General features: G+C 43.3%; 52 protein-coding genes and 1 tRNA gene (2 of these 53 only partly in view). 34 read left to right on the top strand and 19 right to left on the bottom strand.

The annotated features are described in order from the left end of the window. The 3 genes in view from FFM84_RS09015 to FFM84_RS09025 are tightly spaced (each overlapping or abutting the next) and all read left to right on the top strand, a layout consistent with a single transcriptional unit that may run on beyond the window. Positions 1 to 1,147: the 3' portion of an amino acid ABC transporter substrate-binding protein/permease gene (locus FFM84_RS09015; protein WP_130844940.1), read on the top strand. It extends 290 nt beyond the left edge of the window; 1,147 of the gene's 1,437 nt are visible here — the last part of the coding sequence; its start codon lies off the left edge, out of view; it ends in the stop codon at positions 1,145 to 1,147. After that, positions 1,147 to 1,881: an amino acid ABC transporter ATP-binding protein gene (locus tag FFM84_RS09020; RefSeq protein WP_130844941.1), complete on the top strand. Its 735-nt coding sequence runs from the start codon at positions 1,147 to 1,149 to the stop codon at positions 1,879 to 1,881. Before FFM84_RS09015 ends, FFM84_RS09020 begins: the two co-directional genes overlap by 1 nt. Then, positions 1,874 to 2,371 carry a GNAT family N-acetyltransferase gene (locus FFM84_RS09025; RefSeq protein ID WP_130844942.1) on the top strand — a complete coding sequence of 166 codons (498 nt, stop codon included), beginning with the start codon at positions 1,874 to 1,876 and terminating at the stop codon, positions 2,369 to 2,371. The genes FFM84_RS09020 and FFM84_RS09025 overlap by 8 nt, the downstream gene beginning before the upstream one ends. 42 nt (positions 2,372 to 2,413) lie before the next feature. On the opposite strand, the gene FFM84_RS09030 is transcribed toward FFM84_RS09025, so the two are convergent. Together FFM84_RS09030 and FFM84_RS09035 are read right to left on the bottom strand one after the other, a co-directional pair. Continuing rightward, a complete protein-coding gene (locus FFM84_RS09030) occupies positions 2,414 to 2,977 on the bottom strand; it encodes an LURP-one-related/scramblase family protein (protein ID WP_130844943.1) in 564 nt (187 codons plus the stop codon). Positions 2,978 to 3,001: 24 nt separating this feature from the next. Then, positions 3,002 to 3,871: a Cof-type HAD-IIB family hydrolase gene (locus FFM84_RS09035; protein ID WP_130844944.1), complete on the bottom strand. Its 870-nt coding sequence runs from the start codon at positions 3,869 to 3,871 to the stop codon at positions 3,002 to 3,004. 116 nt (positions 3,872 to 3,987) lie between these two features. On the opposite strand from FFM84_RS09035, the gene FFM84_RS09040 reads away from it, so the two are divergent. The 4 genes from FFM84_RS09040 to FFM84_RS09055 all read left to right on the top strand — a co-directional run bounded on the left by FFM84_RS09040 (position 3,988) and on the right by FFM84_RS09055 (position 6,769). After that, positions 3,988 to 4,680: a uracil-DNA glycosylase gene (locus tag FFM84_RS09040; RefSeq protein ID WP_130844945.1), complete on the top strand. Its 693-nt coding sequence runs from the start codon at positions 3,988 to 3,990 to the stop codon at positions 4,678 to 4,680. Positions 4,681 to 4,702: 22 nt separating this feature from the next. Continuing rightward, the gene (gene pta, locus FFM84_RS09045) at positions 4,703 to 5,683 is read left to right on the top strand and encodes a phosphate acetyltransferase (RefSeq protein WP_130844946.1); all 981 of its coding nucleotides are present in this window, start codon (positions 4,703 to 4,705) and stop codon (positions 5,681 to 5,683) included. A 102-nt stretch (positions 5,684 to 5,785) separates the two neighbouring features. Continuing rightward, complete coding sequence (gene tsaE, locus FFM84_RS09050; RefSeq protein WP_130844947.1) at positions 5,786 to 6,247, top strand: tRNA (adenosine(37)-N6)-threonylcarbamoyltransferase complex ATPase subunit type 1 TsaE; 462 nt, start codon at positions 5,786 to 5,788, stop codon at positions 6,245 to 6,247. Positions 6,248 to 6,253: 6 nt separating this feature from the next. Then, entirely contained in the window at positions 6,254 to 6,769 is a 516-nt protein-coding gene (locus tag FFM84_RS09055; RefSeq protein WP_130844948.1) for a GNAT family N-acetyltransferase, read from the top strand. 330 nt (positions 6,770 to 7,099) lie between these two features. Here FFM84_RS09055 and FFM84_RS09060 read toward each other — a convergent pair whose 3' ends face one another. Then, the gene (locus FFM84_RS09060) at positions 7,100 to 7,636 is read right to left on the bottom strand and encodes a 3'-5' exonuclease (protein ID WP_130844949.1); all 537 of its coding nucleotides are present in this window, start codon (positions 7,634 to 7,636) and stop codon (positions 7,100 to 7,102) included. Positions 7,637 to 7,718: 82 nt separating this feature from the next. Next, a complete protein-coding gene (locus FFM84_RS09065; protein ID WP_130844950.1) occupies positions 7,719 to 8,474 on the bottom strand; it encodes an exodeoxyribonuclease III in 756 nt (251 codons plus the stop codon). A gap of 82 nt (positions 8,475 to 8,556) precedes the next feature. Between FFM84_RS09065 and FFM84_RS09070 the strand changes: the two genes are divergently transcribed. The 4 genes from FFM84_RS09070 to FFM84_RS09085 all read left to right on the top strand — a co-directional run bounded on the left by FFM84_RS09070 (position 8,557) and on the right by FFM84_RS09085 (position 13,297). Then, positions 8,557 to 9,459, top strand: coding sequence for a Gfo/Idh/MocA family protein (locus FFM84_RS09070; protein WP_130844951.1), 903 nt, complete (start codon positions 8,557 to 8,559; stop codon positions 9,457 to 9,459). Positions 9,460 to 9,587: 128 nt separating this feature from the next. Next, a complete protein-coding gene (gene murB / locus FFM84_RS09075) occupies positions 9,588 to 10,487 on the top strand; it encodes a UDP-N-acetylmuramate dehydrogenase (RefSeq protein ID WP_130844952.1) in 900 nt (299 codons plus the stop codon). 30 nt (positions 10,488 to 10,517) lie between these two features. Further along, entirely contained in the window at positions 10,518 to 12,650 is a 2,133-nt protein-coding gene (locus tag FFM84_RS09080; RefSeq protein WP_130844953.1) for a cation:proton antiporter, read from the top strand. A 140-nt stretch (positions 12,651 to 12,790) separates the two neighbouring features. After that, positions 12,791 to 13,297 carry a MarR family winged helix-turn-helix transcriptional regulator gene (locus FFM84_RS09085; protein ID WP_130844954.1) on the top strand — a complete coding sequence of 169 codons (507 nt, stop codon included), beginning with the start codon at positions 12,791 to 12,793 and terminating at the stop codon, positions 13,295 to 13,297. 591 nt (positions 13,298 to 13,888) lie between these two features. On the opposite strand, the gene FFM84_RS09090 is transcribed toward FFM84_RS09085, so the two are convergent. Then, positions 13,889 to 14,545, bottom strand: coding sequence for a DUF1361 domain-containing protein (locus tag FFM84_RS09090; RefSeq protein ID WP_130844955.1), 657 nt, complete (start codon positions 14,543 to 14,545; stop codon positions 13,889 to 13,891). Between the two features lie 182 nt (positions 14,546 to 14,727). On the opposite strand from FFM84_RS09090, the gene cdaA reads away from it, so the two are divergent. The 5 genes from cdaA (at position 14,728) to FFM84_RS09115 (ending at position 21,186) form a co-directional block, all read left to right on the top strand. Then, complete coding sequence (gene cdaA / locus FFM84_RS09095) at positions 14,728 to 15,570, top strand: diadenylate cyclase CdaA (RefSeq protein ID WP_130844956.1); 843 nt, start codon at positions 14,728 to 14,730, stop codon at positions 15,568 to 15,570. After that, on the top strand, positions 15,567 to 16,544 hold the full coding sequence (locus FFM84_RS09100; RefSeq protein WP_130844957.1) for a CdaR family protein: 978 nt from the start codon (positions 15,567 to 15,569) through the stop codon (positions 16,542 to 16,544). Before cdaA ends, FFM84_RS09100 begins: the two co-directional genes overlap by 4 nt. 25 nt (positions 16,545 to 16,569) lie before the next feature. After that, positions 16,570 to 17,925: a phosphoglucosamine mutase gene (gene glmM / locus FFM84_RS09105; protein WP_130844958.1), complete on the top strand. Its 1,356-nt coding sequence runs from the start codon at positions 16,570 to 16,572 to the stop codon at positions 17,923 to 17,925. Positions 17,926 to 18,434: 509 nt separating this feature from the next. After that, on the top strand, positions 18,435 to 20,252 hold the full coding sequence (gene glmS / locus FFM84_RS09110; protein WP_130844959.1) for a glutamine--fructose-6-phosphate transaminase (isomerizing): 1,818 nt from the start codon (positions 18,435 to 18,437) through the stop codon (positions 20,250 to 20,252). Between the two features lie 127 nt (positions 20,253 to 20,379). Beyond that, on the top strand, positions 20,380 to 21,186 hold the full coding sequence (locus tag FFM84_RS09115; RefSeq protein ID WP_130844960.1) for a Cof-type HAD-IIB family hydrolase: 807 nt from the start codon (positions 20,380 to 20,382) through the stop codon (positions 21,184 to 21,186). A 37-nt stretch (positions 21,187 to 21,223) separates the two neighbouring features. On the opposite strand, the gene FFM84_RS09120 is transcribed toward FFM84_RS09115, so the two are convergent. Further along, a complete protein-coding gene (locus tag FFM84_RS09120; RefSeq protein ID WP_130844961.1) occupies positions 21,224 to 21,802 on the bottom strand; it encodes a TetR/AcrR family transcriptional regulator in 579 nt (192 codons plus the stop codon). Positions 21,803 to 21,978: 176 nt separating this feature from the next. Here FFM84_RS09120 and FFM84_RS09125 point away from each other — a divergent pair, with 176 nt between their 5' ends. Beyond that, complete coding sequence (locus tag FFM84_RS09125; RefSeq protein WP_130844962.1) at positions 21,979 to 24,780, top strand: YhgE/Pip domain-containing protein; 2,802 nt, start codon at positions 21,979 to 21,981, stop codon at positions 24,778 to 24,780. Between the two features lie 569 nt (positions 24,781 to 25,349). Here the strand turns inward: FFM84_RS09125 and FFM84_RS09130 are convergent. Beyond that, positions 25,350 to 26,369, bottom strand: a complete 1,020-nt coding sequence (locus tag FFM84_RS09130; RefSeq protein WP_130844963.1) for an aldose epimerase family protein — start codon at positions 26,367 to 26,369, stop codon at positions 25,350 to 25,352. 298 nt (positions 26,370 to 26,667) lie between these two features. On the opposite strand from FFM84_RS09130, the gene FFM84_RS09135 reads away from it, so the two are divergent. Together FFM84_RS09135 and FFM84_RS09140 are read left to right on the top strand one after the other, a co-directional pair. Then, a complete protein-coding gene (locus FFM84_RS09135; RefSeq protein WP_130844964.1) occupies positions 26,668 to 27,675 on the top strand; it encodes a glucosaminidase domain-containing protein in 1,008 nt (335 codons plus the stop codon). Between the two features lie 292 nt (positions 27,676 to 27,967). Next, positions 27,968 to 29,053, top strand: a complete 1,086-nt coding sequence (locus FFM84_RS09140) for an ABC transporter ATP-binding protein (protein WP_130844965.1) — start codon at positions 27,968 to 27,970, stop codon at positions 29,051 to 29,053. A gap of 570 nt (positions 29,054 to 29,623) precedes the next feature. Here FFM84_RS09140 and FFM84_RS09145 read toward each other — a convergent pair. Further along, a complete protein-coding gene (locus tag FFM84_RS09145) occupies positions 29,624 to 30,301 on the bottom strand; it encodes an EAL domain-containing protein (protein WP_308779289.1) in 678 nt (225 codons plus the stop codon). Between the two features lie 256 nt (positions 30,302 to 30,557). Here FFM84_RS09145 and FFM84_RS09150 point away from each other — a divergent pair, with 256 nt between their 5' ends. The 3 genes from FFM84_RS09150 to FFM84_RS09160 all read left to right on the top strand — a co-directional run bounded on the left by FFM84_RS09150 (position 30,558) and on the right by FFM84_RS09160 (position 32,147). Continuing rightward, positions 30,558 to 30,866: a hypothetical protein gene (locus tag FFM84_RS09150; protein ID WP_130844967.1), complete on the top strand. Its 309-nt coding sequence runs from the start codon at positions 30,558 to 30,560 to the stop codon at positions 30,864 to 30,866. Positions 30,867 to 30,957: 91 nt separating this feature from the next. Beyond that, on the top strand, positions 30,958 to 31,380 hold the full coding sequence (locus FFM84_RS09155; protein ID WP_225425287.1) for a hypothetical protein: 423 nt from the start codon (positions 30,958 to 30,960) through the stop codon (positions 31,378 to 31,380). 5 nt (positions 31,381 to 31,385) lie between these two features. Continuing rightward, on the top strand, positions 31,386 to 32,147 hold the full coding sequence (locus FFM84_RS09160; protein ID WP_130844969.1) for a nitroreductase family protein: 762 nt from the start codon (positions 31,386 to 31,388) through the stop codon (positions 32,145 to 32,147). 220 nt (positions 32,148 to 32,367) lie between these two features. Here FFM84_RS09160 and glpK read toward each other — a convergent pair whose 3' ends face one another. Continuing rightward, a complete protein-coding gene (gene glpK, locus FFM84_RS09165) occupies positions 32,368 to 33,882 on the bottom strand; it encodes a glycerol kinase GlpK (protein ID WP_130844970.1) in 1,515 nt (504 codons plus the stop codon). A 349-nt stretch (positions 33,883 to 34,231) separates the two neighbouring features. Here glpK and FFM84_RS09170 point away from each other — a divergent pair, with 349 nt between their 5' ends. The 4 genes from FFM84_RS09170 to FFM84_RS09185 all read left to right on the top strand — a co-directional run bounded on the left by FFM84_RS09170 (position 34,232) and on the right by FFM84_RS09185 (position 36,133). Next, on the top strand, positions 34,232 to 35,014 hold the full coding sequence (locus FFM84_RS09170) for a hypothetical protein (protein ID WP_130844971.1): 783 nt from the start codon (positions 34,232 to 34,234) through the stop codon (positions 35,012 to 35,014). Between the two features lie 86 nt (positions 35,015 to 35,100). Next, positions 35,101 to 35,172 (top strand) — tRNA-Asn (locus FFM84_RS09175). 225 nt (positions 35,173 to 35,397) lie between these two features. Beyond that, positions 35,398 to 35,820 (top strand): Spx/MgsR family RNA polymerase-binding regulatory protein, encoded by a 423-nt coding sequence (locus tag FFM84_RS09180; RefSeq protein WP_130844972.1) that lies wholly within the window; start codon positions 35,398 to 35,400, stop codon positions 35,818 to 35,820. A gap of 118 nt (positions 35,821 to 35,938) precedes the next feature. Next, a complete protein-coding gene (locus FFM84_RS09185; protein ID WP_130844973.1) occupies positions 35,939 to 36,133 on the top strand; it encodes a hypothetical protein in 195 nt (64 codons plus the stop codon). 53 nt (positions 36,134 to 36,186) lie between these two features. On the opposite strand, the gene FFM84_RS09190 is transcribed toward FFM84_RS09185, so the two are convergent. From FFM84_RS09190 to FFM84_RS09210, 5 genes are all read right to left on the bottom strand, one after another. After that, a complete protein-coding gene (locus tag FFM84_RS09190; RefSeq protein WP_130844974.1) occupies positions 36,187 to 36,792 on the bottom strand; it encodes a cadmium resistance transporter in 606 nt (201 codons plus the stop codon). Positions 36,793 to 37,106: 314 nt separating this feature from the next. Next, positions 37,107 to 38,051, bottom strand: coding sequence for an exopolyphosphatase (gene ppx / locus FFM84_RS09195; protein ID WP_130844975.1), 945 nt, complete (start codon positions 38,049 to 38,051; stop codon positions 37,107 to 37,109). After that, positions 38,051 to 40,207, bottom strand: coding sequence for an RNA degradosome polyphosphate kinase (locus FFM84_RS09200; RefSeq protein ID WP_130844976.1), 2,157 nt, complete (start codon positions 40,205 to 40,207; stop codon positions 38,051 to 38,053). The genes ppx and FFM84_RS09200 overlap by 1 nt, the downstream gene beginning before the upstream one ends. A gap of 1 nt (position 40,208) precedes the next feature. Then, positions 40,209 to 41,738, bottom strand: coding sequence for a Ppx/GppA phosphatase family protein (locus FFM84_RS09205; RefSeq protein WP_130844977.1), 1,530 nt, complete (start codon positions 41,736 to 41,738; stop codon positions 40,209 to 40,211). Positions 41,739 to 41,934: 196 nt separating this feature from the next. After that, positions 41,935 to 42,744, bottom strand: coding sequence for a LicD family protein (locus tag FFM84_RS09210; protein ID WP_130844978.1), 810 nt, complete (start codon positions 42,742 to 42,744; stop codon positions 41,935 to 41,937). A gap of 188 nt (positions 42,745 to 42,932) precedes the next feature. Between FFM84_RS09210 and FFM84_RS09215 the strand changes: the two genes are divergently transcribed. After that, on the top strand, positions 42,933 to 43,418 hold the full coding sequence (locus FFM84_RS09215) for a MarR family winged helix-turn-helix transcriptional regulator (RefSeq protein ID WP_130844979.1): 486 nt from the start codon (positions 42,933 to 42,935) through the stop codon (positions 43,416 to 43,418). Positions 43,419 to 43,458: 40 nt separating this feature from the next. On the opposite strand, the gene FFM84_RS16115 is transcribed toward FFM84_RS09215, so the two are convergent. Next, positions 43,459 to 43,620 (bottom strand): hypothetical protein, encoded by a 162-nt coding sequence (locus FFM84_RS16115; protein ID WP_165444264.1) that lies wholly within the window; start codon positions 43,618 to 43,620, stop codon positions 43,459 to 43,461. Positions 43,621 to 43,846: 226 nt separating this feature from the next. Here FFM84_RS16115 and FFM84_RS09220 point away from each other — a divergent pair, with 226 nt between their 5' ends. Next, positions 43,847 to 45,154, top strand: coding sequence for an NCS2 family permease (locus tag FFM84_RS09220; RefSeq protein ID WP_130844980.1), 1,308 nt, complete (start codon positions 43,847 to 43,849; stop codon positions 45,152 to 45,154). Between the two features lie 667 nt (positions 45,155 to 45,821). Here the strand turns inward: FFM84_RS09220 and FFM84_RS09225 are convergent. Continuing rightward, positions 45,822 to 46,733 carry a proline-specific peptidase family protein gene (locus FFM84_RS09225; protein ID WP_130845316.1) on the bottom strand — a complete coding sequence of 304 codons (912 nt, stop codon included), beginning with the start codon at positions 46,731 to 46,733 and terminating at the stop codon, positions 45,822 to 45,824. A gap of 166 nt (positions 46,734 to 46,899) precedes the next feature. On the opposite strand from FFM84_RS09225, the gene FFM84_RS09230 reads away from it, so the two are divergent. The 4 genes from FFM84_RS09230 (at position 46,900) to FFM84_RS09245 (ending at position 51,894) form a co-directional block, all read left to right on the top strand. Beyond that, positions 46,900 to 47,892: a biotin--[acetyl-CoA-carboxylase] ligase gene (locus tag FFM84_RS09230; protein ID WP_130844981.1), complete on the top strand. Its 993-nt coding sequence runs from the start codon at positions 46,900 to 46,902 to the stop codon at positions 47,890 to 47,892. Then, a complete protein-coding gene (locus tag FFM84_RS09235; protein ID WP_130844982.1) occupies positions 47,885 to 48,430 on the top strand; it encodes a biotin transporter BioY in 546 nt (181 codons plus the stop codon). Before FFM84_RS09230 ends, FFM84_RS09235 begins: the two co-directional genes overlap by 8 nt. Positions 48,431 to 48,605: 175 nt before the next feature. Next, complete coding sequence (locus tag FFM84_RS09240) at positions 48,606 to 50,588, top strand: acyltransferase family protein (protein WP_130844983.1); 1,983 nt, start codon at positions 48,606 to 48,608, stop codon at positions 50,586 to 50,588. Positions 50,589 to 50,733: 145 nt separating this feature from the next. Further along, positions 50,734 to 51,894 carry an MFS transporter gene (locus FFM84_RS09245; protein ID WP_165450297.1) on the top strand — a complete coding sequence of 387 codons (1,161 nt, stop codon included), beginning with the start codon at positions 50,734 to 50,736 and terminating at the stop codon, positions 51,892 to 51,894. A gap of 38 nt (positions 51,895 to 51,932) precedes the next feature. Here FFM84_RS09245 and FFM84_RS09250 read toward each other — a convergent pair whose 3' ends face one another. Then, positions 51,933 to 54,377 (bottom strand): Xaa-Pro dipeptidyl-peptidase, encoded by a 2,445-nt coding sequence (locus FFM84_RS09250; RefSeq protein ID WP_130844984.1) that lies wholly within the window; start codon positions 54,375 to 54,377, stop codon positions 51,933 to 51,935. 513 nt (positions 54,378 to 54,890) lie between these two features. Between FFM84_RS09250 and FFM84_RS09255 the strand changes: the two genes are divergently transcribed. Then, the gene (locus tag FFM84_RS09255; RefSeq protein WP_130844985.1) at positions 54,891 to 55,295 is read left to right on the top strand and encodes an OsmC family protein; all 405 of its coding nucleotides are present in this window, start codon (positions 54,891 to 54,893) and stop codon (positions 55,293 to 55,295) included. A 98-nt stretch (positions 55,296 to 55,393) separates the two neighbouring features. On the opposite strand, the gene FFM84_RS09260 is transcribed toward FFM84_RS09255, so the two are convergent. Both FFM84_RS09260 and FFM84_RS09265 read right to left on the bottom strand, forming a co-directional pair. After that, positions 55,394 to 55,693 (bottom strand): transposase, encoded by a 300-nt coding sequence (locus FFM84_RS09260; protein WP_130844986.1) that lies wholly within the window; start codon positions 55,691 to 55,693, stop codon positions 55,394 to 55,396. 162 nt (positions 55,694 to 55,855) lie between these two features. After that, the gene (locus FFM84_RS09265; protein WP_130844987.1) at positions 55,856 to 57,250 is read right to left on the bottom strand and encodes an amino acid permease; all 1,395 of its coding nucleotides are present in this window, start codon (positions 57,248 to 57,250) and stop codon (positions 55,856 to 55,858) included. A 228-nt stretch (positions 57,251 to 57,478) separates the two neighbouring features. Here FFM84_RS09265 and FFM84_RS09270 point away from each other — a divergent pair, with 228 nt between their 5' ends. Beyond that, positions 57,479 to 57,671 carry the start of a PfkB family carbohydrate kinase gene (locus FFM84_RS09270; RefSeq protein WP_130844988.1) on the top strand. The gene runs 629 nt beyond the window's last position, so only the first 193 of its 822 coding nucleotides appear in the window; its start codon is at positions 57,479 to 57,481; the stop codon falls past the right edge of the window.

Consider the following 57,671-nt stretch of genomic DNA (forward strand, 5'->3'; position numbering starts at 1 on the left):
CACGGCTGAACGTAAGAAGACGTTTGACTTTTCTAATGCTTACTATACGTCTGGGGTCGTGATGGCTGTGGCTAAGGATAGTAAGATCAAAAAATTTAGTCAATTAAAAGGTAAGACGGTTGCGTTGAAGACCGGGACGGCTGGTGCGGCTTATGCCAAGTCAATTCAGAGCAAGTATGGCTTTAAAATCAAGTATTTTAACGATTCTAATAATATGTATAACGATGTTAAAGTTGGTAACTCAGCGGCCTGTTTTGAAGATTATCCAGTCATGTCATATGGGATTAAGAACGGCATCGCGTTGAAGATTGTCTCTAAACAATATGCCGCTGGTGATTATGGCTTTGCGGTTAAAAAGGGTAAGAACGCTGCCTTATTGAAGAAATTCAATGCTGGCTTAAAAGCAATTAAAGCTGATGGCACGTACAAAAAGATCGTCAACAAATACTTAAAATCAAGTGAGGCTTCCTTAACTGGTGAAACTGCCAGCAGCCGGACATTTGTCGGTTTGTTCACGCAAAACTTGGGGACAATCGGTAGTGGGTTATGGATGACGTTAGAATTAACGGTTATTTCAATTATTTTAGCAACGATTTTAGGCTTGATTTTAGGCGTCTTAGGTGTGATGCCGGGTAAAATTGGCCCAGCCATCTCTAGTACGATTATTTACCTTTTCCGGGGGATGCCATTAATGGTTTTAGCATTCTTCATCTATATTGGATTCCCGGACCTCATTGGACATGGGTTCAAGATTCCCGCGTTTGTGGCTGGGATGATTACCTTAATGTTGAATGAAGGGGCATATACCGGGGCCTTTGTTAAAGGGGGCTTCCAAGCGGTTGATGATGGTCAAATGGAAGCAGCACGTTCGTTAGGCTTGCCATATTGGACAGCGATGCGTAAAGTCATCATGCCACAAGGTATCCGCATCATGATCCCATCATTTATCAACCAATTCATCATCACGTTGAAGGATACCTCAATTCTATCTGTTATTGGGATTGTCGAATTAACCCAAACTGGGACATTGATTATTGCCCGTAACTTTGAAGGATTCAAGATCTGGTTAATGATTGCGATTATTTACTTGATCATTATTACGTTGTTGACGTGGCTCTCAAACTGGGTACAAAGGAGAATTAACTAATGGCGAAAGTGGTCGTAAAGGATTTACACAAAAGTTATGGCGATAACGAAGTTTTAAAAGGATTAAACCTAGAAGTCGAAGATAACGAAGTCGTTTGTATGATCGGCCCTTCGGGATCTGGTAAGAGTACTTTTTTGCGGTGTTTAAATGATTTGGAAGTGCCAACTAAAGGGCAAATTGTGATCAGTGGTTATGATTTGTCAGATAAAGGCACGAATATTAACTTAGTTCGCGAAAATATCGGAATGGTCTTTCAACATTTTAACTTATTCCCACATTTATCCGTGTTGCAAAACATCACATTAGCGCCAGTGCAACTTGGCAAGGAATCTAAGACGGAAGCTGAAAAAACGGCACGACACTTATTAGATACTGTGGGATTAGCTGATAAAGCAGATGCAATGCCAAAATCACTTTCCGGTGGTCAAAAACAACGGGTGGCGATTGCCCGGGCGTTAGCAATGAAGCCTAAAATCATGTTGTTTGATGAACCAACTTCGGCACTTGATCCCGAAATGGTCGGGGATGTTTTAGACGTCATGAAGCGACTGGCTGCGGATGGGATGACGATGGTCGTTGTGACTCATGAAATGGGCTTTGCTAAAGAAGTGGCCGATCGAGTGGTCTTTATGGCTGATGGCTTGATTCAAGAAACTGGCAAACCTAAGGATATCTTTGAAAATCCACAAAGTCCACGATTACAAGACTTCTTACAAAAGGTGATCAATGTCTAGTGACCAATCGGTGACGATTCGGCCGGCAACTGCTGATGAAGATTTTGATGCCATTGCCCAACTTTATCTAACCGTGTGGCGGAGCGCTTATGCGGGGATGATCCCAGCAGCGACCTTAGCCGCACTAACGCCTAAGCTGTGGCGGCCAGCTGAACGATGGCAACTGACACATTTAGCGGTGACGGCGACTGATCAAGTCATTGGCGTTATCGCTGCTGGTCCAGCGCGACGTTCGCAGTGGGCCGGACAAACTGAGATTTATTCGTTATATGTTTTGCCGGGTTTTCAACACCAACAGATTGGCTCGCGGCTGATGCAGGCGGCCTTAGCCGACTTGTCATCAGCCGACGTCGTTAATTTATTGGTTTTAGCGAAAAATCAAGCTGCACGGCGATTCTACGACCGCATTGGTTTTCACGATACAGGTCAGCACCTTGTGGATACGATGCCTGATGGGACCAAACTAATCAATCAAATTTATCGTTTATAAATGACAAAAGCTCGTTCACACCGCAATGATGTGAACGAGCTTTTATGGTTGTGGTAATTTATCGTGAGGATGTAACGTATAGTTGCTTTCGCCAAACGTCACGTTATACCCACTTTCTGGTAAACGTTGTTGACGACGATTGGTGGGCTTTTGCCAGTGATCTAGAATGGCCGCGATGCAAATGCATAACGGTTCAGTCGTGGGATCACTAATGACTAGTTCAAACGCTTCGCCGTTAGTCGTTGTGACAGGTTGCATACTCATCACTAATTCGGTGCCATGATAGATACGGTAGCTTTCAGTATTCAGGCTACCCATGACAAACCAGCGTAATTTACGAACGTAAATCATTTCGTGCCAAAAGCCAAGCGTCTTACTAATTGAGCCGACATTTTGACGATTATAATACAAGTCGAACTTCGGCAAGAGCCCTAGAGTGGTTTGTTTGATTTCGGCAAGCAGTTCTCCTTGGATGGCATACAGACTTAGTGCGTCTTGACGCCGGCCCCAACGACCGACTAATAAATAGTGCGACTGGTTGTGGGCATCGCGCACGATTCGTGCCCCCTTGGCAAAACTATTCCGGCTGAAATATAGTTTACGCATTTTCAACCCTCGTTTCAAAGTGACCTATTGTTGTGCGAGCACTTCCAAGATGGCTTTACCAACGCCATCATTGACGTTAGTGTCCGTTAAATGATTGGCCAATTGTTTCACTTCAACACTGGCATTTCCCATCGCATAACTTGTGCCAGCCAGTTTTAACATGGAGACGTCATTATTGTTATCACCAATTGCCATGACGTCACTCATTGGCGTATTCAACATGTTGGCATAGCGTTCAACCGCAATGCCTTTTTGTGCATTAATATTATTGATTTCAATGTTTGAACTAGATGAAGAGGTGATCTTAATCGATGAATGTTTAGCTAACAAGTCATCGGATAATGGTTTGAGTTTTTCTGGTCCAGCCTGACTAAAGGCGATGATCTTCATCACATGTTTTTTAGGATCATCTAGCAGCTCACTGTAGTTATCCACGTAATTGATATCCATGAGTTCCAAACGAGCGGAAGCCAATGAGAGCGCAATTTTGAATGATGTATCAGGATTTAAATTAGTTAATAAGTGGGCAATTTGTTCGATCCGTTTAACTTTGTTATTGGAATAGACGCCGTCATTACCAACCACTTCAAAGTAATAGCCTTGTGATGATAAGGTGTGGAAAATGGCTCTGGAGACGGTTTTGGTGATTGGCACCATGTCGAGCATCTTACCAGAAGCATCATAGACTTCGGCACCATTTAAGGTAATCAGTGGGGCGGTAATCCCTTGGGCCGCAATTAACGGTTGGGCTTCCGAGTAACGACGACCGGTTGAGACGATGAAGTGAACCCCTTGTTGTTGGGCTTTAAGAATCGCCTTAGCGTTGAAGTCCGAAACGACCATTTCATTGTTCAATAATGTGCCATCCATATCAGAAGCAATAATCGAAATCATCTTGTCACATCCTTAGTTGTTTTGATTAAGACTATTTTACCATGTTTGGCCGCTAATTCAGAATTATTATCATTACCGGTTTTGAATATGCTACAATAAACCAAGAGGTGTTAAGGATGAAAGCGTTTATTCATAATGACTGGTGGGACGTGCTAGAACCTGAATTTGAAAAGCCGTACTATCATCAATTACACGAGTTTTTAAAATCTGAATATCGGACGAAGCAAATTCATCCTGATATGTATCATATTTTTCAGGCCTTTGAATGGACGCCATTTGCTGACACGAAGGTCGTCATTTTAGGTCAAGATCCGTATCATGGGCCGAATCAAGCTCATGGCTTAAGTTTTTCGGTGATGCCAGGTGTACAAGTGCCACCATCATTGGTTAATATTTATAAGGAATTACAAGATGATGTTGGATGTACGCCGGTGAACCATGGCTATTTGGAAGCGTGGGCCAAGCAAGGCGTCCTATTATTGAATTCGGTTTTAACCGTTCAAAATGGGGTTGCTTTTTCTCATGCTGGCAAGGGTTGGGAACAACTAACTGATGTTGCCATTCAGCGGTTGTCGGAACGGCCAACACCCGTGGTCTTCATTCTCTGGGGTAAAGCCGCTCGGTCCAAAATCAAACTGATTGATACGCAGACTAATGTGGTGTTACAATCACCACATCCGAGTCCACTGTCAGCGTATCGGGGTTTCTTTGGCTCGAAACCATTTTCCAAAACCAACGTGGCTTTGACGTCGTTTGGCGAACAACCGATTAATTGGCAACTTCCTGAACAGGTACGTCTCGAAAACTAACTATTTTACTGGAGGTCATCTCATGGATTTATTTGCATCATTGGCACAAAAGATTACTGGCAAGAACCAAACCATTGTTTTCCCTGAAGGCACGGAACCACGGATCGTCGGAGCAGCCGCCCGTTTAGCGGCCGATGGGTTAGTTAAGCCGATCGTTCTCGGTCCCCTTGATAAGGTTCAAGCTGTTGCAGCGGATTTAAACGCTGATTTAACTGGTGTTCAGGTCTTAGATCCAGCTACCTATCCGGCAGCCGACAAACAAACAATGTTGGATGCATTGGTTGATCGTCGTAAAGGCAAGAATACGCCAGAACAAGCAGCTGAAATGTTGACCGATGAAAACTATTTCGGCACGATGCTTGTGTATATGGGTAAAGCTGATGGGATGGTCTCTGGTGCGGTACATCCAACTGGGGATACCGTGCGCCCAGCTTTACAAATTATTAAAACTAAGCCAGGCTCACATCGTATTAGTGGGGCGTTCATCATGCAAAAAGGCGACGAACGTTACGTCTTTGCTGACTGTGCCATTAATATCGATCCTGATGCAGATACTTTAGCCGAAATTGCGACGCAAAGTGCCCATACGGCGAAAGTCTTTGACATTGATCCTCGAGTAGCCATGTTGAGCTTTTCAACTAAGGGTTCAGCTAAGGGTGACATGGTTTCTAAAGTGCAAGCAGCGACCGAAAAGGCCCAAGTAATGGCTCCAGATTTGGCGATTGATGGTGAATTACAATTTGATGCCGCCTTTGTTGAAAAAGTCGGGTTACAAAAAGCCCCCGGTTCAGCGGTTGCTGGTCATGCCAATGTCTTTGTCTTCCCTGAATTACAATCAGGAAATATCGGTTATAAGATTGCCCAACGTTTGGGTGGTTTTGAAGCGGTTGGCCCAATTTTACAAGGCTTGAACAAGCCCGTGTCTGATTTATCACGTGGCGCGAGTGAAGAAGATGTTTATAAAGTTGCCATTATTACGGCAGCTCAAGGGTTAGAAGCCTAATTGTTTGTTAAGCGAGAGAAACTTCAGAGCTTGAACTTTGAAGTTTCCCTCGTTTTTTTTATAATAAAGAGAGTTTAATTAATGGAGGATGCTGATACACAGATGGAAACAATGACAGTCACATCGCCGGAACAAACCATGCAATTAGGGGCCCAAGTAGGGACACTCGTGCAACCCGGCGATTTAATTTTATTAGATGGTGATCTTGGTGCTGGTAAGACGACTTTTACGAAGGGCTTAGCGCAAAGCATAGGGATTAATGCTAATGTAAAAAGTCCGACGTTTACGTTAGTTCGTGAATATCATCAAGGCCGTTTACCGCTATACCATATGGATGTGTATCGACTGGAAGATGGTGGTGCCGAAGACCTTGGGTTGGACGAATATTTTGATGGTGATGGCGTCAGTGTCGTGGAATGGTCTGAATTTATTAGTGACCTGCTACCCACGACGTATTTACGGATCACGTTAAGTCGAACCACTGACGAAGCTGATACGCGCACCATCACGTTAAAAGCTCACGGGGATCACTATCAACAATTGGTTGACCAATTAAAGGAGTGAGAGGCGATGGCAGCTGATGTCGTGGAGATTAGACCAGCAGAAGCAACTGATGCCGCACAATTGTTAGCGTTGCTGAAGCAATTGGCAACGGAATCGAACACATTTACGGCAGATGATGGTCTGGGGGAACTGAGTGAAGCTGATGAGCGCAGCCAGATTGAACAGATTACGAAAACAACCACTAACATTATCATGGTGGCGGCATTAGGTGATGAGTTGCTAGGTGTCGGTACCGTACAAGCAACGGATGATTTAGTTCATGATCAAGGTGAAGTGGGCGTGGCAGTCCTAAAAACATACTGGGGCAATGGTCTTGGAACCGCACTAGTTGAAGAACTGCTACACTGGGCCAGCGATTACAGTACATTGGCACAATTGTGTTTAACGGTGCAGATGCGTAATCAACGCGCGATTAAGTTATATCAGCATCTAGGTTTTCAAACGGTGACAACTGAGCCTTATGCAGTGATTGATCCGACCGGGATGTCGGTACAAGCCATTGATATGGTATTAGCTGTCTAAAAAAAGCACGAGATGATCGACAACTGTCGGTGATCCCGTGCTTTTGTGAGTGTTGGTTATAGTTGAAGATCAACTTACCACCTACCGTTCGCTTACATTGAGCCGGAACGCTGTGGGTGGACCGATTCAGCCCAAAAGCGGTCTGAATCGTCGTTTTGAACCACCCAACCCGTGTTTCAAAAACGCCAGGCTCTAAGCGATAAATCGCTAAGAGCCCCCACAGCTGGGCTCAATGTGGACTCACTCCTGGTTAGGCTAGTAATTACAACCTTAATTAACATGCACGTTGTAACTGGTCTTCATAGCCGGTAGAATCACGAGCTAGCGGTCCTAGCCTTGTACCCGGACAAATGGTTTTAATCGTTCGGTGCCGAATTGATTAGCTTCTTGCAATAAAATGTTGGCACAAGCTAGACTATCATCTAAAGCATTGTGGTGATGTTCTAGCTCAATATCTAGTGCGCGACACATGGTATCGAGTTTATGGTTAGGCAATTCTGGAAAGAATTTTTTACTGGTTTTAACGGTGTCTAGGGATAGATATTCTGGCGCACCGATGCCATAATGAGCCAAAGTTTGCCGCAAAACCCCCGTATCAAATGGCGCGTTGTGGGCAATCACTAAGCGATCACGCTTAAAGAATGGCGCGATATGTGCCCAGACGGCCGGAAACTTCGGCGCATCGGCGACATCTTCAGCGTGAATGCCATGAATTTGGACATTACGCCAGAAAAAGTCGGTTTCAGGTTTGATCAACGTATAAAATTCATCGACAACTTGGCTATCACGAACAATGGTCAAGGCTAACGAACAAGCACTGTCGCGTTTCGCACTAGCTGTTTCAAAATCCATCGCAACAAAGTTCAAAGTAGTCACTCATTTCTGTTTAGATATAGGAGCCTTCATCATACCGAGATTGTGCAGTAGATTCAAGCTAACGGTTTGGCGGTTACAGTCGAATATCAAGTTCGACTGGACAATGGTCGGAACCGGTAATGTCAGTTAAAATACGGGCGTTCATTAAACGATCAACTAGACGGTTAGACGTGATGAAATAATCAATTCGCCAACCGGAATTGTTCGCGCGTGCTTGGCCTCGGTAGCTCCACCAAGAGTAAATTTCGGTTTGATCAGGGTAGAAGTGACGGAACGTATCGGTGTAGCCACTGTCTAGTAACGTATTAAACTTAGCCCGTTCTTCATCAGTGAAGCCCGCGCTTTGATGATTGGTCCGCCAATTCTTTAAATCAATATTTTCGTGAGCGACATTTAAATCACCGCAAAAAATAACCGGTTTGTTGGCGTCTAAACCATTGATATAAGCGAGAAAAGCTGTCTCCCAAGTTTGGCGATAAGCCAAACGTTTGAGTTCGCCACCCGAATTTGGGGTGTAACACGTGATAAAATAGTAGTTAGGATATTCTAGCGTAATCACGCGGCCTTCGGTGTCATGTTCAGGCACGCCAATCCCGTAAGTGACAGCTAAGGGTTCGCGCTTAGTGAACACGGCGGTCCCAGAATAACCTTTCCGTTCAGCATAATTCCAATATTGATGGTAACCAGGTAAGTCGAGGTCGATTTGACCAGCTTGCAGCTTGGTTTCTTGAATCCCAACAATATCGGCGTCTAAGGTTTCAAAAGTGGTTTTAAAGCCATGTTTAACTGCGGCTCGTAAGCCATTAACGTTCCACGAAATAAATTTCATCAGTGGTGTTCCACCTTTCTAAAGAAAAATCATTATTAACTTAATTGTACCGCATTCCGCGGCTAAAAATGGAGGATTTGACATGTTAAAAATTGGTGTTCTTGGATTAGGAAATATTGCACAGAAGGCTTATTTACCTGTAATGGCTGCGATGCAAGACGAGTATGACTTTCACCTAACGACCCGTAATCCTGAAAAGCGACAAGCACTGGCAGCTAAATATGGGTTTACTCATACGCACGAAAGTCTGGATGACTTGTTAACCGTGCAACCGGATGCGATTTTTGTGCATACACCAACATCAACCCATGCGGCAATTATTAAGCAATTGTTGTTAGCTGGTGTTAATGTCTACGTGGATAAACCGGTTGATACGGATGTGCAGGTTGTTCAAAGCTTATATGATTTAGCAGCTGCTCGACACTTAATGTTGACTTGTGGGTTTAATCGACGGTTTGCCCCGTTGAATCAACAACTTAAGGCATTGCCAGACAAGCGTTTTATTACGGCTGAAAAAGTCCGTGAAACTGGTGGGCAAGATATCGAAACGGCAGTCTTTGATTTGATGATCCATACGGTTGATACCGGCCTATTCCTATTAGATGAACCGTTAGAAACCACTGGTGGTCGGATTGTGTCGGCTGAACCTGGTCAATTAGGGCAAGGCTACTTTACCGCGCGGACGGCTCATGAAGAGTTACAAGTGGTGACGAACATGTTTGGCGGTGTTAATTTGGAACAAACAACGGTACAGACAACGGCCAAGCGGGCTACGGTGACCGATTTGAGCAGCTTAACTACCTATCAAACGGCGAAAACCCAAACAACGACGTTCCCAGACTGGGAACCAACGCTTGAAAAACGTGGCTTTGCACCGTTGATTCGTGCCTTTCTAACGGCCGTAGCGACTCATGGTCAAAACCCAGTTGACCCGGCTTCAGCGATTACGAGTCACGCGGTATGCCGTCATTTATTAAGCAACTAAAACGTGCTATCATTAATAAATAGCCGAAGGTGCGCCAACAGTCAGTCGGTTCCATTTAACGTTGACAACTCGACTCTTGGCACACGCTTATTGGCATGAAATTGTAAACCTGAAAGGAATCTCAACTTATGATGCAAGATGTGTTGGCCACTTTTCCAGCCATTGAAATTAAAAAAGATGAATCATTAAGTCATTATACGAATACGAAAACTGGGGGCCCGGCGGATTACGTCGCTTTCCCGAAATCAATTAGTGAAACCAAAGCCTTGTTGGAATATGCAGATGCCCAACAAATTCCTGTAACTGTTATTGGCAATGCCAGCAACCTGATCGTTAAGGATGGTGGTATCCGTGGGTTGACGTTAATCTTGACTAAGATGAATCAAATTCATGCGAGCGATCATCAAGTCGTTGCCGAAGCTGGGGCAGCGTTGATCGATGCCACTAAAGCGGCTTGTCATGCGAGCTTAACCGGGTTGGAATTTGCCGCTGGTATTCCTGGGAGTGTTGGCGGTGCGATCTTTATGAATGCCGGTGCTTATGGTGGTGAGATCAGTGAAGTTGTGGCTGAAGTCACCGTTTTAACAGCTGATGGTCAGCTCAAGACGTTGTCGAATGAAGCGCTAGATTTTGGCTATCGCCACAGTACGGTGCAAGATTATCATGACACAGTTGTTTCGGCGACCTTCAAATTAAAGTCAGGGGATCAAACGAAGATCCAAGCACGGATGGATGAGTTAAACTTCTTACGGGCATCAAAACAACCGTTAGAATGGCCATCTTGTGGGAGTGTCTTTAAGCGACCAACCGGCTACTTTACTGGTAAACTAATTCATGATGCTGGACTACAAGGTACTCGTGTTGGTGGTGCCGAAGTTTCTAAGAAGCATGCGGGCTTCATTATTAATGTCGATCACGCCACGGCTACTGATTATATGGAAATGATCCATCATATTCAGACGGTCGTATTTGAAAAATTTGGTGTCCACCTCGAAACTGAAGTTCGGATTATCGGGGAAGACGCTTAATCAATTGAACAAAGGAGGCAACACTGTTAAATGCCACTTATTGAATTAGTTATTTTATTGGCATGTTTGGTGCTGCTGTCGAATGTTTTAAGCCACTATCTAGTCGCAATCCCGGTCAGTTTGATCCAAGTCGGGCTGGGCCTAGGGGTGGCTTTATTATTAAACGTACAAGTGGAGTTACAGACGGACTGGTTTATGCTCGTCTTTATTGCCCCAATGTTGTACAACGATGGCAGACAATTTCCCAAACGTGAGCTCTGGGAATTACGGGGGGCAATTTTCGCTAATGCAATTGTCCTAGTCTTTATTACCACCATTTTGGGCGGTTTCTTAATTCATGTGCTGATTCCAGGCATTCCACTGGCAGTCAGCATTGCGTTAGCTGCTATCTTGTCGCCAACCGATCCAGTAGCGGTGCAGTCGATTTCTGAAGGAGTTAAACTCCCCAAAGAAATTTTGCATCTGGTCAGTGGTGAAAGTTTGATTAATGACGCTAGTGGGCTGATTGGCTTTAAATATGCCCTAGCTGCAGCCGTTACTGGGACATTTGCGCTCGGTAAAGCGGTTGGCGACTTTTTCTATATTAGTTTGGTCGGTTTAGCCGTCGGTTTGGCATTAATGACGTTGATTCAACTGATTCGTGATTTACTTCGACGTGAAGGCATCAACGATACGGTGTTTAATGTCGTGTTACAAATCCTAACGCCATTTGCCATTTACTTTATTGCTGAAGAATGGTTCCATGCTTCTGGTGTGGTGGCCGTCGTAGCTGCTGGTGTCTTGTCCCATGTGCAAAACTCACATGAAGTCGAAGATGCCCCTGAACTACGGTTAGTGACTGAAAAAGTTTGGAATATTATTGTTTACTTATTAAACGGAATTGTCTTTTTGATTTTGGGGATTGAACTGCCAGTGGCAACCAAAGCCACGATCGAAGGTAACCATACCAACACGTTGCATGCTGTTTTTGACGTGTTGATTGTCTGGGGCATTCTCTTGTTAATTCGAGTGGCTTGGACTTATGGCTACATGTTAATTATTTGGTTACGTGATCACCAAAAGACGCGGCCTAGCTTGCGGACGGCGGCCTTATCTGGATTGTCAGGTGTTCGTGGTGCCATCACGATGGCTGGGGTCTTTACGATTCCAACGGTGATTGCCAGTGGTGCGGCCTTTCCTGAACGATCATTAGTGCTGTTTATTGCGGCGGGGGTCATCATTGTTAGTTTGGTTGCGGCGGCCGGTATTTTGCCATTGATGGCGGCTAAGTCGATCCCATTGATTACACGGGGCTCAAGTTTAGACGAAGATGATGCGGTGATTGCGGCGGGGCCAGATGACGACGATGTTCCAGATCCAGCGACACCGCAACAGTTGACGTATAAACAAGCACGGATCTATATTCTGCAGTTGGCAGTCCGCAACATTGAAGAACATCGGCGGCCTGAAAACCAACGGGCAGCTTATGATTTGATCTTAGATCAACAATTTCAAATTCGGCGTTTGGAAGTCGCATCGCAAACGGAAGACGAATTGCAACCGATGCTGACGGATGAAATGCAGTTACGGTTAGTCGCCTTAGCTGGTGAACGTCAAGCGGTTCAACAAATGGTGGCTGATCACAAGGTTTCAAAACTAGCGGCCCAAAATTACTTACGTCGTATTGATCAACGGGAGCAACGTTTATCACAAGCGGCACATAAACCAGGTTTACCAACGGTGCGTTCGTTGCGGTTGATGTTTAATCGGGCCATGCAAGGGTTACGGTTGTGGTTAGCACCAGCGGATAGCGATCAATTACGGGCTGAGCAGTTGGTCATTCAACGCGAAGCTTCGAAAGCGGCAATCAAGGCGCTGTCACAATACTTGAAGCAAGCTAGTGTGGATGAACAACAATTTGATCGCCAAGCGTTATATCACTTGATTGTGCATTACCGAAATCGAATTGAAAGTGCTAAACCGGGCCAAAGTGTCTCCCGTGCGGATTATGAGCGGCAAATTCAAAAGTTGCGGATTAAGAGTCTGGGTGCGGAACGAGCAGGGGTTCAACATTTATTGGAAAGTGGTCAGATTAGCATTCGAACAGCCGCGCGCTTACGGCAGTTTATCAACTATTCAGAAAATTTATTAATGTTAAATGATGGCGAAATTGATGACGATTAATTAATTTACTTATTGCAAAGTAATAGTTCTCGGTTATAATAATGTTAGAATAGTATTTAGGGTAAATGATTAAAAATTGCAATTAGTTACCAGTCTTAGACGGGATTGATTTGGTTATAAACCAAGCGGGGGGATATACCATGACAGAAACAGAGATTCATGAACAATTCGTTGAAACTTATATGCATATCTTGAAATATATTGGTGATTTTGTATCCGTACCAACACGGCCATATAAAATCACTTTTGAGGCGTACGTTGTGATGCGAATGATCGCGACGAGCAAGGACCCATTGACTTTGGTTAAAATTGCCAATGCGCAACACGTTTCACGGAGTGCAATTGCTCGGCAGATCAATGTTTTACTTGATTTAAAGTACATTGATCAAACGACGAATACTCATGATCGACGTATTAAGTACCTGTCATTGACCCCAGATGGTTTACGTGTTGAACAAGCAATTGATGAAGCGTCCGAAAAACGATTCCACCAGTGGTTACAAGTTTATGGAGAACAACGTGCTGATGATACGTTACGCTATATTACGGATGCTGAAAAGAAAGCCACAGCGTTAGGGTTTAGCGGCTTTAGTGGGTTGCACGATAAGCGGAGTTCACATAAGACTTACAGTGATCCTGAATTTTAAAAAACTAAAGGTTGAAAGTTAAGTATGACGGTAAAAGCTTTACTATAATTGACTTAAGTTATGCTAAATTGATCACCTACGCCAGTCAGCGATTCTGCCGGCTGTGGGGATCGGTTCCAGCCGAAGTACGGGCTTCCACCTCGCTTTTGAGCCTAGTCAAAACCACTAGTCTCAAAAGTCGTCCACATCGTAAAGTCCGGGGAAATCACCCGGACTAACGATATTTTCACAGCCAGCGCCATCACTGACTGGCTCCGGTTGTATTGCAACTACCAATTCACCATCATAACCGAGAGTGAGTCCACATTGAGCCTAGCCGTGGGAGGCTCTTAGCGATTTATCGCTTAGAGACTGGCGTTTTTGAAACACGGGTTTAGTAGTTCAAAACGACGGTTCAGACCGCTTTTTGGCTGAACCGGTCCGCCCACAGCATTCCGGCTCAAGGTAGGCGAACGGCAAGGTGGCAAGTATGACTAGTTTTGATCGATAAATGCCTATCATATCAACGATTATTGCTAAAAATAGCTTTCAACCTTTAGTTAAAAAAGTAAAAATAGCCAGTTAAACGCGGTTCGACCGACGTTTAACTGGCTATTTTGTTTGATCATTAGCGGCAGCTAGTGTCCAACGCCAGACAAGATAAAAGAGGAGTTGCAATCCCCAGATAATCAAGACAAACGCAAACATTTTTTCTGACCACATTTCAATTAATTGTTTAATAATGTATTGTGGCGTAATGAGTAAATAGATCGAATGTAACCGTAAAAAACGACCCACATAGACGCCGATACTGGCAAATAAGAATAAACCACCACTAATTAGGCTACGTCCCCATGGGAGCTTAGCGAGATGCAACCGCCGTTGAATTTCTAAGGCGATTTGATCAACGCTGTATGTGCCGACTAAGACGGACACAAGCATTGGGCCAACTAAGTAAGCAAAATCGCGCCACATTGGCAGATCGAATCGCAATAGGCCGTTGATGCCATAAGGCTTTAATAAACTTAGGTGAAATAAGTCAGTCATCAAATACGGCGCATTGGGATAAAATAATAACCAAATGACCGCAATCAACCAAAATAATAAGGCTGATCGCCGCTTAGTTAACCAAAAGCTTAGTTCGATCGGAATATAAGCAAGGATGGTATTTAAGAGTAAAAAGGAAAACGATCCATGGATCGAAAGCGCTGCGAAGCCGATGAATACCCAGTAGATCAGGCGAAGCAGCCAGCGCTGTAAACTTGTCATTTGATCACCACACTTTCACCACTATTTTACCAGAAATATTATGTAATCTATATTAAATAAATATAACGTTAATATTTAGTGGATTTCCGCGTTAAATGGGGTAGGGGACTGGAATTCACTCAACGTTGACAAGTTAGCGTGCTATAATGTGAAAGTAAAACATTTTCATAAGGAGGGGGAGCATGAGTTTCAATTGGACCGATTGGTTGACTTTGAGCAATTTTGTGCGGCTATTAGATATTTTAGTCGTCTGGTTTGTCATTTATGAACTAATCATCTTACTGCGTGGAACCAAGGCTGTCCAGTTATTCCGTGGCATTATTGTGATTGCGGTGGTCAAAATTCTAAGCGTGTTCATTGGCTTGGATACCGTATCATGGATCATGGATCAAATTATTAATTGGGCGGTTATCGCCATGGTTATCATTTTCCAACCCGAAATTCGTCGTGGCCTAGAACATCTTGGTCGTGGGTCGATGTTTGTACGTGGTAAACGGCAAAATGAAGACGAAGAACGCATGATTGCCGAACTTGATAAAGCTATCCAATATATGGCTAAACGCCGGATTGGGGCCTTGATGTCGATTAAGATGGATACTGGTTTGGAAGATTATATTGAAACCGGGATTTCTCTGAATGCGGCAATTACTGGGGAACTATTAATAAATATTTTTATTCCCAATACCCCACTACATGATGGTGCAGTTATCATTCAAGATAATGAAATTAAAGTGGCAGCGGCGTATTTACCATTATCAGAAAGTAATTTAATTCCAAAAGAACTCGGAACTAGACATCGGGCAGCGGTCGGGATTAGTGAAGTGACTGATGCTTTGACGATTGTTATTTCCGAAGAAACTGGGGAAGTCTCCATTACTAAAGATAATGAGTTGATGCGTGGCATGACTCAAGAAAATTATTTACGTTACTTCCGGCAAGTGTTACTCACACCAGAAGAGTCGACTCACCAAAATGTCTTTCAAAGTTGGTTCGGTCGAATCTTCGGAGGGGGGCCGCGTAAATGAAAAAATTTATGAACAGCAATTGGTCACTACGGTTATTGGCCCTGCTATGTGCGTTGGCGTTGTTTGCGTACGTCAATAGTAGTAAGACGACACATACGAGTAGTTTATTGACGAATAGTGTGAATTCAACTTCAACTAACTCCAATCGAACGGTCACGATCAGTGCGCCGTTGGAATTGAACGTCAATAGCACTAAATATTTTGTGACGGGTTATCCAGAAAATATTAAGGTGAAAATTACCGGGCCAGCGGCGTTGGTGACGACAACGGCTAATACGCAAAACTTTAAAGTTTATGCAAACTTATCCGGTTTGTCAGTTGGCAAACACAGCGTTAAAGTCCAAGTGGATGGGTTGAATAAAGAGTTGAGTTATTCCTTGAATCAAAAGTATATTCATGTCAATATTCAACCTCGGCGAACAGCCAATTACAAAGTGACGGCTGACTTTAACCATACCAACGTGGCGTCTGGCTATGAAGTGGGGACGGCTCGTTTAGGAACGTCGTCCGTGAAGGTCACTGGGGCTGTTAATGAAGTTAGCAAAGTTGCTAAAGTTGTGGCTGTCGTCAATACTGACAAGAATTTGACGAAGTCGGTGAACCAACAAGCAATGATTGAAGCACTAGATGCTAACGGCCAAACCTTGAATGTGGTCTTGACGCCATCGACAACTTCCGTGTATATTCCCATTAAGCAAGCAACTGCTAAGAAGAAGCTAGCCGTTGATCTCAAAGCCAGTGGTAAGACGGAAGCTGATACCAGTTACTCATTCTCGACAACCACGAGTTCAGTAACTGTGACGGGGACTAAGGCGGCGTTGGCGAAGTTGAGTAAATTACCAGTTGATGTTGATGTGACTGATGTGACGAAGACAACCACGAAAACGGTTGATTTGTCGACTAGTGATGAAGATGGGGTTACTGCGGTCAGTCCATCTTCGATTAAGGTAAAGATTACCGTTAAAAGCAATTGAAAATTTGAAATGAGGTAAACAAATAATGAAATATTTCGGTACTGATGGTGTTCGTGGGATTGCAAACTCAGGCTTAACGCCAGAACTCGCTTTTCGCTTGGGTCGTGCGGGTGGTTATGTTTTAACTGAACATGCTGAAAATAAAACTACTCAACCACGGGTTTTAGTGGCACGTGATACGCGAATTTCTGGGCAAATGCTTGAAGAAGCGTTAGTAGCTGGTTTGTTATCTGCTGGGATTGAAGTATTGCGCTTAGGCGTGATTACGACGCCTGGGGTTGCTTATTTGGTTCGGATTCAAGATGCTGATGCTGGGGTCATGATTTCGGCTTCACATAACCCAGCGGAAGATAACGGAATCAAGTTCTTTGGTGGCGACGGCTTTAAGTTGTCAGATGCTAAAGAAGAAGAAATTGAAGAATTGCTTGAAAAACCAACCGATGACTTACCGCGTCCAGCTGCCGAAGGGTTAGGAACCGTTGCTGACTTCCCAGAAGGAAACTTAAAGTATGCCCAATTCTTGGAACAAACGATTCCCGATGATTTAAGTGGCGTTCATTTGGCTGTCGATGGTGCTAATGGCTCAACGAGTAACTTAGTGTCACGGATCTTTGCTGATTTAAACGTCGATTTTGACACAATGGCAACGTCACCTGATGGTTTGAATATCAATAAAGGTGTCGGGTCAACTCACCCAGAAGCTTTAGCTAAATTTGTGGTCGAAAAAGGTGCCCAAGTTGGGTTAGCCTTTGATGGTGATGGGGACCGTTGTATCGCAGTTGATGAATTAGGAAATGTCATTGATGGCGATAAAATTATGTATATCTGTGGGAAGTTCTTAGCCGAACGTGGCAAGTTAAAACAAGATACAGTTGTCACGACGGTGATGAGTAATATCGGTTTATACAAAGCTTTAGAAGCAGCTGGCTTGCACAGTGAACAAACGCAAGTTGGGGACCGCTATGTGGTTGAAGAAATGTTGAAAGACGGCTTCAACTTAGGTGGCGAACAATCTGGTCACGTGGTCTTCTTAGACTTCAATACAACTGGTGATGGGATGTTAACTGGGATTCAATTGTTACATGTCATGAAAGAAACGGGTAAGAAATTATCTGAATTGGCTGGTGAAGTCACAACTTATCCACAGAAGTTAGTGAACGTGAAAGTTCAAGATAAGAAGGCTGCCTTAGACAACCAAGCTATTAAAGACGTTATTAGTGACGTTGAAGGCGAAATGGCTGGCGATGGTCGCGTCTTAGTTCGGCCTTCTGGGACCCAAGATTTATTGCGGGTTATGGCAGAAGCGAAGACTAACGAATTAGTTAATGCTTATGTTGATCGGATCGTTGACGTGGTTAAATCTGAAGTTGGCGTCGATTAATTAATCGTTCATAAAATATTAGCGTACTGGCAAGTTTGCCGGTGCGCTTTTTTGTTTAACTCAACCATTGAACTTAACCAATGTCGCGCTAATTAGTTTTACTTTGGAAATTATCCTGATTATCGGTGGCATCATTGTCGTGTTCAAGCCGCGTGATTGGGCCTAATGCGTGTAAGTGTTAGTGAGTTGTTTGAATTGGTATACTCCTGATAAATAATATATACCAATATAAAATGTGTTGACATTTATCGATAGTAACGTTAAAGTATTACTGTTTCTAGGAAATATACCAATCGGAGGAAAAAGACGACCAATACTTAATTGGTTAAATCGGAATAGCGCCAGGACTTTAGATTCTAAAGTTGACGAGGATGATGTTTATCGACAATCGACGGGTGACATCAGGGACTGCACTCTACAGGTCAATTACAAAAACTAGTCGTGAGATTAGTGACAGATATATTGACCACGCAGCTAGAAACAATTCAAATACAAAGGATGATTAACTTATGTGTGGAATTGTCGGCGTTACAGGTAAAGATAGTGCAGTATCGATTTTATTGAATGGTTTGGAAAAGTTGGAATACCGTGGTTACGATTCAGCGGGTATTTATGTGAATGACCAAGATGGCCAAGATTACTTGGTTAAAGAAAAAGGTCGGATTGATGATTTACGTAAAGAAGTCGGTGCTAATGTGCATGGGACGACTGGGATTGGGCATACTCGTTGGGCTACTCATGGTGAACCAAGTGTAGCTAATGCGCATCCCCAAGTTTCCGCTGACGGTCGTTTCTATTTGGTACACAACGGTGTAATCGAAAACTTCCAAGACTTAAAAGCAGAATACTTAAGTGATGTTGAATTCACTTCACAAACAGATACTGAAGTGATTGTGCAATTAGTCGACCGTTTTGTGACTAAAGAAGGTTTAGACACCTTAGCTGCTTTCCGGAAGACGTTAAGTCTATTAGGCCATTCATCTTATGGGTTCTTGCTAATGGACAAGACTGATCCAGATACATTGTATGTTGCTAAGAACAAGAGTCCGTTATTAATCGGGGTCGGCGATGGCTTCCATGTGGTTTGTTCTGATAGTTTAGCGATGTTAGATCAAACGAAAGACTTTTTGGAACTCCATGATGGTGAAATTGTGGTCGTTAAACCTAACGAACTTAAAATCACTGATCAACAAGGTAACGCGGTTCAACGCGATACGTTCCATGTGGATATCGATGCGGCCCAAGCTGATAAGGGGACTTATCCTTTCTACATGTTAAAAGAAATTGACGAACAACCTAATGTGATGCGGAAATTGGCCCAGGTTTACTTAAACGATGCGGGTGACCCGGTCATTAATACCGACTTGTTGGCAGCTTTAAAAGCGGCTGATCGGTTATATGTTGTGGCGGCTGGGACAAGTTATCATGCTGGTTTGGTCGGAGCTAAGTTATTTGAATCCTTAGCTAGTGTGCCAACTGAAGTGCATGTTTCTTCTGAATTCGCGTACAACCAACCATTATTATCTGAAAAACCATTCTTTATCTTCTTAACGCAATCAGGTGAAACCGCCGATAGCCGTGAAGTCTTATTGAATGTCAACGAACAAAAATTCCCAAGTTTGACGATTACAAATGTGCCAAACTCGACGTTATCACGTGAAGCAACTTACACGTTATTACTACATGCTGGTCCTGAAATTGCCGTAGCGTCAACCAAAGCTTATACCGCTCAAATTGCATTACAAGCCATTTTAGCCAAAGCTCTAGGTCAAGCTAAGCAACAGTCTGGAGCCAATGCCTTTGATGTGAAACAACAATTGGCCTTGGTTGCCAATGGGATGCAAGCCTTAGTTGATGAAAAAGATACTTTTGATCAATTGGCTAAAGCCGACCTATTACACACGCCTAACACGTTCTATATTGGTCGGGGCTTAGATTATGCGGTCTCATTAGAAACGGCCTTGAAGCTTAAGGAAATCTCTTATGTGCAAGCAGAAGGGTTTGCTTCTGGTGAATTGAAGCATGGGACGATTGCGTTAATCGAAAAAGATACGCCAGTTATTGGGATTATTACCCAAGCGAATACAGCTGGATTAACCCGTTCAAACTTACAAGAAGTCTCAGCGCGTGGTGCTAAGACCATTACAATTGTGACTGATGCGTTAGCTAAAAATGACGATACGATTGTCTTACCAACAGTTGATGAACGGATGACCCCATTGTTGAGTGTTGTCCCTGGTCAATTACTGGCTTACTACACCAGTTTGAATAAAGGCTTAGATGTTGATAAACCACGGAACTTGGCCAAGAGTGTGACGGTTGAATAATTAGGTTAAGCTAGACGGTGTTAGTGTGGGGACCACGTCTAGTGTGAGAAAAAGAATCATCGTGTATAGCGATGATTCTTTTTTTGGCGCATAATAGAAAGGTAATTTGGAATGAGGAGTGGACTAAGTGGCAATTAAATTAATCGCAACTGACCTGAATGGCACGTTGCTCCATGGTGATCAGCACTATAATCGCCCATTACTACAACAAGTCTTAGCGCTTTTGCGCGATCGAGATATTCAATTGGTTTTGTCATCAGGCAACCAATACGAACATTTAAAACAATTGTTTGCGGGCATGCCGAATGACCATTTGACGATGATTGCTGAAAATGGCGCCTCGATTTTTAAACAAGATCAACAACTATTTGATGGTAGCTTGTCAACCGAGCAGTTGCATCAATTTGTGACCGTTGATCGTCTACAACCAATATTCAAACACGCCTATCTTATTTTGGTGGGTGCCCATGGTTCGTATACGGAAGTGGGCGCGCCACAAGCGTTATTGGATGCGGCGACTAAATTTTATGATCAGTTGCAACAGGTTCCAAGCTTAACGCAAGTAGATGACACGATTAAAAAGATTAGCGTCTCGACGACCCCAGCTAAGGCAGCTGAGCTCGTTCGTGAGTTGAATACTTATTTTGCTGGTCGCTTACAGGCTCATGATAGCGGCTATGGGGTAATTGACTTGGTAAATGCGGGTGTTGGCAAATTGCCAGCAGTTCAGTGGTTAATGCAGCAATGGCAGATCACAGCCGATGAAGTCATGGCGTTTGGCGATGGCGATAACGATGGACCATTATTACAGTTTGCGACGCACAGTTATGCCATGTTAAATGCGCCTGAAAAGATTCAAGCGCTGGCGGCTAATGTCACCGAGTTAGATAACGAACATGATGGTGTTTTGGAGACCATTCAAAGAGTATTGTAATTAAAAAGATCGCTGCCAATTAGGCGGCGATCTTTTTTTAGTGGTCTTCAGGATAAAAGAATTGATGAACGCCATAGGAATTAAGTGAAATTAGCCGGTCTTTAAATTCTGCCGGCGTAAAATCGAGTTGATTGGTGAAGTATAGCCGAAAAAAGGTCAACATATTGTGAATCAGAAAGCTCGCACAGAGGAAGGCATCGGCTTGTGATAACTGGTAGGTGACCTGAATATTTTTCGTCAGGCCCCGTGCCACTTCATTTTGGACGCGCCGTGATAAAAAGCTGTAGTCATCACTTGTTAATACAACGCGATAAAATTCTTTGTTTTGATGATAAAAATAATCTAGCTGGTCGAAAATACTGCCAGAATGGGAAAAACTGGTTCGTAGATCTTGTTGATTGATAATTTTTAAGATTTCTTGCGAACTTTCATGACTAAAACTCGCGGCTAAGTCATCAATTGAATCGTAGTGTAAATAGAATGTTTTACGGTTGATGTTGGCGACTGCAGTTAGTTGTTTGACCGTAATATCATGATATTGATGGGTAACGGCTAAGTCGCGAAAGGCTTGGCGTAAAGCATGTCTGGTGCGCAGAACGCGACGATCGGTTGTCATTTGTTAAGTAACCTCCAATTAGTTAGACCCCAATTGTGGTGTAAATGGGGCTTATTCCACAATTTTAAGGTGCGTGTTGTGGTATTTGTGAGTCACCCTCGGTATGATATTGCCACACGTGAGGATTATCTCAGCCATACTATAGCATATATTGACGGTAACGGGGGATTAAAAAAATGATTAAAGCTGAATGGCGGTATTTACTAAAACACAAATTATTATTGATCGTGGTGATTGTCATTGGATTTATCCCATCGATTTATGCGGTCACCTTTTTAAAGTCGATGTGGGACCCATACGGACAACTCAAAGACTTACCAGTGGCGGTGGTTGATCAGGATCAACCAGTCACTTATCAAGGGACTAAATTGAAAGTGGGGCATCAATTAAGCCAGCAATTGGCGAAGTCTACTTCACTTGAATTCAAAGTTGTCGATTCGGAATATGAGGCGCAACAAGGCTTAAAAAACGGCAAATATTACATGGTCGTCACGATTCCAAAGCACTTTTCAAAAAATGCGACAACGATGCTCAACAAAAAGCCTAAAAAGATGGTCCTACATTATACGACCAGTTCTGGTCATAACTTTACGGCTGGAAAGTTAACGGCAACGGCGGCACAAAAGATCGCCAATAATGTTTCGGAGAAGATTACGAAGACTTATGCGAAGACCATGTTTGCTAGTATTAAGCAATTGAGTCAAGGCTTAACTAGCGCGGGCAAACATAATCGAACGATTGCCAAAGGTGATAAAAAATTGTTGACGGCCAATCAAACGATGACGCGTGGATTAAATCAGTTATCTAAAAGTACGTTGACATTATCCAGTGGGGCTAAAACGCTCACGACGGGTCTCAATCAATATATCAGTGGTGTTAAACAAGCCACTGCAGGGAGTCAGCAAGTGACAACTGGATTAGACCAGTTACTCAGCAGCACGGGTACGTTGGCTTCGGGAGTCCAAAAATTGGCAACTGGGAGTACCCAGTTGAATTCAGGCGTTAAACGTTATACAGCTGGTGTTGGTCAAGCTAATACGGCGGCTGGCAAGCTGCAAACTGGTGCGCAAACGGTCAGCACAGGGACTCAGAAATATGTCGCTGGCGTTGGTACCGTCAATCAAGGGGCTAGTCAGGTCAGCAGTGGGTTGAGTCAATTAAGTCAACAGACCCAGTCGTTAACCACTGGGATCAAAACGTTGGCTAGCGGTAGTCAGCAATTAGCGACGGCGATGCCACAACTGACCACGGGTAGCCAAAAGTTAGCAACCGGTTTGGATCAGGTAACAACCGCGTTAACGAGTGCGCAAACGCAACAGACTGCCTTAAAAAGTCAGCTGACGGCGATGGCACAAAGTTTGGGTGGCAGTACCAGTCAGACTCAGGCGGCTGCCAGTCTTCAAACAGCGTTGACGAAGTTGCAAACGGCCTTAACGACTGATCAGACGAGTGAGTCGACAACGGCCATTAAAGCTAAAGTCGCGGCTGCCGCCGACCAGCAAAAATTGACCGCAACGCAAAAAGCGGCGATGGTCGCCGCTGTCGGATCATCGAGTTCGACATCGTCAAATACGGCGGCTACAGTGGCCTTAAAAGAAGCCCAATCGGCTTTGAGTACCTTAACCGCATCACAGTCGACTGGCAGTGCTAAGACGCAACTAAGCGCGTTACAATCAGCTTTGGATAAATCTGCAAGTAATCAAGCCACTTTGTTGGCCACGTTAACGACTTTAGGTAGTGGTGCCCAAGAATTAACGACTAAGCTACAACAAACGGCTAGTGGTATGAACACTTTGAATCAAGGTATTCAAAGTTTAACGCAAAAGACCCCAGCCTTAACCAGTGGCGTCGCACAATTAACTGATGGGGCGCATGCAGTGGCCCAAGGGACGCAAAAATTGACCAGCTCTGGCTCAACCTTGACGAGTGGCACGCAACAATTAGCTAGTGGGACGACGCAATTGGCTAGCGGAACCCAAACCTTGGCTGGACAAAGTAGTCAGTTAACCAGTGGCACGCAGACCTTAGCCTCTGGATTAGGGCAATTGAATCAAAAGGTTCCTAGCTTAACCAGTGGCGTTACGAAATTAGCAACGGGGTCAAAGAAGGTCACTAGCGGACTATCAACGTTGAGTAGCAAAGGGTCACAATTGACGAGCGGTGGTCAAAAGCTTGCGACTGGCGCGACTGAGTTAGCTGCTGGTGGGACCAAACTTGCTACCGGTTCAACTAAACTTGGTGATGGCCTAACAACCGTTAAAAATGGGAATAACTTGTTGGCGACGAAATTAACCAAAGCTGGTAAAAAGTCACAAGTCAATCCAACCAAATTAACTTATGCGCAAGTCGCTAAACCGGCGACTAGCAAGCAAACTGAACGTGACGATGCCCCGAATAACGGAACTGGGATGGCCCCTTATATGATGTCTGTATCCTTGTTTGTTGGCGCTTTAGCGTTCAATATGATGTTTGATATGTATACACCACGCAAATATCCGAAAAATGGTTTTCGGTGGTGGACTGCAAAAGCGTCTATCTTAGGTGCATTCGCAGTATTGGAAGTTGTCTTAATTGAAAGCTTTATGATTGGCATCGATGGTTTAGCACCAGTTCATCCATGGGCGACATTGGGCATGTTGTTCAGTATTGCCTTGGCATTCATGAGTATTGTTTACTGGCTCAATCTGGTCTTTGGCAAAGTCGGGGCCTTCTTCAGTATGATCCTATTGGTCTTACAATTAGGGGGTTCAGCAGGGACGTATCCAATTCAATTATCGAATGGCTTTTTCCAAGCCATTCATCCTTGGTTACCGATGACTTACGCGGTTAGCGGCTTGCGAGAAACGTTGATGATTAGGGATAGTGCGGTGACAGAAATGCTCATCCTAATTGGGATTGCGATTGTCTTCTCGATTTTTAGTATGTTATTCTATGGCCGGCGTCATGGTCGTATTAAAGAAATCGAGTTTGAATCTTAGTCGTTATTAATCTAAAAGGTTGAAAGTTAGATATGGCGGTAGAGGTCAACTCAGTACTGGCTTGAGTCAGGCTAAATTAGTCACCTACGTCAGCCAGTGATTCTGCCGGCTGTGGGACCGGCTCCAGCCACAGGTCGGGCTTCCGCCTCGCTTTTAAGCCTAGCTAAACCCGCTAGTCTTAAAAGTCGTCCACATCGTAAAGTCCGGGAAAATCACCGGACTAACGATGTCGTCACGGCCGGCGCCATCACTGACTGACTCCGGTTATATCGTGGAATTAATCTAGTAACTATCATAGCCGAAAGTGAGCCCACATTGAGCCCAGCCGTGGGGGCTTTTAGCGATTTATCGCTTAGAGCCTGGCGTTTTTAAAACGCGGGTTTGGCGGTTCAAAACGACGGTTCAGACCGCCTTTTGGCTGAACCGGTCCGCCCACAGCGGTGGGCGAACGGTAGGTGGCAAGTCAGTCTAGCAATAAAAGAAACGCCCTTCAAGTTGAGTTAGCTTGAGGGGCGTTTCTTCGTGCTTGTCTTTTTGATTGATGTTAAGCTATTTAGTCACATACTGGGCTAAACGTCATAAATGTTTGAGAATTGATAAGCGGTTTGGTAAGTGACGGGCACGTTTGGTTCAATAATAATGCTGCCAAACGCTTTGTGGTGAATCGCATCAGGTAAGGTCTGGGCTTGTAATGAGAGGCCAAGTTGTGAACGCATTGATTTACCGCCATTCAGACGGAAACGATCGTCACGGTAATGGGTGGCACTAGAAACAACTACAGCTTTAGCGTTGGTGCGCATCGTGAGTTTACGGCCACTAACCCGATCAAAAAGTTCTACTTGGGGATAAGGGGTATCATTCAAGACGAATCCGTGATGCAAACCGGTTGGCAAACTGGCAATTTGCGGTCCAATTTCTTCACGACCACGAAAGTCAAAGGGCGTATTGGTTACCCATGGTAATTTGCCAGTTGGTAAACCGTGTTTATTTAAGCTGGCATACTCATCGGCGTTAATTTTTAAGATATGATGATCGATGGTCCGTTCGGCATCACCACTTAGGTTAAAGTAGCTGTGATTAGTTGGATTGAATAAGGTCGTTTTGTCACTTTTCCCGGTGTAACTGATGGTGAACTTTCCGTGGTCATCCAAAATGAAGTTCGCGGTAATGGTCATCGTCCCAGGATAGCCATTTTCACCATCAAGCGTAATGTATTGCATGACTAAGCCGACCTGATCTTTGGTTTGGAGCTTGCGTTCTAAAAACCAAGGTTCAAAGGCGATCTGGGGTAAATCACCACCGTTTAAGTGATGTTCACCAGCATTCTGCGTCAACTCATAGTCACGCCACTGGGCATTTTTGATGATGCCGGCAACGCGTGCAATCGTCGCCCCAAAAAAGGATCGAGTCGTAATGTAGTCTTCCAGATTATCAAATCCTAAGACGACGTTAGCAAAGTGGCCATCTTTATCGTGGGTGCGAATTGCCGTTACCGTGGCGCCCCAATCCATGATGGTCACACTCATATGATGGTTGTTAACTAGTGTATAAGAATTAATACCATTTGCCTGATGTTCAATAATTTTCATCACAATTCACCTACTCCAATAATATGCCTAAGCAATTAACCGTTCACTTCCAGTATATTTCATCTAGCACCAGAATGCTAACGATTACATGGTCTTATTGTGATCTTTTTAACATAATGACCAAGTTCTGTTTGTAATAAAACTGTAATACAAATGCAAACTTGGACCCTCAGTGAACGGCTATCTTAGTCGTTAGGTTACAAACGTTGATTTTACGGGGTTTAACTGCTTGCGAATCATCATAAAATCCGGCATAATACAACTTAGACAGTAAAACGATATAGGGGTTGGCAGGAACATGGTAGCAAAGGATTCATTCAAACATATCGGCAAGCAATTGCTTTTGGGATTACTCGTGATTATCACCGTGATCGGGTGGTTAGGAACGCCGCGAGTGGCAGCCTCAACTCAGACGAAATTTATCAGTAAACTTGGTCCTAAGGCTGTGACTGTTTCTCAAAAATATAAGCTATATGGTTCCGTGATGGTGGCACAAGCAATCGTCGAAAGTGGCTGGGGCAAAAGCACCTTGTCTAAAAATGCCAAAAATTACTACGGGATGAAGGGGAGTTATCATGGACAATCGACAACCCTTCGGACCGCTGAATACTCGGCTAATGGGACGTTATATTACACGAATGCCAAGTTTCGTAAGTATCCGTCAATTAAGGCATCGATGACAGATAATGCCAAAAAGTTACGGTACGGCACGACTTGGGATAAGAATTATTATTCAGGTACGTGGCGTGCCAATGCGAAGACCTATCAACAGGCCACCTCGGCATTGTCATTACGTTATTCGACCAATGCATCCTATGGCAAGCAGTTAAATCAGATTATTAGTGCTTGGAATTTACAAAAGTACGATAAAAAATTTGCTGTTGCGACTTATGATGCTTATAACGCCTATACGATTATGAAGTCTTCCAATCATCGACTCTATTCGCATATTGTGAATACGCAGGCGAATATAACGTCACGGACAACCCAACCTTATGCTAACCAGATTGTGGCTATCGACATGAAGGGAACTAAGACGACGGGCACCAAAACCTGGTACCGGGTAAAAGTGGGCAATCAAAAAGGTTGGTTGGCCAAAAGCGCTGTGATGCATACTAGTAAACTTAAAGCCAACGTGATTGCAGCTCACAATAAGTTATTAAAGCCAGCAGTTAAGGTACAAGCTAAAACTAGCGAGAGCAGTAGTCAAGACTCCACTAGCACGAGTAGTTCTAGTCAATCGGCAAAGACTGAGGCCGCAACAACTAGTGAGACCAGCACGACGACTGCCACCACCCAAGAATGACCCCTCATTGAAGCGAGTTTGGACTTAGTCCAGGCTTGCTTTTTTTGATTGTTAGAGCTGAAGCGTGCGTTTAAAGACGGTGACTTCCGGATAGCTACGAAATCATGATCATTGGCCTGACTAGACTGGGCTCCGTCACACATCGTCTTTACACACACTCTGTTAATTTAGTTTTAAGCTCACTTATAACGCTTGACGCTTGCGCGGTTCTCTAGTAACATGAAGCAGTTACTTTAGTAATGAAGAAAGAAATAGCGGGTTGTGAATCGCTTATAATTTAGGAAGTATTAAAATGACAACTGATTACAAGATTAAAGTTCAAAATGTGACCAAGGAATTTGATTTATTCAAGACACGTTCGGATCAATTAAAGGCCTTTTTCTCACTTTCAAATCAACCGATTCCCGAATTCTGGGCCCTTAAAGGGATTTCATTAGAAGTCCATGCCGGCGAAACGCTCGGCTTAATTGGGGTCAATGGTTCTGGTAAGTCAACCTTATCAAACATTATTTCGGGAGTGATTCCTCAAACAACTGGGATCGTCGATGTTCGTGGCGAAACCTCAATTGTTGCCATCAAGTCTGGATTGCGCGGTCAATTGACCGGGTTAGAAAATATTCGATTGAAAGCTTTGATGATGGGAATGACCAATCAAGAAATTGATGGGATGTTAGATGACGTTGTGGCCTTTGCCGATATCGGTGACTTCTTATACCAACCAGTTAAGAGTTATTCTTCCGGGATGAAGTCACGGTTAGGTTTTGCGATTGCTGTTCACATTAATCCAGATATTTTGATTATTGATGAAGCCTTATCCGTCGGTGATGATACTTTTTACCAAAAGTGTGTGGAAAAGATCAAAGAATTTAAGGATGAAGGCAAGACGATTATCTTCGTCAGTCATTCGTTGAAACAAATCGAAATGATTTGTGACCGCGTTGCTTGGATTCAATACGGTGATTTAAAGCAAATCGGTGCGACTGAACCAGTCGTTAAAGAATATCGCGAATTCATCAAATGGTTTAAGGCGTTGTCGAAAAAAGATAAACGTAAATATCAAAAAGAAGCAAAAGAAAAGCAAAAACACTTTGATATTAAAGCTTATCAAGAAGAAGTCACGGCTGAACGCCAAGCTGCGGAACCAGATAATCCACATGTGGCTAAAGATGTTCAACATGATTTTTATAGTAGTGTTATTTCAGAAACGATGCCATTGCGGACCAAAATCTTCTCATGGGCGTTGCTAATTGTCTTAGTTTTCTTAATGCTAGTCAATGTTTCTGGACATTCACTGACCAATGTCGTGTCTAATCCAAGTTCGATTTTGCATCCAACCTCGACGTTAGTTGGTCCAGGGGTGACAAAGTCGGTCAAATAGATCAAAGTTAAGTCTTGCTTGCCAATTGGTGAGCAAGACTTTTTTGACGTCATAATATAAAATGGTTAATGAAACTAAAATAGGATAACTAAAAAAGTAAAGAAACTGATTAGTTGAACTAGTTTAATGATGTCAATCATAAATGCCGTTATTAGTGCGTTAGTAACTGCTTTATCAAGTGAGAAAAAGAAATTCACCAGTTAAAATTAGGAATAAGTATCAATTATGAATAATTTTTCTATTTATTTTCTCTAAGTATTGACAACGCTTTCAATATCGCTTATTCTAAGCATGTAAGGTATTTAGTTACCTTCTAATCAATTCTCTTTCTCTCTTATGCCGACCACTATCTTTGGATAGTGGTTTTTATTTTGAGAGTGGGACAAAAGACGGTTTGCTACCAAGCATAGCCTAGGAATACGAATGATTGTGTACTTTCAATCGTTTGTATTCCGTAGCTCGGGTGCATCGTTAGTCTTTTGTCCCACGTTTTGACTATAAATATTTGAAGATGCAAATACGAGTTTGGTTTTTTGTCCCAAACTCCAATTTGATGATCTAACAATTTACTTAATAATTAAAATTAAGTGCTAAAGCTTTCGGTGCCACGGGTTGGCTATAAAAATACCCTTGATGAATCGTCACTTGATACTTCGCGGCGAGGGCCTGATCTTGAGGATCTTCAATACCTTCCAAAATCATCGTCAGTTGGTTTTTTTCAGCTTGTTGTGTCCAAAAGGCTAACTGTTCTGGGATTTTGTCTGCATCGCCAGTCATGCGCAAGTTTTGCATGGCAAACTTAATCTTATCAGCATAGGGTAAAAACGCTTTAATATTGGCGTATGTATTGGAACCAGTTCCGACATCATCTAGATCAAGCATCATATCGTGTGCATGTAAGACCTCACTGTAATGTTTCATTTGCGCTAATGTCGGTGCTTCAGTGAATTCAATAGCTAGATTGACCGACTTTAAGCGTTGCTTGAGTTTAAGAATCGTTGGCAGCGTATCTGGTAGATCGAATTGAGCCTGGTTTAAGTTGAAGGCTAAGAATTGATGTGCCAGTTTCGGGCCTAGTTCTTGCGCGGTTTGTTCAAGCAATGTGGCCTGTTCAGCAATAGATAATTCAAGAAAGTTGGTTGGGACGCGCCAACCATCGGGACCATATTTACGTAGCAGTGTTTCGTAACCGTAGACTTGTCGGTCATGGACATCCACTTGAGGTTGTACGAAAAATTTAAAAATGATACTCTCCTCCTAACGCCTGGTGGGTCCAATTCAGGCGCGATATTAGTTAAACTTATTGTATGATAAAACTATTTAGGGCGCAATTAGTTTGTAACGAAAACGCTTAAAAATATAATATTTTTTATAGACTGAAAGAGTTGACGGTTATTTTTTTGCAATCCTTACTGGTTAGCATAGGTGGCTAAGCGACTAAAACACTGGGTTTTGACAATAACCGGATGGCTCGCTATACTAGCATTTGAAGTGAGGGATTAAGTTGAAAAATCATGAAGTTTTAGATTTGATTCAAGAAATTACCCGCAATGACGGGACGACTTATATGGAAATTGGGAATATGGTCATGAATGGCCGGGCTGAACTAGCAGCTGAACGCGGGTTCATTAAACAAGTTCGTATCTTGCAATTGAACATTCCACATTCAATCCATGTGGAAAATTATCAACAATACATTAACGAAAATTTTGAGATTCCAGACGAATCAATGGATCATTGGGAAGAATGGACGAAGACGCCCGATATGCAAGCAGAAGTTGATTTGATCTTAAAAGAAAACCATGTTGGTTAGGATTAATTGCGCTTGAGAAAACTCAAACGCTTTTTTTATACGGCGATTGCGTGGTATCTTTAATGATGCTTGCTTAGAGAGGGGACTTAGCTTGAATAACGAGCTTTATCAATTTATGCAAAGTCATTTTCAAACTAAATTTCGATTTCGAAATGAATTTGAAGCGAACTTAACACTAAAAATTTTAGTTCATTTGGTTGAAGAACATGCTGACAGCTGGCTGTTAACTAGGCGTGAGATTGAAGCGATGGTCGGTCAATCGCTAGATGCACCAGCATTGCGGCGGGCCTATTTCCCGCTAAAAACGATTGCGCTATTGGAGACCGCTTTAGATGAACTCAGTACACTGAGTCTGATCGTGTCGCAATCAGAGGGACGGACCCGGTATCCGGTTTTTCAAAGCATTCAATTGGATCAAGTTTGTGAACGTTTAATGTTTCATTTGAATGTAGCGGTGCTACCTCGATTAACGCAATGGGCCGGCGAATTGGCACAAGTGAAGAATAGGAGATAAGATCATTGTCTAATAGAGTGATTGATACATTAAATGCTCACCGAACACGGCGAAACTTTACGGACCAAGCGGTGAGTGATGAAACGTTAGCGACAATTGTGACGACTGCCCAACAGGCACCCACGAGTCAGTATTTACAGGCATATAGCTTAGTAGAGGTTACTGACCCAACGGTTCGCCAGCGTCTGGCCTCGATTACCACTAAAAAGACGGTTGCAGGTAAAGGTCGTTTGCTGGTCGTTTTAGCTGATCAGAATCGTAATGTCCAATTAGCGGCAACGCCAACGGCCAAGCGCGCATTGACCGAATTAGATCGGTTTATGGGGAGCGTGGAAGATGCGACCTTATTCACCGAAGCCATGGTGATGGTGACGGAAAGTCTTGGTTTAGGTAGTGTTGTCTTAGGATCTATTAATAATGATACGCAGGCCGTGATTGAGTTATTGAACTTACCTGCATTAACGTTACCGGTATTTGGATTTCAAATTGGGTATCCAGCTACAACACCCGAACGAAAACCGCGTTTAGGTTTGGATGCGATTCTATTTAAAGATCGGTATGCACAACCAGCTAGTTATCAAGCGAGCTTAACGGCGTTTGATCAGCAGTTACACGATTATTATCAACAACGAGGCAGTCACGCTCGCGATGAACATTTGAGTCAGATGACGCAAGAAGCATTGGGTTCATCTGCGAAACGACATGACTTTTTAAAAATTGCGCGGCAACAGGGCTTTTTACCTGAATTGACTGAATTAAGCGATTAAGTTAATGTAAACAAAACAGCGAGTCGTTCGGTATTTTCTACCGAGCGACTCGCTGTTTTATTTGCGGTTAAAGATTGAACCTTATATTTTTAGGATAAGCATTAAACGATCAAGCGTTATCACACTTGCCACCTACCGTCCGGCTCAATGTGGACTCACTCTCGGTTATAACAGTTGTCACTGGCTGGCGTAGGTGGCAAGTCTCACGCACGATTGGCAGTTAGTCAGCCATATAAGGCGTGTGCTTAAAGAGTTGGGCTGCTTTAACGGCAGTTTGCCAACCTGCATATAAGTTGTTGCGTTCAGCCGCTGACATTTTAGGGTCAAAACGATCGCCAGGCTGATGGGCCGCTTTGAGTTCTTCAAGATCAGACCAATAGCCGACCGCGAGACCAGCTAAGAAGGCGGCCCCTAGTGCAGTGGTTTCGAGATCAGCGGCGCGTTGAATGGCCACGTTTGAAATATCGGCTTGGAATTGCATGAGCAGATCATTCCGAGCAGCACCACCGTCTACTTTTAAGGTCGGGATGGTGATGTCGGCATCCTTTTGCATTGTGTCGATGACATCACGTGATTGATAGGCCAATGATTGTAACGTGGCTTTCACGAAGTCTTCTCGTGTTGAGCCACGGGTTAGGCCGAAGACGGCGCCGCGGGCATTAGAATCCCAATAAGGGGCACCTAAACCGGTAAAGGCCGGTACAACATAAATTTCATTATGATTGTGCGATGAGCGGGCCATTTCTTCAGATTCTGGGGCGGTTTCAACCAGTCGCATACCGTCACGTAGCCATTGAATGGCCGAACCGGCGACAAAGATTGACCCTTCAAGTGCATAAGTGACCTTGCCGTCTAAGCCATACGCAATTGTCGTTAACAAATTGTTGTCAGATAATTGGGGCTTTTCACCAATATTCATTACGATGAAGGCCCCGGTACCATACGTATTTTTCACCATACCAGGCTCAAAGGCCATTTGGCCAAAGAGGGCTGCTTGTTGATCACCAGCCATCCCACTGATTGGGACTTCACTACCGTAGAAGTTGTAGTCTTTAGTAGTGCCATAAACTTCAGAATTAGACCGGACTTCTGGTAACATGACACGCGGAATATTTAAAAGGGATAAAATCTGGTCGTCCCAGGCGAGTTCATGGATGTTAAACAACATCGTTCGACTGGCATTCGAGTAGTCAGTGACGTGAACATGACCGCCAGTTAGTTTCCAGACAATCCAAGTATCGATCGTGCCAAATAATAGATCGCCTTTTTCGGCGCGTGCTTGGGCACCTTCAACATGGTCAAGAATCCAGCGAATCTTGGTTGCTGAAAAGTAGGCATCGGTTATCAGGCCGGTGTGTTCATGAATCATGTCCCCAGCACCGTCCGCAATTAGTTGATCGGCAAGCGGTGCGGTTTGGCGTGATTGCCAGACAATGGCATTATAAATGGGCAAACCAGTGTGTTTATCCCACACGATAGTTGTTTCTCGTTGGTTGGTGATCCCAATCCCTTTGATTTGGTCAGGGCGAATCCCAGAATCGATAAAAACATTGGCAATTGTTGATAAGACCGCGTTCCAGATTTCGTTGGCGTTATGTTCAACCCATCCTGGTTGGGGAAAGTATTGCGGAAATTCACGTTGCGAATCAGCGACTTGGTGACCAGCATGATCGAAAATGATCGCACGTGTACTGGTTGTCCCTTCGTCGATCGCCATGATGTATTCTGCAGGCATAATAGTCCCTTCTCTTCATTAATTAATATCGCCTTTTGAAAGCGATTTATTGATTAGTTATTTACGATTAAGATTAGCATGATTTGTTAGATTTGTGAATAAATATAAGAAACTTAATAAGTAGGGGCCTAGCCCTAACTAATCAACTTTTTAGGCTTGAAAGTAACTATTGAATGTAGACCAATCTTTTGATTTAGAAAGGGTTACCATTGTCAACAAGACACACTTTACTAAAAATAACGGATTTTAGTCACATGATAACGGGCTGTGCAAATGCTTGAAAAATAGACCAATTCCAATATAATAGGGCCTTAACTAAGTGGTGATTTATTCTTGGAGGTGACAAACGATGAAAAAAACACGTTATTTTTTAAAGGGTGCGATTGCAGAACAACGGTGGTTAGCGAAACAGGCTCAGCGTGGGTGGCAATTGGTGGCTATTCAAAAGAATCAATACCATTTTGTCGCACAACGTCAGCCGCAATTATGGCAAGCTGAATATGTGCCAACGGCTACCGTCACGGCGCAGGCGGATTTGTTTGCGAATTTACTGACTTATACAGATGAGCAAACTGCAATGACTGCTGTCTATACACCGGCGCCAGCTACCGCACGGTTGGTAACGGCGGATGCGCCTCAGCGATTAAAAGTTTATCGTTATGCCCGTGATCGTGCGATTAATTGGTTAAATGCTTGGGTGATTGGTGTATGGCTGCTAATGTGTGCCGCCGTTGTTGGTTCGGCTCAAGCACCGGTTAGTCTGGCTAATACTACTTTATTGCTAAGTGGATTAGGGATTGGTGCGGGCATCATGTTACTTGGGTTAGTGACGTGTGGCCGGCTGGTGCTTCGTTATCATCGTCAAGTTCGTATTTTGGTTCAGCGAACGGATGATACTAAACATTCATGGCAACCAACATTTCATATCCAGTTTCACCATCAAGATTTGGCCCCAGATACTGAGCGGTTGGCGTCATTAGGCAAGTGGTTGATGACGATGCAGAATCAAAAGGGCGATTATTGGTTCGACTTACGAACCACCTTAAGTGCGCATGAACTACAAGCGGAGTTACAGAAATATCTGAAACAAACTGATTTTACGGTGGTTTCGTTTCTTGGGGTTTACTCATAATGTTGTAAAATGTGAATTAGATTTAAAAATGATTAAAAAACACTTGCAACTATCTGAGCAGGGTGGTATATTATTGACATAGTCATTGCTCGGTAGTTCAGCGGTAGAATAATTGACTGTTAATCAAGAGGTCGCTGGTTCGATCCCAGCCCGAGCAGTTGTCATTTTTGTTAGTAGCGGTATCTCAGTCAGAGATACCGCTTTTGTGACCTAACATTAATGGACAAAGCCGCGTCAGATCAACGTCAAGTGTTCAAAGTTTAGTCATAAAAAGAACATGAAAAACTTTCTGACAAACCTTGACTATTCTTGACTATGGCCGTATACTTACTATATAAAAGTAAGTGATAAAGGACTTACTGTAAATTTAGGAGGAATTCATCGTGACAGTAAACTTATATTATTCAACATCTAGCAAGTCAAGCCGTAGTGCGCGGGCATGGTTGGTTGCTAACAGCATTGCTTTCAATGAACGCGACATTATTGCGAACCCACTAGATCGCGATGAATTGAAACAAATCCTCCGGCTGACTGAAAATGGCTTCGAGGACATTGTTTCAACGCGTTCTAAAGCTTTCAAGGCCTTGCATATCGACTTGTCAGATTTAGGTTTCAACCAGTTGTTAGACTTATTAGTCGAAAAACCCCAACTCTTGAAGCGACCAATCATTTATGATGGGCGCCGGTTGCAAATTGGTTATAACGAAGAAGATATTCGCGCATTTTTGCCGCGTTCAGTTCGTAAGTCGGAATTACGTGAAATTCAACAAAAACTATATGATGATGATCAACAAGCCGTTGGTTAACATTAATTAAACCAAGATCTCGGGTAACCGGGGTCTTTTTTTGAGCTGATTAATTGGTTTTTGGTAGTCCATTGTGTACAATTGGAATAATCAAAATGGTAAAAGGGAGTTATGAATCATGAGCACAACCGATCAAGCTGCTTGGGCGATGCAAGAATTAGCCAAGCTAAAAACAACTGAAAATGACGCCATAGTCGACGGCATCATCAAAGTGATTGACGATCAGCAAGCCGAGATTGAAAGTTTGCGTGGGTCGATGGAAGGTCAATTATGGAGTCCAACGAGTTGGCATCAAGATCAACAAAATCGTTAGGTTTAGTTAAAATAGCCTGTTTCTGGAATGTTATCCGGAAACAGGCTATTTATTTAGATTAGCGTTAAGAGATGTTGAACAGTGCCACTTTCTAACATGATGTAAGCACCTAAACCGATGTACACAACAGCGGTGATGTAACGACCATAGCGTTCGAGCAAATCGGCGACTTTTGGAATCTTAATGAGTAAGTAACCTAAATAGCAAAACACACTCAGCATGACTAAGAAAGTGAATAGTATGATGAATAGGGCTGATGGCTTGGCCTGGGTGAAGATCGGGACATAAATCCCAATATTATCTGCACCACATGTTGCAATTGTGACGACGGCCACGTTGAGTATAATGTTGCGGCGTTGTTGCATTTGAGTGGTGACCACCGCGTCATCATCTTTTTCGCCCACAACCAGCAGTTGTATGCCCATAAAGATGGGGATGAGTCCTAGTAGACCAAGCAGCCATTCTTGCGGCACGAAACCTAAGACGAAGGCCATGATCAGACTGGCAGCGACTAAGACAGCGGTACCTAAGAGATCGCCCCAGTAAACTAACCAACGTTGTTTAGCCGGAACAGATCCGAAAATGACCATTAAAATAATTAGGTAGTCAATACTTGTTGAAATATAGGCGGTAATGCCAGTTAGAACAGCAGCTTGCATGCGTATCATCTCCAGTAATTTTTATATATGCTATTTTTAACATATGTAGATATTAACATATATTCATAAACTTGCAAGTCTTTATTGAACAAACGTAAAGTGGTTTTCTGGGCTCAAAAGTGGGGTGGCAGCCCGCACTTTGGCTGGAACCGGTCCCCACAGCCGGCAGAATCGATGGCTAGCGTAGGTGACAAATTTAATCCAACTTAGGTCAATGTTGGTAAGGTTTCGACCAATACAGTTAATTTTCAACCTTTAGTTAACCAACAAAAAGTCATCACTGCCCTAATAAGGATGACAGTGATGACTTTTGATTAGCCCTTTATTTTTTGATCGAGTGCGGTCAAATGCTCAAAGAAGACGCCTTCGCGTAACCCGTTTTGTGAGAAGATCATGCGATCAGCATCTAAGAAACGCATTAATGTAATAGCCGGAATCATGCCACCGACGATAATATCAGCACGTTCTTTAGCGAGACCGGGAATCTTGGCGCGACCAACTGAATCTTGTGTCAAGATTGTGTTAAAAGTTTGATAGATCGCGGTATGTGATAAACGATAACCGTGAATATCTTCAAAATTTAAGAAATGACCTTGCCGACGGTTGATTTTGGCTAAGGTCCGATTACTACCACCAAGACAAACTAATGGTAGGTTCAAGCCTTGGCGCAACCACCAGACACTGTTGAAAATTTTGTCGACAAACGTCATGGCTTCAAATAAATTACTGGCGGTTACTTGATCATTCAAGTCGAATTTTTCGGATAAATTAACGGCGCCAATTGGCAAACTAATTGAATGCTTAGCCTGACCATTGATAATTAGAACCAGTTCGCAACTTCCACCGCCAGTGTCCATCATGACGCAGTTGGTGGTCGGTAATGTATTGACGACTCCAAGATAGTCGTAATAAGCTTCGGTCGTGCCAGGAATGACATTTAAGTCTAAGCCGACTTCAGCTTTGACCTGTCTTAAAAACTTCTTTTGATTCGTGGCCACGCGCGTTGCCGCGGTCGCCACCGCTTTGAGGGTGACATTGGGTAAATGCGAGTAGACGGCTTTAAATGCCTGCAAAGCCGTAATGGTTCGTTCGATTGCGGCCGGTTGCAAGGTGGGTTCATCCGTTAGCATTTCGTCTTCAGATAACCGCACCATTTCTTTTAATTGATGGGTGACTTGATAGCTCCCATCTTTTTGAATTTGCGTTACAGTCATGCGACAAGAGTTGGAACCCAAGTCGATGACGACTAAATTTTCCATTAATTGTCACTCCCACCATCATCTAGAGGTTGCGTGTCATTTTTGGGACTCATCATTGGAATGAATTGATGGGCCGTACTGGTAGCCGTTGGTTCTTCGTGATCATGATGAGCCAAGGTTTGGGCCTCATGAATAAAGTAATCTTGTGAATCCAACGTAGGTAAACCGCGGCGATCAACTTTGACATAAGTGTCATCAGGTTTCAGCACGCGGGTCTTAACGGTATCTTGCCACATGGTATCAAAAATCTGCATAGCCCGATGACTAATTTCTGGTTGCAACAGTGGGAAAAGTAGTTCAACGCGCCGATTTAAGTTGCGAGTCATCATGTCGGCACTGGACATATAGATCTGGGGTTCACCGTCATTACTGAAGTAATAGATCCGACTGTGTTCTAGCAACCGGCCAATGATCGAGTGAACTTCAATATTGTCAGAAATGCCTTTGATGCCGGTCTTCAAGCAACAAATACCGCGAATAATTAAGTGCACTTTCACGCCGGCATGCGAAGCCTCGTATAATTTACTAATAATTTGTGGATCGGATAATGAATTCATCTTCATCTTAACGACGGCCGGTCGACCTGCTTTGGCTGTTGCGATTTCATCATCAAGTTTTTCATTGATGAAGTCGCGAATGCCTTCTGGTGAAATGTGGAGCTTATGGAAGTAGGGCGGTTCTGAGTAACCAGATAACATGTTAAAGATATTTGAAGCGTCGATTCCCATGTCGGTATCGGCGGTAAATAAGCCCATATCCGTATAGAAGTGAGCTGTGACATCATTATAGTTCCCAGTTCCCATATGCATGTAACGCTTAATGCCTTCCGCTTCACGGCGGACAACGAGCGCTAACTTACAGTGTGTTTTTAACCCAATCAAGCCATAAATAACATGACAGCCCATGGCTTCGAGCTTTTTGGCCCAATGCACGTTGTTTTCTTCATCAAAGCGGGCCTTAACTTCGACTAAAACGGTCACTTGTTTGCCGTTTTGGGCCGCTTGTCCCAGATATTTGATAATTGGCGAATCGGCTGAAACCCGGTAAAGGGTCATTTTAATGGCCAAAACGTCATCATCTTCGGCTGCTTCACGAATGAAATCAACAACTGGTTGGAAATCATCGTAAGGATACTGCATCAAAATATCGTGATCGGCAATCAAGTTAAAGATCGAATGCTCACGATAGACAGCCGGATAGTACGCTTGATATTTAGGGTAATTTAAGTTGTCATGACCGGTGACCGCTTTAACGAGCTTTGATAAGAAGGTGAGGTTCAGCGGGCCATTAATGATATATAGATTATTTTCATCAAGACTTAGAGCCTTAGATAGCCGTGTCCGTTGATGCTTACTCATATCTTTTTCAACTTCAAGCCGCATGACCTTACCACGTTCACGCATTTTTAGTTGCTTTTGGACTTCTTTTAATAGGTCTGACGTGTCTTCTTCCGCCACATCCAAGTCCAGATCGCGAATGACTCGATAAGCGCTGGCTTCTTTGACGGTGTAGTTGATGAATAAAGACCCGACAAAGGCTTTAATAATATCTTCAATTAAAATAAATTGGTTATCGGCTCCCGGTAAAGCAATCACTCGTGGGAAGACGTCTGGGACTTGAACAGTCGCAAATTTCCGGTCCTTTTTATTGCCATTTTTATAAATTCGCAAAGCGATGTTTAACGTATTATTGGCAATAAATGGGAATGGTCGTGATGAGTCATCAGCCATCGGTGTTAGTGCTGGATAAAGCTCATTATCAAAGTAATTTTTGATAAAGGTTTGTTGTTCAGTGGTCAAATCAGGCACTTTTAACAACCGAATGTCGTGTTGTTCCAAGAGTGGTAGTAGTGAGCGGTTTAACGTGTCGTATTGCCGTTTGACCATTTCGTGGGCCTTGGTGTTAATCGCGGCAACCTGTTCACTTGGTGTCAAACCAGCTGGATCAGGCTTAGTGTAGTTAACAGAGGTCAATTTGTGTAAAGACGCCACGCGGACGGTAAAGAATTCATCTAAGTTACTTTGGGTAATACTTAAGAAGCGCACCCGTTCCAGTAAAGGATTATCCTTGTCGCGTGCTTCATCTAAAACGCGGTAGTTAAAGTCCATCCAACTTAACTCGCGGTTAGTATAATAATTTTCCTTTTGATAATTCATGTTAGCGAACCCCCCGACGTTTAATAACTGGTGTTAAGCCAAAGACTTCTTTGAAAAATTTAGCCTTTTGTGAAAAGACCCAGTTTTCTAAAAATAAATCGTCATTGGCAAAACACGTAATGATAATTTTTGGATTTTTAATAGAGACGGAAATCTTGCGAATCTTCTGTTGCCGACCATCATCTAAAGCATCGGCAATCCGCAAAATGGCCGATAGCTTCGAAATAACGAGTCGTTGTTTGAGACTCATGTGTTCAAAATGCTTGATATCTTTTGATGGTGTTTGCGCACTATGATAACGAGCGATGGTGGCGATGGTTTGCTTTTCTTCGTTAGTCAAGCCTGTCAGTTCAGTGGCTCGCAAGATGTAGTCTGAATGCATGTAATGTTCATGAGGATCGATATAACTACCCACATCATGGACAATAGTGGCAACTTGCAAGAGTAATCGATCACGTTTTGTTAGATGGTGCAATGGCTTAAGTTGGTCAAATAAATGCAACGCAAACTTGGTTACCAAATCACGATGTTTAGGTTCAACATTGTAGCGATTAGCCAAATTTTTGGCGGCAGTCACAATCTGATCGTTGAAGTTGTATTTCTTGTAGCCGCGTTTGACGGCTTCTTGAACAATCAACCCGTCTAAAGCCGTGACGTTACCAAGCCAAATCGTTTTAGCATTCGTTAATTGGAGTAATTCGTTAATGAGCAGAAGCTCTGGAATGATTAACTTAACGTCTTCTTCATCGACCGCGTATTTATCCATTAAATATTGGTCAGACGCGTTAATGGCATCGTTATATAACGTCTTAAAATCATCTGGCCGTAATTCATGAATGTCAGATTCAGTTTCAGCCGGTTGAAAGAGGTTTGAAAAAGGTGCCACACCTAACATGACGACATTACTAGGTTCTTGACTACGGGTGGGGAGAAAGCGGCCGAAATCGATGATCTGACTCGAAATATAATCATCTAAAACTTCAACGTAATTAGGGACGGTTGATTGTAGATCTTCCAGAACTTCTGCAATTCGAACCGGGCCTAAACGCAAGCTACGTGAGAAGGCAAAATTGCCTTGATCATAATGTGAAATACCGACACTACCAGAATTAATCCCCAATAAATAAGTTGGATTTTGGCTGATTGCTTTGAATTTAGGAAAGTTGACGGCAACTGCAGCCGAGCGCAAGTAGGTTTCTTGGCTGCTAGATAGCCAATCAATTTTAAGACCGGTGCGGACAAAAAGTTGGTCTTGAATGTAATCAGCATTATTAGCAGTTGATAATGACCATGAACCCCATAAATGATAGTTAGTGACCCCATAATCGTTCATGATTTGAATAAAGCCCGATAAGGCTTTGGTGGCTTGTTCAACAGAGTCGTAATCGATAGTGTGTTGATCGTAAATATCTTCGCCTAGCGCGACGTCGGAATGAACCCGTTCAACTTGTTTTAACGTTCGTAAATTCACAATGGATAACTCAATGTTTTGTACATTGATCATCATAATCCCAAAAAGTTTTACTGCCATAGTATCCCCCTGTTTCCAATCGTTTGGTGATGGTCTGATGTTAAACGCTAACACCTATCATACCATACGTTTATACGTGTTTTATGCATACCGAAAAATAAATAATTGGATATTTAACATCTAATATTAACCAAGTTGAGATTAACCAAAAAGGGTCATCCAGATCCTTAGTAACGGACTGAATGACCCTCATCATTTACAAAATTTCTTGATTGTTGATGATTAATTTGTTGAGATGTTTTTCAACCCGTTGACTAGTTGGTGGCAGCTGCATATAGTCGCCGTACATCCGCGTCAAAATGGCATCGTAGGCCACCGGAATCTTAACTTGAATCGTTTCAAAGGGCGCGAACTTTAATTGCGTTAACTCATCAGCTGTCAAAATTTCTTTATCATAATCATACTGTGAGGCTAGATTTTTATAAGTGCGTGAATCAGAATTTTCATATAAGCGCATATATTCTTCGCGTTGTTGTTTATGTTCATTAACTTCAGCTAATTGTTGGGCCGTCTTTTTAGTGATTAACTTTCGCAACGGTGTTTTGACGAAATTATAGTTAAGTCGCAATAAAATGGCGGCATCTTCAAGTTTAAAGTGCATAAGTTGTGAACGACGTAGGTCAGCGTCATCAGGAATCTTATCAAATGGAAAAATATCCACAAATACGCCTTTGAAAGCATTATTGACGTTGTTTTTTTCTTCAATGTACGTATTCACGTCTAAAAGTTTCATATAACTTAAGGCATAGTCTGGATCACTGGCCCCGGTTTGTAAGAAATAGGCATCGGGGTCTAAATAGTGGTTAGCAACGGCAATAAAGCGCTGATAGTCAGACCGGCGCATGCCAATATCGATGTCATCATCCCAGGGAATAAAGCCCTGATGACGAACGGCACCTAATAGGGACCCACCAATTAGGAAGTAATCAATCTTTTCAGCATCGCAGATGTTAATTACAACTTGCATTAAGTTTAATTCGACTTGATGTAACGGGGTGAGCGTCATGCTGTCAACTCCTTATCTATAAACATTTTAAGCTACTTTTATCATACACGTTTTGATTTAAAATTGTTAGGCAGACTGCCTTACATTGCGGAATCGTTAACAAGAGTTAGTCTATTGATACAAAATAGTTAAAGCCGTGCTATATTTTATATGTAAATTAGACTAGTTAATGAGGTGGTGGTGAGTAGATGCAAGACCAAGCTAAGCTAAGTCAATTATTAGACCTGTACTTTGAGGCATATCAACAAGTGACTAAAATCATGACGGGACTTGTCACTTGGCCATTAACCCAACATAAATTGTCATTGGAACAATTTTTAATTTTACGCCGATTAACGTTTGATAAGCCGGTGACGCTGAATGATATTGCCAATCAGCGACAAGTGACACGCAGTGCAATTTCACGACAAATTAAAGCATTATTGGCGCAAAACTATATTTCACAAGAGCCAGATCCTGAAGATCGTCGGCGATTATACTTACATTTAACCAGTGAAGGTGCTCAAACCGAAAAATTAGTGGATCAGGCGATAACGGCGCACTTTGGCGCGTGGGTTCAAGAACTCGGTACATCACAAGTTGAAGAAATGATTGCGCAATTTCAATTAATCGACCAACGAATCAATCAGCTACAGACACAGACCGATGCGGCCAACTTAAAATATCATCAGTGACCATTAAAGCCAGCGTGGCAAAGTCGCGCTGGCTTTAACTTTAGTGTTTGAAAAAATTGCAATAAATACCTTCACAAGCTTCGAGTAGCATCCCTGCGGCCATCAAAAGCATCGCAAGTTGATTTTGCATGGTTAACACGAAGTAAAAGAGCACTACATATAAGACAAAAAAGAAAATAGCACTAATTTTGGAACTAGCCATCAGACTCACTTCCTCACTAAAGCTAATATCATTAGTCTGTAATCACTTACATTTTAGTACAACGTGCTTGAAATTAAAAATAGAAATTAAATTGTCTTAAAATAGTTTTCGTTCGGATATTGATTTTGAAGAATGACAATGATAAGATAATAGACGTTATTGAGATACAAAACACGAACGTTTACAAATGTGCAAAATGCTATCATCACAAATTCTGGAGGGAATCATGAATAAAATTGCGGCATATTTTAATTTTTCGGAACTCAATACCACGATGCGAACCGAGTCTTTGGCGGGACTTACCACGTTTGTATCGATGGCGTACATTCTGTTTGTTAACCCAAGTGTTTTAGGCGCTTCGGGAATGAACGCTGGGGCGGTCTTCACCGCCACGGCCTTAGCTTCAGCGTTAGGGTGTTTATTGATGGGATTAGTTGCAAAATATCCCATTGCTATTGCACCAGGGTTAGGGGTTAATGCGTTCTTTACGTATTCAGTTGTCATCGGGATGGGCGTGAAGTGGGAAACCGCTTTGGCTGGTGTCTTCGTGGCTTCCGTTATTTTCATGATTATTACCATTTTCAAATTGCGAGAAATGATTATCGATGCGATTCCACGTGATATGAAGTTGGCAATCTCAGCTGGGATTGGCTTTTTCATTGCCTTTATTGGCTTGCATGGTGGTGGCTTGATTGTTGCCAACAAATCAACGGTCGTCGGTTTAGGCTCATTGAGCGTTGGGACCACTTGGTTAACGATCTTTGGCTTAATCGTCACGTTGATTCTCATGAGTCGCCAAGTACCTGGTGGGATCTTTATCGGGATGGTCTTAACCTCTATCTTAGGGTTGGCAACTGGTTTGATTAAAATGCCAAGCCATATCGTTTCAGCGGCGCCATCTTTGAAACCAACTTTTGGGGTCGCTTTGGCCCATGTTGGGGATATTAATAGTTTGCAATTGATTATTGTTGTTTTGACGTTTTTATTAGTTACGTTCTTTGATACAGCCGGGACCTTAGTTGGTTTAGCTGAACAAGCAGGCTTCATGAAGAACAACAAAATGCCACGAGTTGGGAAAGCCTTGATGGCTGATTCAACGTCAATGTTAGTCGGTTCCGTGTTAGGGACGTCACCAACTTCTGCTTATGTGGAATCTTCAGCGGGGATTGCCGTGGGTGGTCGCTCTGGGTTTAGTGCCGTAGTTACCGGCTTGCTATTTATCTTTGGGTTATTCTTCTCACCATTATTGAATGTCGTTACCGATCAAGTGACCGCACCGGCCTTGATTATTGTTGGGGTGTTAATGGCCGAATCATTGAAAGGCATTCATTGGGAACGTTTTGAAATTGCCGTACCCGCTTTCTTAACTGTTATCGGGATGCCATTGACTTACAGTATTTCTGATGGGATTGCGTTAGGGTTTATCTCTTACGTGATTACGATGGTTGCCACTAAGCATGCCAAAGAAGTTCACCCATTAATGTACGTACTATTCTTTGTATTTATCCTGTTCCTATGGATCTTAAATGTTTAAATAAGGATTGAGGGTTACTTTTTGGCAATCATCATTGATATGATGGTCAGCCACTACTAAAAGTAGTCTTACTTGCCACCTACCGTTCGCCCAAATTGAGCCGGAACGCTGTAGGCGGACCGGTCCAGCCAAAAGGCGGTCTGGACCGTCGTTTTGAACCACTAAACCCGTGTTTCAAAAGCGCCTAGCTCTAAGCGATAAATCGCTAAGAGCTCCCACGGCTGGGCTCAATGTGAGTTCACTCTCGGCTAGAATTGTCGATGACTAGATCGAGTTGTATTCGCAATACAGCCGAAGTCAGCCAGTGATGGCGCCGACCGTGAAAACATCATTAGTCCGGATGGTTTTGCCGGACTTACGATGTGGACGACTTTTGAGACTAGCGGTTTTGGCTAGGCTCAAAATCGAGGTGGAAGCCCGCACTTTGGCTGAAGCCGGTCCCACAGTCGGCAGAATCACTGGCTGACGTAGGTGACAATTTTAGCTTAACACAGGCCAATATTGGTACGATTTTATCATTAAATAAATTAGTCGAAAGCTGCGGCAATTGTCGCAGCTTTTTTGTCGTGCTGGGTAAGAAATAATCACCACTATCAGTTAGAGTTAGATGATGAAATTCAGAACAAAAAAATCGACCCCTCACAATTGTGAGCGATCGACGTAAAAATTAGTTGTTTTTGTTGAAACTATCGTCTTCAACATCCTTGATGAATTGTTCCAAGTGGTCGAAGTAAACGGGGGCGTTATCAATCATGTGATGATGACCACCGTTTGGCGTGGTGACTAACCGTGAGTTAGGAATGTCACGGGCCATCCGCCGAGCCGTATCTAATGGCATCGTTTCGTGTTCGCCAAAGGTTAATAGGGTTGGCACTTTGATGTTATGGATTTGGTCGCGGATATCCCACTCCTTAAGTTTACCAGTGATGACGAATTCATTGTCACCTTGGAAGGCATTGTAAACGGGAGTGGCCATCGTGCTGATCAAGTGTGAGATAGCTAATGGTTGTTTACGATCAACATAGTTGGCGTTTAATACGTCCACGTATTCTTGATACTTAGGATCGTTCCAGTTGCCTTCAGCTTCTTTTTGTTTCATATAAGCCACGGCATCGGCTGGTAAACATTCTTCACGACACTTGTTGACGTTAACCACATATTCGTCAATATTGTCGACCATGCTAGAAATGATCGCGCCTTTTAAGTGTTGACCATACTTCAATGCATAAAGCATGGTTAAAGCGCCACCCCATGATTGACCGATTAAGTAGAAGTTGTCTAAACCAAGTTTTTGACGAACTTCTTCAACTTCATCTAAATAGTAATCATATGATAGATATTTTTTAGCAATTTCAGGGTCAGAGTAGTCAGGTTGGTCAGAGTACCATGAACCAAGTTGGTCATACATGGTGACTTGCACGCCTAAATCGGCTAGTTTTTCACCAAAGTTTTCCCAGTATTCATGATTGCCACCAGGGCCACCATGTAAACAGAGTAATTGAATGTCGCCTTCACCTTGGGTATTGGTCCATAGATGGTAACCATTATCTAAAGTCAGGATCGTTGTACCTTGTTTCAAAAGATCACCTAATTTCATTATATTTAACACCCATCATACCACCGTTTGAAATGGTTTGGCAACGCGGGTTATCAGCAGAAAAACAATTAAAAGTCCATTTTAGTCTTGTGACTAGTTAACCAGTATGAAATAATAGGTTAACAAATTTAAGAAGTGGGGTATGATGATGAGCACCCAAACTGAAGTTTTAAATGAGTTGTTGCAAGCAGCGCCTGATTATTGTTCAGGAGATCAATTGGCGCAAGCACTAGCGGTCAGCCGGACGGCAATTTGGAAGGCAATTCAAGGCTTACAGCAAGCCGGTTATTCGATTGATAGTCGGCATGGTCGCGGGTATCGCTATGTCGCCAATAACCAATTAAGTGAACCCGCAATTACAGCTGGGTTAACTAGCTCGGTTCAACCAACTATCATTGTGTTACCAACGGTTGATTCGACGAATGCGTACTTAAAACGATTGATTAGTCAGCAACCGTTGACACAGCCAACAGTAGTCATTGCGGATACCCAAACAGGCGGGTATGGCCGCTTTGGTCGAACGTTTTATTCACCAAGTGAAACGGGGATTTATTTGAGCATCGGCTTACCAATCGATGCGACACAACCATTTGATCCGGGGTTGTTAACCACCAGTACGGCCGTCGCCGTTGCTAAAACGTTAGAACAGTTATTTGACGTACCAGTTGCCTTAAAATGGGTGAACGATGTGTTGGTTAATCATCATAAGGCCGTCGGTATCTTATCGGAGGCCACGACCGATTTAGAAACGGGTCAAATTGCCACCGTTATTGTTGGGATTGGGATTAACTTAACGACACCGACAACCGCGTTTCCATCAGCCTTACAAGTGAAAGCGGGTGCCGTGACTACCACAACGGCAGTAACGCGCAATCAAGTCATTAGTACGTTGCTGTCAAAGTTTGTTGATAGTTATGCGACCTATACTAGCGGGGACTTTATGACTGACTATCGGCGCCTATCGATGGTGATTGGTCAGACCGTTGATTTACAAAGTGGTGGGCAGGTGATTCATGGTGTCGTGCAAGATATTAGCGATACCGGGGCATTAATCGTCAAGCAAGCAACTGGTGAGATTCACCAATATACTTCTGGCGAAATTACAAAAGTCAACTTACAAACGGGGGATTATCATGGGTAATATTAAACTGCTAAAACAATTGATCATTGCGGCCGAATTGGCGGTCGGATTAGCATTATGTTCTAAAATCACGATTCCATTAGGACTAATTCCGTTAACTGGGCAAACCTTGGCTGTTGGTTTGATTGCCAGTATTGTCCCAACCGTAATCGGTATGTGGGCGATTGGTATTTATTTGTTGTTAGGACTAATCGGAATACCCGTGTTTGCGAGCAGTGCAGCCGGATTAGCGGCCATTTTTGGGCCAACTGGTGGTTATCTTTGGGGATTCTTCTTGTATATTTTGGTCGTCGGCTTATGTTATCGTCGTGAGCAACCACTATGTAGTTTAATTATTGGTAATTTATTGGGGGCATTTTTACAACTAGTCGCGGGAGCGGCTTGGTTGATGGTTGTGGCCAAATTGTCGTGGCTAGCTGCTTATAATGCCGGTGTATTACCATTCCTTGTACCAGCGGTGATTAAAATTGTGTTAGTTGTTGTCGTTGCGCGGGCGATTGTTCGTCGCTTACCAGCACGGTTTAATGTTCGTTCATAAATAAAGTTATACCCTGTAAAATTTTTGGGATTGATCAATAAAGTGGTTAATAAAAATAATTAAAGAAGTCTAATTAATACTGGCTAAAAGTTCGTGTCCATATTATAGTGGAACTACTGGAAAAATTAAGTATTAGTTAATCACGGCAGGAACAATTTCAAGGGGTAATGGGAAAATGAACGATAATTTAACGGGTGTTAACATGAGCCGCACAATGGCACGGATGAATCGCCAGCGACTGCATCCGCGACGGTACATCACCGGGTTCGATGGTATTCGAACGCTGGCAGTTTTGGGGGTCATTATTTATCACTTAATGCCAGCCTCATTACAGGGTGGTTATCTAGGGGTGCCAATTTTTTTCGTCGTTTCTGGCTATTTAATTACAGATATTTTATTACAAGAATGGGATCAATTCGGCACGATTCATTTATGGCAGTTTTATGGTCGACGCTTACGGCGTTTATATCCAGCATTAGTAACGATGTTATTAGGGACAACCACCTATATTACGTTGTTTCAGCGGTCGCTGTTGACGAATATTCGGGCGACAGTGATGACCAATTTACTGTACGTTTATAATTGGTTTGAAATTGGTCACGGCCAAAGCTACTTTGATCGCTTTAATGGTGAATCACCGTTTACTCATCTATGGTCACTCTCGATTGAAGGCCAATATTATTTGTTTTGGCCATTGATTGTGGTGTTTTTAATGTTAGTTTTTCGTCAGCGGCAACGCATCTTTTTAATCATGATGGCGGCGGCCGTTATTTCGGCGCTAACGATGGCGATATTGTATGATCCAGCGAATACGAACCGTGTTTATTATGGGACGGATACGCGAATGTTTGCCATTTTGATTGGGTCGGGGTTAGCTTTTGCCTGGCCATCACGGCAATTACCAGATACTTTAGCACCAGCTAATCGGCTAACGCTTGATTTATTAGGTGGTGGCTCATTGATTGGGTTAGTTTTGCTGTTCTTCAAACTTTCTGGTGAATCGGCCTTCACGTATCGTGGCGGGATGTTTTTATTTACGGTGTTGTCTGGTATTTTGGTGGCAACGGTTGCCCATCCGGCGAGCCATATGAATCGGTTATTAACGAATCCAGTCTTTACGTATATCGGTCAGCGGAGCTACGGCATTTATTTGTATCAATTCCCGGTCATGATTTTTTATGAGAGTCGTGTGCAAAATATTGGGGATCATCCGTTGCTCAATAGTTTGATTGAAGTAGCGTTAATTATGGTCTTTACTGAATTAAGCTATCGATTTATTGAAAATCCCATGCGACATTACAATTATCGTCGGGCATTTACCGATTGCCGGGACTTCTTACGAAATCCGCGGTTTAATCGCGTGACTGGTTCAATTACGGGCTTGGCCGTGTTGTTGTTTGCAGTGACTGCAGTAGGGTTTGTCCAACAACCTTCCAAAGCTTCCAGTGCCAAGCAAACGGCGTTCCAAAAGAGAATTACGCAAAATGCCACTAAGGCTAAACAACAAAATGCAGCAGCTGTAAAGCAACAAAAAGCGGCTGCTAAGGCTTCGGCTAAACAGGCCAAACAAGTTGCGGCGGACAAATTGGCGACGAAGCAGGCGATGGCTAAGTTAAATAAAAAGCAAAAGTCAGTGGTGAAGACGTATCAATTGAAACCGCAAGTCGTGCTAGCGATGGGGCAGACTGAATTAACCGCGGTTGGTGATTCCGTTCTGTTAGATGTTTCAAGTGATTTACAAACGGTGATCCCCGGGACGGTTGTTCAAGGGAAAGTCGGTCGTCAAGTCACCGAAGTGCCAGGAATTATCAGTGCGTTGAAAAATCAAGGTCAACTGGCACACAATGTGTTGGTGAACATCGGGACGAATGGGACAATTACACCTAGTCAGGCTGATCAAGTCGTTCAGGCGATTGGTAAGGATCATCAAATCTTCTGGGTAACGGCTCATGTCCCAACTAGAAGTTGGCAAAATCAGGTTAATCAGCAGATTCATCGAACTGCCAAGAAGTACCCAAATGTTCATGTTATTGACTGGTATAGTACCGCTTTGAAACAATCTAAATGGTTTGTTAGTGACAATGTCCATCCAAACTCGACCGGTAATCGGCATTTGACCGCTTTAATTGCCAATCAAATTGCTAAAACAAATCAATAGTATGAAAATTAGTGTCTGAGATTAGTCTCAGGCATTTTTTTGTTGAACGTGATTTGATGGCGACTTGACGCCTAGGCTAGGCTTCGTGATAATATAATGATGATACCGCTTACTAATTAGATTGGCGGTTAATAACGGAGGCACTATGTATACCTTATTATTGTTACTGATTTATTTGGCTTTTATCAGTTTAGGCCTACCGGATTCTTTATTAGGTGCGGGCTGGCCAGTGATGCATACTGCTTTGCAGGTGCCGGTATCTTATATGGGACTAATATCGATGGTGATTTCTGGTGGCACAATTGTTTCTAGTCTGTTGTCCGATCGACTGACCCACAAGCTGGGCACTAATCGGGTAACCGCGACAAGTGTGTTCTTAACCGCGATTGCTTTGGGTGGTTTTTCCATCTCGTCACAGTTTTGGATGCTGGTGGTTTTTGCGGTGCCTTATGGTTTAGGTGCTGGTGCGATTGATGCGGCTTTGAATAATTACGTGGCGTTACATTACTCATCTAAACATATGAGTTGGCTACACTGCTTTTGGGGTGTGGGGACTGTCATTAGCCCATTTGTGATGAGTTATGCCCTGACGACAGGGTCTTGGCAGTTAGGCTATCGGTTGATTGCCTTGATTCAATTAGGCATTGCGTTATTGCTAGTGTTTACGTTACCATTGTGGCGCGTGAATCAAGACCCAGCGAAGCCGACGCCAACGACAAAAAGTTTAGGACTTATTGCAGTTTTAAAAATCAAAGGAGTACCATTTTTGTTAATGGGATTCTTTGCTTACTGTGCGGTCGAGGCAACGACCATGTACTGGGCTAGTACTTATCTGGTCGCTGTTAAAGGGGTGACGAGCGCACAAGCAGCTGCATTTGCAGCGCTGTTTTATATTGGGATGACAGTGGGCCGTTTTTTAGGTGGCTTCATTATGGATGGTCTAGGTGATCACAAAATGATTTTGCTAGGAACGGCTATCTTACTGATTGGAATTGGCTGCTTGTTAATGCCGATTGTTAGTGATCAGTTGGCCTTAGTGGGGTTTGTCGTGATTGGTTTAGGTTGTGCGCCAATTTATCCTTGTATTATTCATGCGACCCCCAGTAACTTTGGCGCTGAGCATTCCGGGGCGATTATCGGGATTCAAATGGCTAGCGCTTATGTAGGGACCACGTTAGTGCCACCATTGTTTGGACTTTTAGGCAAATGGATTAGCTACAGTATTTTACCGGTTTATTTGATTCTTTTTGTTGGGTTGATGATTTTCATGATTGAAAAAACCTTTAGCATCGCCCAAAAAGCCTAATAAAAACGCCTCGCAAAATGTTGCGAGACGTTTTTTCGTTAAGCTTCAAATGGTTTAGTTGGGATATGCAGGGATAAATCGTTTAATTGTAATGAATATTGTAAATCTTGATTGCCGCGAATGGTCATCCGCATGTCAGTCGCATAGACAATTAAGCCGATTTGATGCCCAGTCAAGAGGTGATGGAAGATTGGCTGTAATTCAAGACTAAAGTCATAAAACTCATAAGGCTTTAAAGCTTCTGCGTGCCAAGGGACTTGGCGATTTTGTAAATTTAAATGACCGTGAGTAATCACCTTATAAGGTGAGACAGTCTGCGCGAGTTTAAAGTCTTTTAAGTCGTCCTCACGCCAATGATAACCGAGATCTAAAGCTTTGGACGCAATTAATTGCGGACTAACGGTTAAGCGTTTCGCATCGCCAAAGTCGACTAGCATAAAGCTTAACATCCCGAAGTTTTGGTTAACCGCAACGGAACCAGCGACATGGGGCTTACCGACTAACAGTTGATCCACTGGAGCTTGCCAACTCTTGAACAGCAACCGGTGATCATAAAGGGGACTAGTTTTGTCTTCACTAATCAGATCCACTTGCCAAGCATTCAAATCGGTACAGTAATGTTTGAACAATTTATCAGGTAACTTATCAGTAAAGTGTGCGGCCCGTTGATCCACTGGATGATCGGCAGGGACCAGTTCCTTGTATTGTACCTTGAAATCTAGTGCTTGATCGGTATCTTGCCACCAATTGTCATGGGCGTGCCAGGTTTGCGCGGCCGTATTATCTTGAACTAAGACATTAGGCAACAAACTTTCGGCATGATTGTCTAGGCCATACAATTCATGACTTAACCACATGTTCATCATGTCAGTGAAGTCGAGTGACTGTAAATTATTGATATAAATATGCTGGCCTTGATGCAAGATGAGCTTTTTAGCGACCGGCACATCTTGGAGTTTGTCCCATAAGTTTGCGACATTGCGTGGTTTAACGTTCCAGTCATTGAGTCCATGGACCATCACGATATCGGCTTTAATCTGATCGACATTTTTCAAGTAATTGCGAGCGTCCCAGAATTGGTTGTAACTGCCAGTTGCCCGATCTTGACCTTGTTCAAGCTCAGCTAGTTTAGCTTGGAATTTGGCTTTGATTTGATGGTCATCGCCAGCTTTTAAGCTACGTGAGAAGACTTCGGCAGCCAACACATCGGTATCTTCACCTTGGAAGGTATCAGGCGCAACGACTAACCCGTTATCCCGATAATAGTCATACCAACTGGAAATGGCCGCTTCAGAAATGATGGTCTTTAAGCCATCAACACCGGTGGTTGCTGCCGCTGTGGCTAAGGTTCCTAGATAAGAACGGCCTGTCATGGCCACGTTGCCGTTGGTCCACCAAGCCTCAATGGCCACATCGCCGTCACGGGTGGTAAAGGCGTGACGTTTACCTGTTAGCCATTCGATAATCGCAACAGTTGAGGTGGTTTCATCTTCATCTCCAGTGGGGGCTAGTCCATCAGAATCGACAGACCCAATTCCGGCTGCGTAAACGACCGCAAACCCACGAGCTAAGAAGTAGTCATTTAACGTATAAGATTTTTCACGACCAAAGGTTTCTTCGGCTTCAGTACTGATTTCGTCAACTGGTCGTTCAGCTGGTAATTGTTGCTTTTTATCAGGTGCTTTGACGTCTGCATAAGTGTGATCGTCAGGTTCTTTGGCAGTCAATGGAACGTTGACATCATGCATAGTCGCTTCACCGGCCACATCGTTAATGCCTTGGTTGTAAGGGCTAGCCGTATATAACACGGGGACTTTTAAGCCAGTGGCGGTTTCAGCTGGCCGTAAGATTTCAACTTTTAATAAATCGCGTTGACCATCTTCATCAGTATCAAGCGGTGCTTCGACGTAAACCACATCACGAATTAAATCGTTGGTGTTAAAGACCGCTTGCGCTTTGCCATTGAAAAATAGTGGTTTGGCGGTATTGGGTAAGTCATAATCGGGAACAAAGTAACCACGAGTTGTTAAATTTTCAATGAGTGTTTGACCTTGGACGCCTCGTGTATTTAGCAATAAGTACCAAGCGTAGTAGAGCGATTCACGATCAAAAGCGGTGTCACCGACCATTGGTAAATGAATATCACGCATGGCTAACAATGGGTCCGCGAGATCGAAATCTTGACCAGGTAAAAAACCAAGTAGTTGTAAACCAATATTATAAAAGACTTGATTGCTGACAATGGTTGCTTGTGCTAACCAATCGTTTAAGTTGAGTTGACTGGTGGCCATTAGATTGGCGAATTTATGAGTTAAACCGGCGGCCGAATGTACTTCTGGAAAACTTTCGGCTAACAATGCCCGGTATACAGCGGGTACCGTTTTCAAATCGGCCATCGCTGCGGTAATAAAATGGATCTTTTGAAGTTCTGCAATTGCCGATTCTGAATCAGTCGGCACGATCGCAAATTGATTATTTTGCATAATGGCATCCTTTGTTTTAGTTAGTTTTACCGTCCATTATACGCTAAATGAAAAGAATGCCCAACTGAGTCCTGACAGCGCTTTCGGTTTGTGCTAAATTAAAACTGAAGGTTGGAAGATCTTTTTAGCAATAGTTAGTGATATGGCAAGGATTCGTTAATCCAGAATAGTCATGTTTGCCGCCTGCCGTTCGCCCACCTTGAGCCGGAACGCTGTGGGCGGACCGGTTCAGCCAAAGTGCGGTCTGAACCGTCGTTTTGAACCGCCCAACCCGCGTTTCAAAAGCGCCAGGCTCTAAGCGATAAATCGCTAAGAGTCTCCCACGGCTGGGCTTAATGTGAGCTCACTCTCGGCTATACTGGTGATTACAAACTTGATTAACATTTGTAATTCAACCGGAGTCAGCCGGCAGAATCACTGGCTGGCGTAGGTGACTATTCAAGTCAATTTCTCACTATCACAATGATCTTTCAACCTTTAGATTAAAAGCAGTTAGAGAAGGGAATGGTTAATATGGCAGAATTTCCAACGTTATATACGACTAAAGCGATTAATGAGGATGGGATTGAAGGTCAGGCATACATACAGGATGGGTTAAAAGTGGCGGTATCTAGTCCATTGAAGTCGGTGCCAGGGACCAATCCTGAGCAACTAATTGGTTTGGCGTTGAGCACCTGTTTGAATGCAACGTTAGAGGCCATTGAAGGTGAGCATCAACAGGCACACCAAAGTTCGGTAGTCACGACCGTTAAAATGTCGCGTGATCGGTTTGGCTATCAATTCTGGGTAGACGCGGCTGTGACGATTCCGGAGGTTGATGATGAAACGGCGGCACACTGGTTAGCGATTGCGGAAACGCGCTGCCCGGTGGCTAAATTAGTAGGTGATAGTTCGAACGTGACGATTCATCTGGCATAATGAGCGCGAACCGTCAGATATTAAAACAACGCAAGTTAAAAATAGAACCTTCAGAATGAAATCTGAAAGTTCTATTTTTTTAGGTCGTAAACGTTAAGTTAATGCTTAAAATGCCGACAAAGATGATCATGAATCATGGCTGGACAGTGATGTGGCGCTTTAACTTTAGTTGTTACATGTTCCACTTGTGCTAAAGCAAGTTGTTTCGTCTTTTCACGTTCAATCTTGAGTTGGTTGTGTAGTGCGCGATTCTTCCAGAAGCCGTGAATGGTTAAAGCAACTGGAATTAAATGGACGATCATCACCGTTGGAATTAACCAAGGTTGGCTTTTGACTAGGGTATAGGCACGTTCATGATGTTCTTTGATCTCGTGATGCCAGTCTTGTGGCGTTAACATACGATCACATCCTTTGTTTAGTTGCCCTCATCATACCGTAAAATGTAACCGATGTCATTCTAAACAGAGCAGGTTGAGTGTTTATGCGGAAAGCGTCGGTTTTGACCCCTATTTAGCACGACAAAAAAACACGTCTGGCAGTTAAGCCAAACGTGTTTTATGTTAACGATCTTGATTCAATTTGCTGTGACGAATCCCGTAACTAAAGTAAATAATTAGTCCGAGGACAAACCAGATGAGTGAAGCAATCCAAGTTTCTTTGGATAACTGAGTCATCATAAAGATACAAGCCAGTCCTGAAATGATAGGTAAGACGGGATAAAGTGGTACCCGGAACCCTTTGATTTGATTCAACTTCTTGTTTTGTCGTAATAAGATAATCCCAAATGACACGATTGTAAACGCAATTAGTGTCCCGATATTAACAAGGTTGGCTAACTGGCCTAATGGAATCAGACCACCTAAGATCGAGATGACAATCGTGACGGTAATCATGGCATGTTTTGGCGTGTGATGTTCATCAATTTTACCTAAGAAGCTAGGCAAAAGGCCATCGCGACCAATCGAGTAAAGTAGTCGCGAACTACTATAGATGGTGGTGACCATCATCGTAAACATCCCGGCTAAGGCCCCGATGGAGACGATTCCGGCCACAAAGTTTTGATGCACGAGTTTTAAAGCAAACGCAACGGCGTCGTCAACGTTTAATAATTTATAAGACGTCATCCCGTTTAAGACCGCGGCCACGAGAATATAGAAGATGGTACAGATCACTAATGTGCCGATAATCCCAATCGGCATATTGCGTTTGGCGTTTTTGACTTCAGCAGCCGAAGCAGAAACCACGTCAAAACCAAGATAAGCGAAGAAAACAACGGCGGCACCTTTGAAGATTCCGTGTACCCCAAATGGGGCGAATGGTGACCAGTTGCTGGGTTTGACGTAGAATGAGCCGACTAATAAGAAAATGACAATAATTGCAATTTTTAAGACAACCATAATGTTATTGAGTCGGATTGACGTTTTAAGCCCGGCACTGATGATCCAAGCAATTAAGCAAACAATCAGGATCGCCACAAGGTTAATATAAGTGCCATGTGCCGGATCAAACGAACCGGTAATCGCTTTTGGCAGATGTAAGCCAAAACCAGCAATAAATGAATTAAAGTATGCAGCCCAGCCAACTGAAACGGTTGCGACAGCTAGAACATATTCTAAGACTAGTGCCCAACCGGTAATCCAACCGATGAGTTCCCCATAGACGATGTTCCCATATGAATAAGCTGATCCCGCAACTGGTAGAACGGACGAAAATTCCGCGTAACACATTGCGGCCAAGGCACAGACAATCGCGGCCAAGACGAAGGAAACAATGATCCCCGGTCCGGCGGTTGTTGCGGCCACGGTACCAGGAAGAATAAAAATCCCAGTCCCGATAACCGCACCAATCCCAAGGGCAATCAGGTCGATTGCGGATAATGTACGGACAAATTGTCCGTCTGCTTGTAAATAACGATCCAGATTTTCTTTTTGAAAAATCCGTTGACGAATCCCCATTAGCGTGTAGCCACCTTTTTTAGTTATTTTTAACAGTTACTTGTCACTAATTGACAATTTTACCATGCCAACATGATACCGTGAACGATTATTAAAAGTCAATGAGAATTATGAATTGTCATGAAAAAGGGTGCTAATTAACCGTTTAAAACGGATGGCTTGAGATTACAAGTGCGTTGAATTCTGATAAGATAATGAATATTTAGAAAAAGTATGGAGGCAGACACCATGGCATCAATGTTAGTAGCAGAAGATTTATCAGCAGTGGGGGGGATCTCACTAAGTGCGGCGGTGCCAGTATTAGCCGCGTTTGACTATCAAGTCGCCGCCTTACCAACGAGTTTGTTGTCGACGCACACGAGTGGTTATGGTCGGCCGGCCATTTTGAGCTTGGCAGACTGGTTACCCCAAGTCTTTGAAC

This window comes from Lactiplantibacillus mudanjiangensis, from assembly GCF_005405385.1.
GTDB lineage: Bacteria > Bacillota > Bacilli > Lactobacillales > Lactobacillaceae > Lactiplantibacillus > Lactiplantibacillus mudanjiangensis.

Excerpts from the sequence above, each read along its gene's own strand:
- FFM84_RS09020 (WP_130844941.1), top strand. The coding sequence starts at position 1,147 with ATGGCGAAAGTGGTCGTAAAGGATTTACACAAAAGTTATGGCGATAAC.
- FFM84_RS09025 (WP_130844942.1), top strand. The coding sequence starts at position 1,874 with ATGTCTAGTGACCAATCGGTGACGATTCGGCCGGCAACTGCTGATGAA.
- FFM84_RS09030 (WP_130844943.1), bottom strand. The coding sequence starts at position 2,977 with ATGCGTAAACTATATTTCAGCCGGAATAGTTTTGCCAAGGGGGCACGA.
- FFM84_RS09035 (WP_130844944.1), bottom strand. The coding sequence starts at position 3,871 with ATGATTTCGATTATTGCTTCTGATATGGATGGCACATTATTGAACAAT.
- FFM84_RS09040 (WP_130844945.1), top strand. The coding sequence starts at position 3,988 with ATGAAAGCGTTTATTCATAATGACTGGTGGGACGTGCTAGAACCTGAA.
- pta (WP_130844946.1), top strand. The coding sequence starts at position 4,703 with ATGGATTTATTTGCATCATTGGCACAAAAGATTACTGGCAAGAACCAA.
- tsaE (WP_130844947.1), top strand. The coding sequence starts at position 5,786 with ATGGAAACAATGACAGTCACATCGCCGGAACAAACCATGCAATTAGGG.
- FFM84_RS09055 (WP_130844948.1), top strand. The coding sequence starts at position 6,254 with ATGGCAGCTGATGTCGTGGAGATTAGACCAGCAGAAGCAACTGATGCC.
- FFM84_RS09065 (WP_130844950.1), bottom strand. The coding sequence starts at position 8,474 with ATGAAATTTATTTCGTGGAACGTTAATGGCTTACGAGCCGCAGTTAAA.
- FFM84_RS09070 (WP_130844951.1), top strand. The coding sequence starts at position 8,557 with ATGTTAAAAATTGGTGTTCTTGGATTAGGAAATATTGCACAGAAGGCT.
- murB (WP_130844952.1), top strand. The coding sequence starts at position 9,588 with ATGATGCAAGATGTGTTGGCCACTTTTCCAGCCATTGAAATTAAAAAA.
- FFM84_RS09080 (WP_130844953.1), top strand. The coding sequence starts at position 10,518 with ATGCCACTTATTGAATTAGTTATTTTATTGGCATGTTTGGTGCTGCTG.
- FFM84_RS09085 (WP_130844954.1), top strand. The coding sequence starts at position 12,791 with ATGACAGAAACAGAGATTCATGAACAATTCGTTGAAACTTATATGCAT.
- FFM84_RS09090 (WP_130844955.1), bottom strand. The coding sequence starts at position 14,545 with ATGACAAGTTTACAGCGCTGGCTGCTTCGCCTGATCTACTGGGTATTC.
- cdaA (WP_130844956.1), top strand. The coding sequence starts at position 14,728 with ATGAGTTTCAATTGGACCGATTGGTTGACTTTGAGCAATTTTGTGCGG.
- FFM84_RS09100 (WP_130844957.1), top strand. The coding sequence starts at position 15,567 with ATGAAAAAATTTATGAACAGCAATTGGTCACTACGGTTATTGGCCCTG.
- glmM (WP_130844958.1), top strand. The coding sequence starts at position 16,570 with ATGAAATATTTCGGTACTGATGGTGTTCGTGGGATTGCAAACTCAGGC.
- glmS (WP_130844959.1), top strand. The coding sequence starts at position 18,435 with ATGTGTGGAATTGTCGGCGTTACAGGTAAAGATAGTGCAGTATCGATT.
- FFM84_RS09120 (WP_130844961.1), bottom strand. The coding sequence starts at position 21,802 with ATGACAACCGATCGTCGCGTTCTGCGCACCAGACATGCTTTACGCCAA.
- FFM84_RS09125 (WP_130844962.1), top strand. The coding sequence starts at position 21,979 with ATGATTAAAGCTGAATGGCGGTATTTACTAAAACACAAATTATTATTG.
- FFM84_RS09130 (WP_130844963.1), bottom strand. The coding sequence starts at position 26,369 with ATGAAAATTATTGAACATCAGGCAAATGGTATTAATTCTTATACACTA.
- FFM84_RS09135 (WP_130844964.1), top strand. The coding sequence starts at position 26,668 with ATGGTAGCAAAGGATTCATTCAAACATATCGGCAAGCAATTGCTTTTG.
- FFM84_RS09140 (WP_130844965.1), top strand. The coding sequence starts at position 27,968 with ATGACAACTGATTACAAGATTAAAGTTCAAAATGTGACCAAGGAATTT.
- glpK (WP_130844970.1), bottom strand. The coding sequence starts at position 33,882 with ATGCCTGCAGAATACATCATGGCGATCGACGAAGGGACAACCAGTACA.
- FFM84_RS09170 (WP_130844971.1), top strand. The coding sequence starts at position 34,232 with ATGAAAAAAACACGTTATTTTTTAAAGGGTGCGATTGCAGAACAACGG.
- FFM84_RS09185 (WP_130844973.1), top strand. The coding sequence starts at position 35,939 with ATGAGCACAACCGATCAAGCTGCTTGGGCGATGCAAGAATTAGCCAAG.
- FFM84_RS09190 (WP_130844974.1), bottom strand. The coding sequence starts at position 36,792 with ATGCAAGCTGCTGTTCTAACTGGCATTACCGCCTATATTTCAACAAGT.
- ppx (WP_130844975.1), bottom strand. The coding sequence starts at position 38,051 with ATGGAAAATTTAGTCGTCATCGACTTGGGTTCCAACTCTTGTCGCATG.
- FFM84_RS09200 (WP_130844976.1), bottom strand. The coding sequence starts at position 40,207 with ATGAATTATCAAAAGGAAAATTATTATACTAACCGCGAGTTAAGTTGG.
- FFM84_RS09205 (WP_130844977.1), bottom strand. The coding sequence starts at position 41,738 with ATGGCAGTAAAACTTTTTGGGATTATGATGATCAATGTACAAAACATT.
- FFM84_RS09210 (WP_130844978.1), bottom strand. The coding sequence starts at position 42,744 with ATGACGCTCACCCCGTTACATCAAGTCGAATTAAACTTAATGCAAGTT.
- FFM84_RS09215 (WP_130844979.1), top strand. The coding sequence starts at position 42,933 with ATGCAAGACCAAGCTAAGCTAAGTCAATTATTAGACCTGTACTTTGAG.
- FFM84_RS16115 (WP_165444264.1), bottom strand. The coding sequence starts at position 43,620 with ATGGCTAGTTCCAAAATTAGTGCTATTTTCTTTTTTGTCTTATATGTA.
- FFM84_RS09220 (WP_130844980.1), top strand. The coding sequence starts at position 43,847 with ATGAATAAAATTGCGGCATATTTTAATTTTTCGGAACTCAATACCACG.
- FFM84_RS09230 (WP_130844981.1), top strand. The coding sequence starts at position 46,900 with ATGAGCACCCAAACTGAAGTTTTAAATGAGTTGTTGCAAGCAGCGCCT.
- FFM84_RS09235 (WP_130844982.1), top strand. The coding sequence starts at position 47,885 with ATGGGTAATATTAAACTGCTAAAACAATTGATCATTGCGGCCGAATTG.
- FFM84_RS09240 (WP_130844983.1), top strand. The coding sequence starts at position 48,606 with ATGAACGATAATTTAACGGGTGTTAACATGAGCCGCACAATGGCACGG.
- FFM84_RS09245 (WP_165450297.1), top strand. The coding sequence starts at position 50,734 with ATGTATACCTTATTATTGTTACTGATTTATTTGGCTTTTATCAGTTTA.
- FFM84_RS09250 (WP_130844984.1), bottom strand. The coding sequence starts at position 54,377 with ATGCAAAATAATCAATTTGCGATCGTGCCGACTGATTCAGAATCGGCA.
- FFM84_RS09255 (WP_130844985.1), top strand. The coding sequence starts at position 54,891 with ATGGCAGAATTTCCAACGTTATATACGACTAAAGCGATTAATGAGGAT.
- FFM84_RS09260 (WP_130844986.1), bottom strand. The coding sequence starts at position 55,693 with ATGTTAACGCCACAAGACTGGCATCACGAGATCAAAGAACATCATGAA.
- FFM84_RS09265 (WP_130844987.1), bottom strand. The coding sequence starts at position 57,250 with ATGGGGATTCGTCAACGGATTTTTCAAAAAGAAAATCTGGATCGTTAT.